At 64.0% G+C, this 55,987-nt stretch carries 54 protein-coding genes (1 of these 54 cut by a window edge); 38 read left to right on the top strand and 16 right to left on the bottom strand.

Annotated features, from left to right (window positions below; translation table 11 throughout):
* On the top strand, window positions 1-1,023 hold the 3' portion of the coding sequence (locus tag ACTJKT_RS00270) for an MFS transporter (RefSeq protein WP_440785700.1). The gene continues 165 nt to the left of window position 1, outside the view; 1,023 of the gene's 1,188 nt are visible here — the last part of the coding sequence; its start codon lies beyond the left edge, outside the window; the stop codon is at window positions 1,021-1,023.
* 1 nt (window position 1,024) lies between these two features.
* Here the strand turns inward: ACTJKT_RS00270 and ACTJKT_RS00265 are convergent, their stop codons facing one another.
* Together ACTJKT_RS00265 and ACTJKT_RS00260 are read right to left on the bottom strand one after the other, a co-directional pair.
* Entirely contained in the window at window positions 1,025-2,062 is a 1,038-nt protein-coding gene (locus tag ACTJKT_RS00265) for an alpha/beta hydrolase family protein (RefSeq protein WP_440785699.1), read from the bottom strand.
* Between the two features lie 236 nt (window positions 2,063-2,298).
* Window positions 2,299-2,913, bottom strand: coding sequence for an FMN-dependent NADH-azoreductase (locus ACTJKT_RS00260; protein ID WP_440785698.1), 615 nt, complete (start codon window positions 2,911-2,913; stop codon window positions 2,299-2,301).
* A gap of 129 nt (window positions 2,914-3,042) precedes the next feature.
* Between ACTJKT_RS00260 and ACTJKT_RS00255 the strand changes: the two genes are divergently transcribed.
* Window positions 3,043-3,951 (top strand): LysR substrate-binding domain-containing protein, encoded by a 909-nt coding sequence (locus tag ACTJKT_RS00255; RefSeq protein ID WP_440785697.1) that lies wholly within the window; start codon window positions 3,043-3,045, stop codon window positions 3,949-3,951.
* A gap of 23 nt (window positions 3,952-3,974) precedes the next feature.
* Window positions 3,975-4,319, top strand: a complete 345-nt coding sequence (locus ACTJKT_RS00250) for an MmcQ/YjbR family DNA-binding protein (RefSeq protein WP_025809028.1) — start codon at window positions 3,975-3,977, stop codon at window positions 4,317-4,319.
* A 138-nt stretch (window positions 4,320-4,457) separates the two neighbouring features.
* Here ACTJKT_RS00250 and ACTJKT_RS00245 read toward each other — a convergent pair whose 3' ends face one another.
* Window positions 4,458-4,883, bottom strand: coding sequence for a DUF1294 domain-containing protein (locus ACTJKT_RS00245; protein WP_036998242.1), 426 nt, complete (start codon window positions 4,881-4,883; stop codon window positions 4,458-4,460).
* Window positions 4,883-5,713 (bottom strand): undecaprenyl-diphosphate phosphatase, encoded by an 831-nt coding sequence (locus ACTJKT_RS00240; RefSeq protein WP_063430927.1) that lies wholly within the window; start codon window positions 5,711-5,713, stop codon window positions 4,883-4,885. Before ACTJKT_RS00240 ends, ACTJKT_RS00245 begins: the two co-directional genes overlap by 1 nt.
* Before the next feature lie 284 nt (window positions 5,714-5,997).
* Here ACTJKT_RS00240 and ACTJKT_RS00235 point away from each other — a divergent pair, with 284 nt between their 5' ends.
* The 9 genes from ACTJKT_RS00235 to ACTJKT_RS00195 all read left to right on the top strand — a co-directional run bounded on the left by ACTJKT_RS00235 (window position 5,998) and on the right by ACTJKT_RS00195 (window position 14,211).
* Entirely contained in the window at window positions 5,998-7,632 is a 1,635-nt protein-coding gene (locus ACTJKT_RS00235; protein WP_440785696.1) for a methyl-accepting chemotaxis protein, read from the top strand.
* 106 nt (window positions 7,633-7,738) lie between these two features.
* The gene (pnuC, locus tag ACTJKT_RS00230; protein ID WP_009043772.1) at window positions 7,739-8,305 is read left to right on the top strand and encodes a nicotinamide riboside transporter PnuC; all 567 of its coding nucleotides are present in this window, start codon (window positions 7,739-7,741) and stop codon (window positions 8,303-8,305) included.
* Entirely contained in the window at window positions 8,302-8,826 is a 525-nt protein-coding gene (locus ACTJKT_RS00225; RefSeq protein ID WP_440785695.1) for an AAA family ATPase, read from the top strand. The genes pnuC and ACTJKT_RS00225 overlap by 4 nt, the downstream gene beginning before the upstream one ends.
* A gap of 355 nt (window positions 8,827-9,181) precedes the next feature.
* Window positions 9,182-9,643, top strand: a complete 462-nt coding sequence (locus ACTJKT_RS00220) for a hypothetical protein (protein ID WP_440785694.1) — start codon at window positions 9,182-9,184, stop codon at window positions 9,641-9,643.
* Between the two features lies 1 nt (window position 9,644).
* Window positions 9,645-10,223, top strand: a complete 579-nt coding sequence (locus ACTJKT_RS00215; RefSeq protein ID WP_440785693.1) for an adhesin — start codon at window positions 9,645-9,647, stop codon at window positions 10,221-10,223.
* A 62-nt stretch (window positions 10,224-10,285) separates the two neighbouring features.
* Window positions 10,286-11,338 carry a heme utilization protein gene (locus ACTJKT_RS00210; RefSeq protein ID WP_440785692.1) on the top strand — a complete coding sequence of 351 codons (1,053 nt, stop codon included), beginning with the start codon at window positions 10,286-10,288 and terminating at the stop codon, window positions 11,336-11,338.
* A gap of 63 nt (window positions 11,339-11,401) precedes the next feature.
* Complete coding sequence (locus ACTJKT_RS00205; protein ID WP_210691091.1) at window positions 11,402-12,082, top strand: C39 family peptidase; 681 nt, start codon at window positions 11,402-11,404, stop codon at window positions 12,080-12,082.
* 44 nt (window positions 12,083-12,126) lie between these two features.
* Window positions 12,127-12,873 carry a hypothetical protein gene (locus ACTJKT_RS00200; RefSeq protein WP_440785691.1) on the top strand — a complete coding sequence of 249 codons (747 nt, stop codon included), beginning with the start codon at window positions 12,127-12,129 and terminating at the stop codon, window positions 12,871-12,873.
* A 45-nt stretch (window positions 12,874-12,918) separates the two neighbouring features.
* A complete protein-coding gene (locus ACTJKT_RS00195; RefSeq protein WP_440785690.1) occupies window positions 12,919-14,211 on the top strand; it encodes a hypothetical protein in 1,293 nt (430 codons plus the stop codon).
* 62 nt (window positions 14,212-14,273) lie between these two features.
* Here ACTJKT_RS00195 and ACTJKT_RS00190 read toward each other — a convergent pair whose 3' ends face one another.
* The gene (locus tag ACTJKT_RS00190; protein WP_440785689.1) at window positions 14,274-15,599 is read right to left on the bottom strand and encodes a sigma 54-interacting transcriptional regulator; all 1,326 of its coding nucleotides are present in this window, start codon (window positions 15,597-15,599) and stop codon (window positions 14,274-14,276) included.
* A gap of 351 nt (window positions 15,600-15,950) precedes the next feature.
* On the opposite strand from ACTJKT_RS00190, the gene ACTJKT_RS00185 reads away from it, so the two are divergent.
* On the top strand, window positions 15,951-16,217 hold the full coding sequence (locus tag ACTJKT_RS00185) for a hypothetical protein (protein ID WP_009048883.1): 267 nt from the start codon (window positions 15,951-15,953) through the stop codon (window positions 16,215-16,217).
* A 261-nt stretch (window positions 16,218-16,478) separates the two neighbouring features.
* Here ACTJKT_RS00185 and paaX read toward each other — a convergent pair whose 3' ends face one another.
* Both paaX and paaY read right to left on the bottom strand, forming a co-directional pair.
* Window positions 16,479-17,402 carry a phenylacetic acid degradation operon negative regulatory protein PaaX gene (gene paaX, locus ACTJKT_RS00180; RefSeq protein ID WP_009043762.1) on the bottom strand — a complete coding sequence of 308 codons (924 nt, stop codon included), beginning with the start codon at window positions 17,400-17,402 and terminating at the stop codon, window positions 16,479-16,481.
* A gap of 85 nt (window positions 17,403-17,487) precedes the next feature.
* Window positions 17,488-18,084, bottom strand: coding sequence for a phenylacetic acid degradation protein PaaY (paaY, locus tag ACTJKT_RS00175; RefSeq protein WP_025809041.1), 597 nt, complete (start codon window positions 18,082-18,084; stop codon window positions 17,488-17,490).
* Between the two features lie 358 nt (window positions 18,085-18,442).
* Between paaY and paaF the strand changes: the two genes are divergently transcribed.
* From paaF to nhaB, 16 genes are all read left to right on the top strand, one after another.
* Window positions 18,443-19,216, top strand: coding sequence for a 2,3-dehydroadipyl-CoA hydratase PaaF (paaF, locus tag ACTJKT_RS00170; protein ID WP_053279014.1), 774 nt, complete (start codon window positions 18,443-18,445; stop codon window positions 19,214-19,216).
* Between the two features lie 51 nt (window positions 19,217-19,267).
* Window positions 19,268-20,059 (top strand): 2-(1,2-epoxy-1,2-dihydrophenyl)acetyl-CoA isomerase PaaG, encoded by a 792-nt coding sequence (gene paaG, locus ACTJKT_RS00165; protein WP_440785688.1) that lies wholly within the window; start codon window positions 19,268-19,270, stop codon window positions 20,057-20,059.
* Window positions 20,060-20,061: 2 nt separating this feature from the next.
* A complete protein-coding gene (paaH, locus tag ACTJKT_RS00160) occupies window positions 20,062-21,579 on the top strand; it encodes a 3-hydroxyacyl-CoA dehydrogenase PaaH (protein ID WP_440785687.1) in 1,518 nt (505 codons plus the stop codon).
* A complete protein-coding gene (paaI, locus tag ACTJKT_RS00155) occupies window positions 21,572-22,021 on the top strand; it encodes a hydroxyphenylacetyl-CoA thioesterase PaaI (RefSeq protein WP_440785686.1) in 450 nt (149 codons plus the stop codon). The genes paaH and paaI overlap by 8 nt, the downstream gene beginning before the upstream one ends.
* Window positions 22,014-23,219 carry a 3-oxoadipyl-CoA thiolase gene (gene pcaF / locus ACTJKT_RS00150; RefSeq protein WP_440785685.1) on the top strand — a complete coding sequence of 402 codons (1,206 nt, stop codon included), beginning with the start codon at window positions 22,014-22,016 and terminating at the stop codon, window positions 23,217-23,219. The genes paaI and pcaF overlap by 8 nt, the downstream gene beginning before the upstream one ends.
* Before the next feature lie 104 nt (window positions 23,220-23,323).
* Window positions 23,324-24,646: a phenylacetate--CoA ligase PaaK gene (gene paaK / locus ACTJKT_RS00145; protein WP_440785684.1), complete on the top strand. Its 1,323-nt coding sequence runs from the start codon at window positions 23,324-23,326 to the stop codon at window positions 24,644-24,646.
* 177 nt (window positions 24,647-24,823) lie between these two features.
* Window positions 24,824-25,813: a 1,2-phenylacetyl-CoA epoxidase subunit PaaA gene (gene paaA, locus ACTJKT_RS00140; protein WP_440785683.1), complete on the top strand. Its 990-nt coding sequence runs from the start codon at window positions 24,824-24,826 to the stop codon at window positions 25,811-25,813.
* A 65-nt stretch (window positions 25,814-25,878) separates the two neighbouring features.
* On the top strand, window positions 25,879-26,160 hold the full coding sequence (gene paaB / locus ACTJKT_RS00135) for a 1,2-phenylacetyl-CoA epoxidase subunit PaaB (RefSeq protein ID WP_007926505.1): 282 nt from the start codon (window positions 25,879-25,881) through the stop codon (window positions 26,158-26,160).
* An 8-nt stretch (window positions 26,161-26,168) separates the two neighbouring features.
* Window positions 26,169-26,930, top strand: a complete 762-nt coding sequence (gene paaC, locus ACTJKT_RS00130) for a 1,2-phenylacetyl-CoA epoxidase subunit PaaC (RefSeq protein ID WP_440785682.1) — start codon at window positions 26,169-26,171, stop codon at window positions 26,928-26,930.
* Window positions 26,917-27,450, top strand: a complete 534-nt coding sequence (gene paaD / locus ACTJKT_RS00125; protein WP_440785681.1) for a 1,2-phenylacetyl-CoA epoxidase subunit PaaD — start codon at window positions 26,917-26,919, stop codon at window positions 27,448-27,450. Before paaC ends, paaD begins: the two co-directional genes overlap by 14 nt.
* 24 nt (window positions 27,451-27,474) lie before the next feature.
* A complete protein-coding gene (gene paaE, locus ACTJKT_RS00120; RefSeq protein ID WP_440785680.1) occupies window positions 27,475-28,551 on the top strand; it encodes a 1,2-phenylacetyl-CoA epoxidase subunit PaaE in 1,077 nt (358 codons plus the stop codon).
* A gap of 189 nt (window positions 28,552-28,740) precedes the next feature.
* On the top strand, window positions 28,741-29,049 hold the full coding sequence (locus tag ACTJKT_RS00115; protein ID WP_063430546.1) for a DUF485 domain-containing protein: 309 nt from the start codon (window positions 28,741-28,743) through the stop codon (window positions 29,047-29,049).
* Window positions 29,046-30,692, top strand: a complete 1,647-nt coding sequence (locus ACTJKT_RS00110) for a cation acetate symporter (protein WP_440785679.1) — start codon at window positions 29,046-29,048, stop codon at window positions 30,690-30,692. Before ACTJKT_RS00115 ends, ACTJKT_RS00110 begins: the two co-directional genes overlap by 4 nt.
* Before the next feature lie 33 nt (window positions 30,693-30,725).
* Complete coding sequence (locus ACTJKT_RS00105; protein ID WP_440785678.1) at window positions 30,726-31,979, top strand: OprD family porin; 1,254 nt, start codon at window positions 30,726-30,728, stop codon at window positions 31,977-31,979.
* A gap of 58 nt (window positions 31,980-32,037) precedes the next feature.
* Complete coding sequence (paaZ, locus tag ACTJKT_RS00100; RefSeq protein ID WP_440785677.1) at window positions 32,038-34,092, top strand: phenylacetic acid degradation bifunctional protein PaaZ; 2,055 nt, start codon at window positions 32,038-32,040, stop codon at window positions 34,090-34,092.
* 197 nt (window positions 34,093-34,289) lie between these two features.
* On the top strand, window positions 34,290-35,792 hold the full coding sequence (nhaB, locus tag ACTJKT_RS00095) for a sodium/proton antiporter NhaB (RefSeq protein ID WP_440785676.1): 1,503 nt from the start codon (window positions 34,290-34,292) through the stop codon (window positions 35,790-35,792).
* A 140-nt stretch (window positions 35,793-35,932) separates the two neighbouring features.
* Here nhaB and ACTJKT_RS00090 read toward each other — a convergent pair whose 3' ends face one another.
* Genes ACTJKT_RS00090 through gnd form a run of 3 tightly spaced genes read right to left on the bottom strand, consistent with a single transcriptional unit; the run spans window position 35,933 to window position 39,281 of the window.
* Window positions 35,933-36,754: an HAD family hydrolase gene (locus ACTJKT_RS00090; RefSeq protein WP_440786051.1), complete on the bottom strand. Its 822-nt coding sequence runs from the start codon at window positions 36,752-36,754 to the stop codon at window positions 35,933-35,935.
* Entirely contained in the window at window positions 36,751-38,271 is a 1,521-nt protein-coding gene (gene zwf, locus ACTJKT_RS00085) for a glucose-6-phosphate dehydrogenase (protein ID WP_440785675.1), read from the bottom strand. Before zwf ends, ACTJKT_RS00090 begins: the two co-directional genes overlap by 4 nt.
* Window positions 38,268-39,281 carry a phosphogluconate dehydrogenase (NAD(+)-dependent, decarboxylating) gene (gene gnd, locus ACTJKT_RS00080; RefSeq protein ID WP_223815583.1) on the bottom strand — a complete coding sequence of 338 codons (1,014 nt, stop codon included), beginning with the start codon at window positions 39,279-39,281 and terminating at the stop codon, window positions 38,268-38,270. The genes zwf and gnd overlap by 4 nt, the downstream gene beginning before the upstream one ends.
* A 230-nt stretch (window positions 39,282-39,511) precedes the next feature.
* Between gnd and ACTJKT_RS00075 the strand changes: the two genes are divergently transcribed.
* From ACTJKT_RS00075 to ACTJKT_RS00050, 6 genes are all read left to right on the top strand, one after another.
* The gene (locus tag ACTJKT_RS00075; protein WP_440785674.1) at window positions 39,512-39,685 is read left to right on the top strand and encodes a DUF6026 family protein; all 174 of its coding nucleotides are present in this window, start codon (window positions 39,512-39,514) and stop codon (window positions 39,683-39,685) included.
* Between the two features lie 285 nt (window positions 39,686-39,970).
* Window positions 39,971-41,713, top strand: coding sequence for a phosphoethanolamine transferase CptA (locus tag ACTJKT_RS00070; protein ID WP_440785673.1), 1,743 nt, complete (start codon window positions 39,971-39,973; stop codon window positions 41,711-41,713).
* Window positions 41,714-41,914: 201 nt separating this feature from the next.
* Window positions 41,915-44,161 carry a TonB-dependent siderophore receptor gene (locus ACTJKT_RS00065; RefSeq protein WP_440785672.1) on the top strand — a complete coding sequence of 749 codons (2,247 nt, stop codon included), beginning with the start codon at window positions 41,915-41,917 and terminating at the stop codon, window positions 44,159-44,161.
* Window positions 44,162-44,347: 186 nt separating this feature from the next.
* Complete coding sequence (locus ACTJKT_RS00060; protein ID WP_440785671.1) at window positions 44,348-44,557, top strand: hypothetical protein; 210 nt, start codon at window positions 44,348-44,350, stop codon at window positions 44,555-44,557.
* A 592-nt stretch (window positions 44,558-45,149) separates the two neighbouring features.
* The gene (locus ACTJKT_RS00055; RefSeq protein WP_124320773.1) at window positions 45,150-45,824 is read left to right on the top strand and encodes a heavy metal response regulator transcription factor; all 675 of its coding nucleotides are present in this window, start codon (window positions 45,150-45,152) and stop codon (window positions 45,822-45,824) included.
* Entirely contained in the window at window positions 45,821-47,242 is a 1,422-nt protein-coding gene (locus ACTJKT_RS00050; protein WP_440785670.1) for a heavy metal sensor histidine kinase, read from the top strand. Before ACTJKT_RS00055 ends, ACTJKT_RS00050 begins: the two co-directional genes overlap by 4 nt.
* 69 nt (window positions 47,243-47,311) lie before the next feature.
* Here the strand turns inward: ACTJKT_RS00050 and ACTJKT_RS00045 are convergent, their stop codons facing one another.
* The 6 genes from ACTJKT_RS00045 to speB all read right to left on the bottom strand — a co-directional run bounded on the left by ACTJKT_RS00045 (window position 47,312) and on the right by speB (window position 52,286).
* The gene (locus ACTJKT_RS00045) at window positions 47,312-47,803 is read right to left on the bottom strand and encodes a GNAT family N-acetyltransferase (protein ID WP_025809063.1); all 492 of its coding nucleotides are present in this window, start codon (window positions 47,801-47,803) and stop codon (window positions 47,312-47,314) included.
* An 89-nt stretch (window positions 47,804-47,892) separates the two neighbouring features.
* Entirely contained in the window at window positions 47,893-48,504 is a 612-nt protein-coding gene (locus ACTJKT_RS00040) for a DinB family protein (RefSeq protein WP_440785669.1), read from the bottom strand.
* Between the two features lie 32 nt (window positions 48,505-48,536).
* A complete protein-coding gene (gene zapE, locus ACTJKT_RS00035; RefSeq protein ID WP_440785668.1) occupies window positions 48,537-49,649 on the bottom strand; it encodes a cell division protein ZapE in 1,113 nt (370 codons plus the stop codon).
* Between the two features lie 302 nt (window positions 49,650-49,951).
* Window positions 49,952-50,293 (bottom strand): nuclear transport factor 2 family protein, encoded by a 342-nt coding sequence (locus ACTJKT_RS00030; protein ID WP_025809066.1) that lies wholly within the window; start codon window positions 50,291-50,293, stop codon window positions 49,952-49,954.
* Between the two features lie 54 nt (window positions 50,294-50,347).
* Window positions 50,348-51,064 (bottom strand): helix-turn-helix transcriptional regulator, encoded by a 717-nt coding sequence (locus ACTJKT_RS00025; protein ID WP_440785667.1) that lies wholly within the window; start codon window positions 51,062-51,064, stop codon window positions 50,348-50,350.
* 262 nt (window positions 51,065-51,326) lie between these two features.
* Window positions 51,327-52,286 carry an agmatinase gene (gene speB / locus ACTJKT_RS00020; protein ID WP_440785666.1) on the bottom strand — a complete coding sequence of 320 codons (960 nt, stop codon included), beginning with the start codon at window positions 52,284-52,286 and terminating at the stop codon, window positions 51,327-51,329.
* 151 nt (window positions 52,287-52,437) lie between these two features.
* Here speB and ACTJKT_RS00015 point away from each other — a divergent pair, with 151 nt between their 5' ends.
* The 3 genes from ACTJKT_RS00015 (at window position 52,438) to ACTJKT_RS00005 (ending at window position 55,871) form a co-directional block, all read left to right on the top strand.
* Complete coding sequence (locus tag ACTJKT_RS00015) at window positions 52,438-53,331, top strand: LysR family transcriptional regulator (protein ID WP_440785665.1); 894 nt, start codon at window positions 52,438-52,440, stop codon at window positions 53,329-53,331.
* 210 nt (window positions 53,332-53,541) lie between these two features.
* The gene (locus ACTJKT_RS00010) at window positions 53,542-54,981 is read left to right on the top strand and encodes a nucleobase:cation symporter-2 family protein (RefSeq protein ID WP_440785664.1); all 1,440 of its coding nucleotides are present in this window, start codon (window positions 53,542-53,544) and stop codon (window positions 54,979-54,981) included.
* A 416-nt stretch (window positions 54,982-55,397) separates the two neighbouring features.
* The gene (locus tag ACTJKT_RS00005) at window positions 55,398-55,871 is read left to right on the top strand and encodes an LEA type 2 family protein (RefSeq protein ID WP_440785663.1); all 474 of its coding nucleotides are present in this window, start codon (window positions 55,398-55,400) and stop codon (window positions 55,869-55,871) included.
* The last annotated feature ends 116 nt before the right edge of the window (window positions 55,872-55,987 follow it).

Below are 55,987 nucleotides of genomic sequence, written 5' to 3'. Positions count from 1 at the left end.
CTGACCATCGGCGCGCAGTACCTGGCCACCCTCCTCAGCCGGCCCATGGCCGGGCGCCTGTCGGACAACCTCGGCACCAAGCGGGCGATCGTCTACGGCCTGGCGGGGATTTTCCTCAGTGGGTTGCTGACCCTGGCCTCCACCCTGCTGCAGGCATTGCCGCTGCTCAGCCTGGGCATCCTGCTGCTGGGACGCCTGCTGTTGGGGGTGGCCCAGGGCCTGATCGGCGTGGGCACCATCAGCTGGTGCATGGGCCAGGTCGGCGCCGAACACACCGCGCGCTCGATTTCCTGGAACGGCATCGCCTCCTATGGTGCGATTGCCATCGGCGCGCCGCTGGGGGTGGTGATGGTCGCCGACTACGGTTTCGAAAGCCTGGGGCTGGCCCTGTCGCTGCTGGCGGCCCTGGCCCTGCTGCTGATCCGCAACAAGCCGTCGGTGCCGGTGATCCGTGGCGAACGCCTGTCATTTCGCGCGGTGTTCGGCCGTATCGCGCCCTACGGCGCCGGCCTGAGCCTGGCCTCCATCGGCTACGGCACCCTGACCACCTTTATTACCCTGTTCTACCTCAGCCGCGGCTGGACCGGCGCGGCCTATTGCCTGACGGTATTCGGCATCTGCTTCATCCTCTCGCGCCTGCTGTTCATCTCCAGCATCAGCCGCTTTGGCGGCTACCGCGCGGCCATCGCCTGCATGAGCATCGAGACCCTGGGCCTGATCCTGCTGTGGCTGGCGCCCTCGACGGCGTTCGCCATGATTGGCGCCGGGCTCGCCGGGTTCGGCCTGTCATTGGTGTACCCGGCGCTGGGGGTGGAAGCGATCAAGCAGGTGCCCAGCACCAGCCGCGGTGCCGGCCTGAGCGCCTACGCGGTGTTTTTCGACCTGGCGCTGGCGATTGCCGGCCCTCTGATGGGCGCGGTGGCGTTGAACCTGGGTTATTCGTGGATTTTCTTCTGCGCGGCGCTGCTGTCCCTCAGCGCCCTGGGCCTGACCCTGCTGCTCATGCGCCGGGCCGACGCCTGAATCACTGATCCGCGGTCTGCATCCCGGCCCGGCTCGGCTTGCCCAAGGCATGGGCAAAGAAGCGGCCGGCCTCGGCAATCAGGTTGCGGTGGATGTCCTCGCGGTCGACGCCATCGGCGTCGGTGCATAAGGCCGGCATGCTCAGCAACTGCTCCTCGCTGCACGGCGCCATGAACACGAAGTGCCCGGCCCCGGCCAACAGCCTGAAGTCCGGCGCCACCGGCAACTTGCGGGCCAGGGCCGCGGCGTTCTTGTCCAGGGCCACCAGCTTGTCGACGTCGCCGCTGTACAGCAGCACCGGTACATGCACGCCGGACAGAGTCTGCCGCCCGAACTTGAGGCTCAGCGGCGCCATCAGCAGCAAGGCCCGGACCCGCGGATCGGCGACCGGTTGCAGGTCGTCGCGATCGACGATCAGCTCGCCCAGGGTATTGCAGGCATCGTGATCGTCGGGGCGCTCCTGGCAGTAGCGGCGCAAGCGGTCCAGGTCGGGGGTCGCCCCGGACAGGATCAGCGCGGTTTCGCCGCCGGCCGAGTAACCTATGACCCCAACCTGCCCGGCATTGACGAAAGGCGACAGCATCGGGTCGGCCAGGGTCGCGGTGATGGCTTCGGAAATCTGGATCGGCCGGCCATAGAGATTGCTCAGGGTGCCCAGCCGGCTGTGATCCTTGTAGTTGTCGCCCGGGTGAATCACCGCCACCACCACGAAGCCCTTGCGCGCCAGCGAGGTGGCCAGGTCGTGCAGGGCCAGCGGCGTGCCGGTATTGCCGTGGGACAGCATCAACAGCGGAAAACGGCCGATGGCGACCTTCGAATCCCGGGAGGCGGCAATCTGATAACCCTCGACCTTGCTGCTGTGCTCGATGCCGGTGGAGGGATAGAAGGCAATGGCGCGCATCGGCTGCTGATCCAGCGGGTCGAGAAAACTCATCTCGTGGAAACCCACGCTCCAGTGCGGATGGGGCGCGGGTGCGGCGTGCACGATAATCGGGCCGCCGAGCAGGCAGATCAGTGACATTGCCCAAAGACGCATCATGGATGCACCACCTTCCCTACCTGATGAAAACGCCGATTCATTGCTTCACTGGCCAGGGTTTCGCTGGCCTGATACCTGAAGTTATCGGGGCTGGGTCAAACCAGCGCATGACCTGCATAACCCGCGCCAGAATAAAAACGCGAACACGAAAAACTCCGTATTCCGCTGCCTGGAGGGCATCAGAATACAGAGTTTAAAGGGCGTTGCCTGGGGCGTAAGCGACTTTTACACAAGCCTTACGCCGCAGCGAAAAGTTGCTCGCTGATTTGCGTCCGGGCGTCGCTCAAAGCCTTGTTGCGGGCTTCGTCGCCATAAGACAGGCCTTGGGCGCGGACGAATTCGATGTCGGTGATACCTAGGAAGCCAAACAGCACCTTCAGGTAGTCCTCGTGACCCACGCCAGTAGCCTGGCCGGCATGCAGGCCGCCTGCAGTAGACACCACCACGATTTTCTTGCCGCCGCACAGGCCTTTAGGGCCTGTTTCTTCGGTATAGCTGAAGGTCTGGCCAGCGACAACGATGCGGTCGATCCAGGCCTTGAGTTGGGTCGGGATGGTGAAGTTGTACATAGGTGCGGCGATCACCACGGCGTCAGTCGCGAGGAATTCGGCCAGGGTCGAAGCGCTCAGCTCGGCTTCGTGCTGCTGGGCGGCGTTGCGCACTTCGGCCGGGGTGCCGGCGGCCACCAGGGTGGCGGAGCTGAAGTGGCTGATGGCGTCGGCGTCCAGGTCGCGGTAGGTCACCTCAACGCTGGCGTCGGCGTTTCTCCAGGCCTTGACCACGCTATCGCTCAGCTGACGGGAAGCCGAGTTGTCACCAAGGATGCTCGAATCGATATGCAACAGTTTCATCTGGGATTCTCCAAGTGAGGATCGCCACCAGGCGATCAATTGAGCACAATCCTACAGATGAAACCAATAGCTGATTATTCGGCTAAAATGCGATAGCTTGTCCCATCAGCAGGACAGTCGAGTCACTCTATGCAAGACCTCAACGATCTTTATTACTTCGCCAAGGTGGTGGAAGCCGGCGGTTTCGCCGCCGCCGGGCGTTTACTGGGGGTTCCCAAATCCCGTTTGTCGCGGCGTATCGCCGAGCTGGAGGAGCGGCTGCATACCCGGCTGCTGCAACGCACCACCCGCCAATTGAAGCTGACCGCGGTCGGCGAACGTTACCTGCGCCACTGCCAGGCCATGCTGCTGGAAGCGGAAATGGCCGACGAAGCTGTGGCCAGCATGTCCAGCGAACCTCGCGGGCGCCTGCGGGTGTCCTGCCCGGTGGGCCTGGCCCATCATATGCTGCCGACCGTCATCAGTTCCTTTCTCGAGCAATATCCCCAGGTCCAGCTGGACATGCAGCTGCTCAACCGCCGGGTCGATGTGGTCGCCGAAGGCATCGACGTGGCACTGCGGGTTCGCGAGCATGGCGACGAAGACCCGTTGCTGGTGACCCGGCGCCTGCGCCAGGCACAGACCGTGATGGTCGCCAACCCGGCATTCGCTCGCGAGTGGCCGATCCACAGCCCCGAAGACCTGCACAAGGTGCCGGTGCTGGGTGCCCTGGAGGCCGATCGCATGGTGCATCTGCGCATGCTCGACGCCCAGGGCGAGAAATGCGACCTGGTCCTGGAGGCGCGCCTGGGCATCGACGACTTTCTCGTGCGCCGTTCCTGCGCCCTCGCCGGCCTTGGCTGTACCATCCTGCCGATGATGTATTGCGAGGAAGAACTGCAGACCGGGCAACTGGTGCAACTGCTGCCCGAGTGGTCGCTGCCTGGCGGTTGGCTGCAGGCGGTCTACCCTCACCGGCGCGGTGTATTGCCAGCGGTAAGGGCCTGGATCGAGCATGTCAGCGACGCCTTCAAAGGCTGCGGGGACCGCACACTGTGACAGCGCGACAAAAGGAAAAAACCATGACTGAAGCGGATGTGGCGCAATTCTGCCTGGACTTGCCGGGCGCGCGCGAAGACTACAAATGGGGCGGTGTGCGGGTGTTTTCCGTGGCCGGCAACAAGATGTTCGCCCTGCAGAACCTGCGGGGCGAATCACTGGCGTTCAAGGTGGACAAGGAGCTGTTCCTCGGCCATGTCGACCGCCCCGGCATCGCGCCGGCGCCGTACCTGGCCCGGGCGCACTGGATCATCATGCAGACGCCCTACCCGCTGGGCGCCGGCGAACTGCGGGACTTGTTGCAGCGTTCCCACCAGTTGGTGGTGAGCAAGCTGCCCAAGCGGGTACAGGTCGGCCTATTGCTTTAGGCTCTGTACGACAAGTGGCTGCGCTCGCTCATGCTGCGTTAAAAACAGGCTCGGAATGCTCATTTAGGCCCCTAAACTCCGCTTCCTCGCCTGTTTTTGCCTTGCCTGACCTTCGCTCGCCGACTTTTCGTAAAGAGCCTAGAACAGCGAGAACAGGCTGCCTTCAAGAAACAGCCGGTCGATCCAGAACACCTGGTGCAGCAGCACGATCAGCCAGAACACCAGTTGATAGGACAGCTTGCGGGTCTTGTGGCGAAACGCCTGCTGCGCCAGCAAGGCGCCTGGCCAGCCGCCGGCCAGCTCCACCGCGTGCAGGACGTTTTCCGGGGTCCGCCAGCTGTCGCTGCGGGCCTTGCGCTTGTCGCTCCAGTAGAGGAAGAACGTCAGCACGCTGACCGCGCCATAGGCCGCCAGCGGCACCCAGGAAATCCCCTTCACGCCCAACAGCAGCGAACCGCACAAGGGCAAGGCACAGAGCAGTAGGAAAACCACCGCCTTGAGCCGTGGCTGCTGGATCCGTGCCCCGGCGACGTTGCCGGGGCGGTTCGGGTTGCGTGCGTCCATCAGGAATGGACCGCGGTCCAGTCGACCCAGCCGAACTGCCAGGTGGCGAGGATCACCAGGCCGAAGGCAATGCGGTACCAGGCAAAGGCCGCGTAGCTGTGGTTGGCGATGAACTTGAGCAGGCCCCTGACCGCGATCATCGCGAAGATGAACGAGGTGATGAAACCGACGGCGAACACCGGCAGGTCGTCCGGCTGGAACAGGTTGCGGTACTTGTAGCCCGAGTAGACCGCGGCACCGACCATGGTCGGCATGGCCAGGAAGAACGAGAACTCGGTGGCGGTCTTGCGCGACAGGCCGAACAGCAGGCCGCCGATGATGGTGGAGCCCGAGCGCGAAGTGCCTGGAATCATCGCCAGGCACTGGGCGAAACCGACCTTCAAGGCATCTTTCCAGCTGATCTCGTCCACTGTGTTGGCGTGGATTTCATGCTTCCGGCGCTCGGCCCAGAGCATGACCACGCCACCCACCACCAGCGCCGTGGCGACGGTGATCGGGTTGAACAGGTATTCATGGATCAGGTCGGCGAAAATCACCCCCAGCACCACGGCGGGCATGAAGGCGATCAGCAGGTTGATGGTGAAACGCTGGGCGTTGCGCTGGGTCGGCAGGCCAGTGACCACATCGAGGATCTTGCGGCGAAACTCCCAGACCACCGCGAGAATGGCCCCCAGCTGAATGATGATGTTGAACGCCATGGCGCGCTCGCCACCGAAGTTGAGCAAGTCCGCAACGATAATCTGGTGGCCTGTACTGCTGATGGGCAGAAACTCTGTCAGCCCTTCCACAATCCCTAAAATCAATGCCTGTACGGCGGTCCAAAGCTCCATCAATCCCCCGAAGGTCATGCCGTGGCATGCCTTTTAGTTTTTCTTCAATGTTCACTGACGCGTGCGTTGCGACTTCGCAGCCGCAATAGGATCATCATCGCCCTTGAAAATTCCGTGAAAAATCAGCCGGATTCAGGTTTTTCGCGATGAGGCCGAAATCCTAGCAGACATACTCGATAAACGCTGTCGCGTTGAGAGAATCGGCTGGACCTGACTGCAAGGAGCGCATGACGGATGTACGGGGTGTTTCCATTACAAGAACAACAATCGGGAGTGACAGATTCATGAACAGCTTACGCAGAATGTCGATCAGCCGCCGGCTGTGGCTGATCCTGATTGTAGCGGTACTGATGCTGATGACCCTGGGCATGCTGATGCTCAAGCAGATCCACGACGACCTGTACCAGGCCAAGGCCCAGAAGACCCAGCATGTGGTGCAGACCGCCAACGGCGTGCTGGCCTATTTCCAGGGCCTGGAAAGCGCCGGCAGCCTCGATCGCGCGACGGCGCAGAAGCAGGCACTGAGCGCCATACGCGGGCTGCGCTACGACCAGAGCGACTACTTCTGGATCAACGACCTGACCCCGGTCATGGTCATGCACCCGGCCAACCCCAAGCTCGACGGCCAGAACCTCTCGGCGATTCGCGATCCCGACGGCTTTGCCGTGTTCAACGAAATGGTGGCCATCGCCAAGGCCAAGGGCGCCGGCATGGTCAACTATCGCTGGCCGAAACCGGGCGCCAGCGAAGCGGTGCAGAAGACCTCCTATGTCCAGCTGTTCCAGCCCTGGGGCTGGATCATAGGTTCGGGGGTGTACATCGATGACGTGCAGGCCGAGTTCCGCAGCCAGGTGGTGAAAGCCTCGGTGGTCGGCATCGCCATTGCCCTGATCATGGCCCTGCTGGTGCTGCTGATCGCCCGCAGCATTGTCCGTCCGCTGCAGGAAACCGTGCACGCCATGGCCAATATAGCCAGCGGTGAAAGCGACCTGACCCGCGCCCTCGACACCCACGGCCAGGACGAAGTCACCGAACTGGCCCGGCACTTCAACGGCTTCACCGCCAAGCTGCGTCTTGTCGTCAGCCAGTTGCAGGTGTCGGCCGCAGCCTTGGCGCAATCCTCCGCCGACCTGGGCAGCAACGCCAGCCAGGCCCAGGAACGCAGCCAGCAGCAGTCGCAGCAGATGGAGCTGGTGGCCACCGCCATCAACGAAGTGACCTACGGCGTACAGGACGTGGCGAAGAACGCCGAACACGCCGCCAGCGAGATGCGCGACGCCGAAGCCCAGGCCCAGCAGGGCCAGGTCAATATCGACGGCAGCCTGCAACAGATCGACCGGCTGTCGGCCACCATCGACCAGGCGGTGGAAGTGATTCGCACCCTGGCCCAGGAAAGCACCCAGATCGGCAGCGTGCTGGAGGTGATCCACTCGATCGCCGAGCAGACCAACCTGCTGGCGCTCAACGCGGCGATCGAAGCCGCCCGTGCCGGCGAACAGGGGCGTGGCTTTGCCGTGGTGGCCGATGAGGTACGCCTGCTGGCCCAGCGCACGCAGAAGTCCACCGCCGAGATCCAGTCGATGATCGAGCGCCTGCAAGGGCACTCGGAAGCCGCGGTGAAAGTCATCGGCGACAGCAGCCGGGCTTCGCAGCAGACCATCGAGCAGGCCGGGCTGGCCGGGGAAAGCCTGAACGCCATCGGCCAGGCCCTGCGCAACCTCAACGGGCTGAACGCCTCCATCGCCAGCGCCACCCTGCAACAGGCCCATGTGGTCGAAGACATCAACCAGAACGTGACCCAGGCCGCCGGCCTGTCCCACAGCACCGCCCTGGCGGCCGAGCAGTCCAGTGCCGCCAGCCTGCACCTCAAGGAGCTGAGCGAGCAGCTCAACGGCCTGTTGCGCCAGTTCCGGGTCTGAGGCTGTGCGTGGCGGGGTTCGCCCCGCCACGGTTTGCGGCCTTCACTAACATGCAAGGCCGCTTCTGGTTACAATCCGCACCCTCCTCCGCTTCCAGGTAGTTTTCATGTCCGGGCTTGAACTGTTCGCCGCTGCACTCGGCGTGATCGCCGTCTGGCTGACAGTCAGACAGAACCCCTGGTGCTGGCCGATCGGCCTGGTCATGGTGCTGCTGTACAGCTGGATCTTCTTCGAGGTGAAGCTGTATTCGGACATGCTGCTGCAAGTGGTCTACGCCGCCCTGCAACTCTATGGCTGGTGGCAATGGACCCGCGGCGGCGCCAGTCATCAGGGGCGTCCGGTCAGCCTGCTGGCGCCCCGCTCGATGCTGTTCGGCCTGAGCCTCGGGGCCATCGGCAGCCTGCTGCTGGGAGCGGCCATGGCCCATTGGACCGATGCCGCGCAACCCTGGCTGGACGCCGCGCTGACCGGCTTCAGCCTGGTGGCGCAGTGGTGGATGGCGCAGAAACGCGTGCAATGCTGGCCGTTGTGGATTGCCGTCGACGTGATTTTTGTCGGCCTGTTCATCTACAAGGACCTGTACCTGACCGCGGCGCTGTACGGGCTGTTCACCCTGCTGGCCGTGCAGGGCTGGCGCGCCTGGCGGGCCGACCCGGCGTTGCGCCCGGCATGAAGGTCCTGGTCCTGACCGGCCCCGAGTCCAGCGGCAAAAGCTGGCTCAGCGGCCACTTGCAGGCACGCTTCGGTGGCATCCAGGTGGGCGAGTACGTCCGCCATTTCATCGAGCAGAACCGGCGCGACACCTGCCTGGCGGATATCCCGGAGATCGCCCGCGGCCAGTTGGCCTGGGAAGACCAGGCCCGGGCGCAACACCCGTCGCTGCTGATTCTCGACACTCACCTGCTGAGCAATATGCTCTGGAGCCAGACCCTGTTCGGTACCTGCCCGGACTGGCTGGAACCCGAACTGCTGGCTCGCTGCTATGACTTGCACCTGCTACTCTCCCCCGAAGATGTCGGCTGGAGCAACGACGGCCAGCGCTGCCAACCCGAGCTGAGCGAGCGCCTGGCCTTCTTCAAGGCCACCGGTGATTGGCTGGTGCAACACCAGCAGCCCTTCGAAGTGATTCGCGGCGACTGGGAAGCCCGTCGGCAACGGGCATTCGAGCTGGTCGAGCGCCTGCTTCAGGGTTAGCCGAATCCTTCTCCTGTCCGCATTTTTTCTCCTCTGCTGGCGAGAAAAATGTCCATCCCTGAAACACCCGCCGCTGCGTAAAACGGCCAGATCAAAGGGCTTCTCACTGCCCTTCGGCCATCTGTTAAAACGCTGATACAACCCGCCGCGAGCCCCCCGATCCAGAGCCTCGCCATGGCAATACCGGGCTGCCGAAGGCGACAGTGGTCTCATCCTTGAAACACCCCTGCCCCAGCAACACTCCTGGTTATGCGTAACCTGTTGAATTTTTGAAACAATCAAAAAGCGGCACGGCTTCTGCTCTCTACCCTCGCAACGCTGACTAGGGCCAGCGATAGAAGAAGGGAATGCTGCCGTGGAGAATCGCAATTCAGCTCTGACCCACCTCCTGCTGATCAGCTGTGCCATCGGCTCGCTGCTCAGCCTTCCGCTCCAGGCTGCCGACGACATCAGGGACGGCAGGATTATTCTCGACCGTGACGTGCAACCTCGTAGCGTCGGCCGCCCTCCGCTGCATCCAGATCCCTACCCGACCACCGTCAATGCCAACCCTTCGGCCCGGGTCAAACAGATGACCAGCAACACCGAATTGAGCGACGGCGACTTTGCCGGGGTCAGCAGCGGTTCCACGATCAGCGGCAGTGTCATGCCCAACGGCGTCAACCTGCAGGGGCTGAACAGCGTCACCAACCCCAACGGCCTGACCGGCATGAGTGCCGGCCACGGCGGCGGCAGCGGTGGCGCCATCTCCGGCACCATCAACCGCTCGCTGAATTCTGGCCTGGCTCCTTTGGGCAGACTGGCCGGAGGCCAATGAGATGATTCGCACCCTCGTATTGCTTGCCCTGTTCGGCTGCCCTTCGGCAATGGCCGACCCAGGCATCCAGGCGGTGGACACCGCCACCCTGCACAACTCCGGCGCCCGCTACAACGGCAACTTCAACGTCAACCAGGCCGCCGGCGACCAGCAGCAACAGACCAACACGCGCGCCATCGCCATCGGCACCGACGCCCAGGCCACCACAGTGGTGCGGCAGAAGCTCGGCACACCGGCCAGCAGCGCGATCGACGCCAGCAGCAGCATCGGCGGCAACGCTTTCAGTAACGGCAACGGGGTCCTGGGCGTGAACCAGGGAGCCGGCGCCAACAACCAGATGGTCAACGCAATGCGGGTGGGCATCAGTGCCCAGCCGCAAAGCATCGACGACAGCGTCCTGTCCCAGCAGAACGTGGCGCTGTTACCAGGCTCGGGAGCAACTGAGGCTTCCAAAGGCAGCCGCCAGGTCGTTACCAGCGACCAGGCCTTCACCGGCAGCCGGGGAGTGATTCAGGTGAACCAGAGTGCCGGGGTGGGGAACCGAATGGCTAACACCCTGAGCATACGGGTCGCTGACTGACCCGCAGCAGTGCGATTGGAAAGTACCAACACTTAACCAACTAATAAGCACGGAGAAACACCATGAAACCTACAATGGCTCTCAAGCCACTGGTTTTTGCACTTGCCGCAGTGATGGCAATCGCTGCACATGCAGGTGGTAATGACGACAACCACGGAGGTCACGGCGGCCACGGTGGTCATGGCGGTCACAATGGTCACCACGGCGGTCACGGTGGCCATGGCGGTCATGGAGGCAACGACGGTCTGGACCTCAAAACCAAGCTGCAACTCACCGCCGGCGCCGTGGCCAACGTGACCGACGAGCAGTTCAGCTCGGGCAACAGCGTCAAAAACCGCGGCACCCAAAACGACGCCGACGCCAGCGACTCGATGAACAACTCCAACGGCAACATGGGCGCCAACGTGGCCGCCGGCTCCGGCAACCAACAAGACAACGCCGTCGCCCTGGCCACCGCCGATGAAAGCTTCATCTTCGGCAGCGCGGTAGCCACTTCCAGCGCAACCCAGACCAACACCAACAACACGGTGAAAAACTGGTCCACGCAAAACAACGCAACACTCGACAATGCTGGCAACGGCGGCTCCGGCAACATCGGCATCAACGTCACCGCCGGCGACTTCAACCAACAGAAAAACAACCTGGCAATCGCCGTATCCGGCGGGCGCGTAGCGACCGCATCGGCTTCGGCCGACCAGACCGTCACTGGCCTGGACGTGGATAACAAGGGTGTACGTACCTACAAAAAAGACACCCTCACCAGCGAGTTCAATGCCTCCGGCACCTACAAAGGCACCGGCTACGGCAAGATCCAGGGCGACGACGATCACCATGGTGGTGGTCATCATGGCTACAACGACGATCGTCGTGGCGGCCACGATAACGACGATCAGAAATTCACCTTCAAGGAACAAGGCACGATCGAACTTTCCGGCGTCTGGACGAAGCAAGTGCTGACCAAAGACGGCTGGAAAAACCCTGTGATCAACAACGCGTCGATGTCTGGCTCGATGAACGGCTTCTCCGGCAACGGCGGCGCCAACGTCTCGGCAGGTGCCGGCAACCAACAAAGCAACTCGCTGTCCATCGCTGCCGGCTGCAGAGCCTGCCTGTAATCACGATAGTGACGAAAGCCCCGGAAACGGGGCTTTCCCACAGCCTCACAAGGAGTGTCGATCATGCGAGTTGCCGCCCTCTCCTTTCTGCTGTGCCTGGCGGGCCTGACTCAGGCTGCGCAGATGCCGGTGGCCGTGCTGCCTGGCGGAAACCTGGTGTACAAGCAGGTGCAAAGCGTGCGGGAGCGCAAATTCGCCGACCTGGTCGAGCAGAAAACCGACTTCAGCTGCGGCGCTGCCGCACTGGCGACGGTGCTGCGCCAGGCCTACTGGCTCGACGTCGATGAGGAGCACGTCATCAAAGGCATGCTGGCCACCGCTGACCAGGACCTTGTGCGCACCCAGGGCTTCTCCATGCTGGACATGAAGCGCTACCTGGAAAGCATCGGCATGCGCGCCCGGGGCTACCGGATACCTCCCGACAAACTGCAGGCGGTCTCCATTCCAGTGGTGGTACTGATGGACATTCGTGGTTACAAGCACTTCGTGGTCATGCAGCGGGCACAGAAAGACTGGGTCTATATCGGCGATCCCGTCCTGGGCCATAAACGCTACTCCCACGAAGACTTTGTCAAAGGCTGGAACGGTATCGTCTTCGCCATCGTCGGCCCCGGCTACGACAAGGCCAACGCCTTGCTCGACCCGCCCAACCCGCTGACGGCCAAGAACAAGCTGGATACCTTCAACCCGGTCAAAGACGCAGAACTGATGGAATTCGGTTTCATTCAGAGCGACTTCTTCTAGGGTCGCCCTAAGGATAAAGGGGCAGGATGCTCCGGGAGCAGCAGATGAAAAGCGCGTACTGGCTGGCCGCCGCCTGCCTGGTAACAAGTCTTCCTGCGTACGCTTATGCAGGGTTCAAGCCTATAGAAATCAAGGACCAGGAACTCTCCGAGCTCCGTGGGCGCTACGTCATGCCGGGGCGGATCATCAGCTTCGGCATTGTCATGAGCAGCACCTGGCGCAACGCCTCGGGGGATCTGATCGGGGCCACGACCTCGATGCAGATCCAGCAATCGACGATCAAACCGGAATTCTACGTTTCCACGATCAAGGAAGCCGGCAACGGCTCGACGCCGACCCAAGGCTCGGGCAACGTGATCGGCGGCGCGGGCCTGGCCACCACCCAGGGTGTGACCCAGAGCGTACGCGCGGCGGGCGATGGCAATAGCGCCTATAACAACGTCTCCATCGACGTCAAGGAAGCCAGCCATGCTCCGGCGCTGGTGCCGGCGCAAGGCCAGCTGTTGATGAGCGGGCAAACCATCAGCGGCAGCAATGCCGCGGGCAGCGTGGCCGTGTCCGCCACCGGCGGTGGCATCCAGATGGCCATCCAGGCCAATAACAACCAGGGCTCGGCCCTGCAACAAGTGGCCCAGGGCGGCTTGCTGCAGAACACTCGCCTGCTGGGCGACAGCAACCTGGTCAGCAACATGACCCAACTGAACGTGGTGCTCAACAATAACGGGGCGAGTACTGGCGCTTTGGACTGCAACCTGACCCAGCTCAAGGGTCTTCGCAACCTGGGATATTGAACTACGCTGATTCTCGATCATTAGGCTCAAAGGGACGGCTTACTCATGTATCGATCAGTCTCGCTGCGCGCGGTTGTATGTTTGAGCACGCTCTTCCCGGCCACACTGCTGCAGGCAGCGCCTGATGCCGACGTAGAGGCCCTGAAACAAGAATTACTGGAGCTTAAGCAACGTTACGAAGTGCAGCAGAAAGCCCTGGCGGTATTGGAACAGCGGGTTCGCCAGGTCGAGGAGCAACCGGCGGCGCCACCGCCGAAACGCCTGGCCAAGTCGCCAGCGGACATGCGTGGCAACCAGCAAGTGGCCGGGACCACGAGCAAAGGCCCGACCCCGACCGGCGGCAGCTCTTATGGGGAATCACTCAAGGATGACTCGCAACCGGCGCAGAGCGTGTCCAACCTGTACGACGAAGCCAGCGGCTTCTTCGGCGGCGGCAAGTTCAGTGTCGAGACCGGCCTGACCTACTCCCGTTATGACACCCGGCAGCTGATTCTCAACGGCTTCCTGGCGCTGGACTCGATCTTCCTCGGCAACATCAACCTGGACCGGATCAAGGCCGACAACTGGACCCTTGATCTCACGGCCCGCTACAACCTGGACAACCGCTGGCAGTTCGACGTCAACGTGCCGGTGATCTACCGCGAATCGACCTACCAGTCCGGCGGCGCCCAGAACGGCGCGGCGGGCGTCACCAGCGAAAAAACCGTGTCCAAGGACCCGACCCTCGGCGACGTGAACTTCGGCATCGCCTACAAATTCCTCGACGAATCGGTCAATACCCCGGATGCGGTGCTGACCTTGCGCGTCAAGGCGCCGACCGGCGAAGAGCCGTTCGGCATCAAGCTGCGCCAGGTCCAGGACAACACCAACCTGTTCGTCCCGGATGACCTGCCGACCGGTAACGGCGTCTGGTCGATCACCCCTGGTATCTCCCTGGTCAAGACCTTCGACCCGGCGGTGCTGTTCGGTACCCTCTCCTACACCCACAACCTGGAAGAATCCTTCGACGACATCAGCTCCACGGTCAACCTGAAGACCCCGGGCAAGGTCAAGCTCGGCGACAGCTTCCAGATCGGCATGGGCATCGCCTTCGCCCTGAACGAGAAGATGAGTATGTCGTTCTCCTTCTCCGACCTGGTCCAGCGCAAGAGCAAGCTCAAGGAAGACGGCGGCGACTGGCAGTCCGTGGTGTCCAGCGATGCCAACGCCGGTTACTTCAACGTCGGCATGACCGTGGCGGCCACCGACAACCTGACCATAGTGCCCAACCTGTCCATCGGACTGACCGACGATGCGCCGGACTTCACCTTCAGCCTGAAATTCCCTTACTACTTCTAAAGCACAGCCGAAAAAAAGGCCCGCGGCGAGGTGATCGCCGCGGGCCTTTTCGTTGCACCGCCCTAGCGGATCTGATGCTTGTGCAGCAAACGGTAGAAGGTCGGGCGCGATACGCCCAGCACCCTGGCCGCGACACTCAGGTTGTCGCTGTGCCGATTCAACACATCGCACAGGGCCTGGCGCTCGGCACGATGCTTGTAGTCCTCCAGCGTGCCCATGGGCGCGATGCTCGCCTGCGGGCTGAGCAGCCCCAGGTCCCGGGCCTCTATCTGCCGGCCCTCGGCCAGCACCAGGCCGCGCCGCACCCGGTTGGCCAGCTCGCGGACATTGCCCGGCCAGTCGTGCTTGCCCATGGCCACCAGTGCGTCCTCGCTGAAACTGCGCGGCCGGCGCCCGGTTTCCAAGCTATAGAAGTGGGAAAAATGGCTGGCCAGCATGCCGATATCGCCATGCCGTTCGCGTAATGGCGCGGTAACCACCTGCAACACGTTCAGGCGGTAATACAGGTCTTCGCGAAAGCGTCCCTTGTCGATCGCCGCCTCGAGGTCGACGTGAGTCGCCGCCAACACCCGCACATCCACCGGAATCGGCTGGCTGCCGCCCACCCGTTCAATGTGTTTTTCCTGCAGGAAGCGCAACAGATTGGCCTGTAGCTCCAGCGGCAGGTCGCCGATTTCGTCGAGAAACAGCGTGCCGCCATGGGCCGCCTCGATACGCCCGACCTTGCGTTGATGGGCGCCGGTGAACGCGCCCTTCTCATGGCCGAACAGTTCGGACTGGATCAGGTGCTCGGGGATCGCCCCGCAGTTGATCGCCACGAAGGGCTTGCTGTGGCGCTGCGACTGCCGGTGCAGGGTCCTGGCCACCAGTTCCTTGCCGGTACCGCTTTCGCCGCGAATCAGCACCGGCGACTCGGTGGGCGCCAGTTTGCTCAAGAGTTTGCGCAGGTCGCGGATCGGTCGGCTATCGCCCAGCAACTCATGCTCGGGCTGAGCGACATGGATGTGCCCCTGGCCACGCAGGCGGGCCATGCCGAAAGCCCGTCCGAGGGTCACCTGGACCCGCGAGACATCGAACGGCAGGGTGTGGAAATCGAAAAACCATTCGCAGACGAAATCGCCGACTTTCTGCAGGCGCAGCACATCCGGGCTGAGCACCGCGATCCACTCGGTACCGCTGCGGCTGATCAGATCCTTGACCGCTTCCGGTCGCTCCAGGTGAAACGGCTGCAAACGCAGCAAACCGACGTCACAACCGCGATCGCCGGCCGCTTCCAGGTCACAACTGTCGACATCCCAGCCCACCGTGCGTAATCCAGGCAGCAGACGATGACAATCGTCGCACGGGTCTACCACTAACAGACGCCGTTGGGCGGTCGCTTCAAGCATGACTGTTCCTTGGCGCCAAAAATAGGAAAAGTTATGAGAAACAGTAGTTTGGCGAACCTGGTTGTAACGTTAGCAATAACTTGACGGGGTCTTGTATCGATTGTTTATAGCGGCAATCACCATTTGGACTAACTGTTACATGGATCCAGGAATCCCTATATTTCCTCGCCGCGAATCTTTCATTCAGCTTTCAAAAGAAGGCTCTGCATCGCGGCTGTGAACAAAAGTTGTAAATTCTGGTCTTTCTATGTGACCTGATCCCTGGTTCGAGACATCAGTACAAGTAACCAGCCGAACGGTAAGCCCAACCGACGGCACATCATTTGATTGGGCACATAGAGAGAAGACCCCATGAACGCCCCGCTCCGTATCAACGAAGCACTTTTGATCGCCGACCGCGCATTCCAGCCATTCCAATGCGTCGCCTGGGCCCCACAAGACGGTAACGGCGAACTGAGCCTGACCGTCATCGACCGCACCAATACCCGTATTGGCCGCAAACAGATTCCAAGCAGCGCCTACTCCGACCCGGCGCAACTGGAAGACCTGCTGAAACAGGCCCGCGCCGAACTGAGCCAGGAAGGTTACAAACTGCAATCTTGGGCCATGCCAGAGTAAGAACACGGACGCAGATCACCTTCGGGTGATCTGCGTTATTTTGTCGCAGTTGATATAGCCACACTTTAGCCAGTTTGCAGAAAGTTCAACTTTCCCTGCCTGACTTGCTCCTCCCCCGCCTGTTTCAAGGCGAGTCTTCAGACATTCGTTAAAACTTCTTTATTACAGCCTTAGTCCGCGCCTGACGTGGCACTTTAGTAGCTGCCCATCCCTCGCCAGGCTCCTCTTGTTCCTGAACGAGGGCTGCATCTTGAAAACGCCTTACTTCAAACCGCCAAAACGCCGATAGAAACTTTCGCCCACGTCGGGCAGCGGACCGTCGGCGTTTTCCAGCGCGTCGTTGAGCCACTCTTCGGCCTTGGCGTAGATCAGCCGATAGATGTTGCGGCAGAGCTGGCGCGCCGCCCGCCCTTCCCAGTCGCCAGGGAGCAGTTCGTCCGGCAGCTGCGGGTCGCGCAGCAGCAGTTTGCGGTACTCGTGGATCAGCAGCAGGCGCGCCAGGAAACAATCGGCCGGCTGCAGTTGCTCCTGCTCGCGCAGCGCTTGCCACAGCGGCCGGAACAGCTGGATGAACTCGCTGTAATGAGCCGCCAGTTCGTCGATGTTCCAGCTTTCGCGCACCTGCAGGCGCAGCGCCTTGGAGGCCAGCACGTCCTGGGCGGTGGTCTCGAACACAATGGTGTCTTCCTGGGCACCGAGGTCCACCAGGGTCGCATTGATATCCGCCCGATCGCTGCGCGGACAGGCCAGCAGCACCGGCGAAATCGCGCCAAAACCTTGCCACTCCAGCTCTTCGCGTACCTGCTTGCGCTTGTCCTGGCCGAGCTGCGACAGCATCACCAGGCACCAGGAACCGTCCCAGGCCGGCACGCTGGCGTTGTAGACGCGCTTGAAGGCCTTGTCGAAACGCCGGCGACCGGTACCGGTCAGGCTGTAATAGCTGCGGCGCCCGACTTTCTCGGCGGTCAGCCAGCCTTCCTTGGTCAGGCGGAAGATCGAGGTGCGGATCAGCCGCTCGTTGATGCCGATGGGTTCGAGCAACTGGATCAGGCTGCCCAGCCACACCGTCCCGCCGTGGGGTTCGATGGCATCGCCGTACAGGGTAATGATCAGGGAACTGGCGCGAATCGGCGTCTGCTCCTGGAAACGGGTCACGAGGTGATTCAAGGGGGCTAGGGACGACATGGGCGTACCGGACAAAAAGGAAGAAATATACCGGGTTTCGCCGGTTTCGAGTGGCCTGGGCCGCGCTATCCATGCGCCTTGGTGTTCACTGCCCGGTATTTTTCGGGCGCAGGCCGCTGTCACTGATCCGCGGGCGATTGGCTTCCGGTTCCGCGAGCGGCTCGCAGACCTGCATCTGCTCCAGGCAGCGCCTGGCCAACTGCTGATATTCGCGGGTGCCGGCCTGCTTCCAGTGCAGCTCTTCGTCACTGAGACGACGTTTGACGCTGGCGGGGGCGCCCATGACCAGCGACTGCTCTGCACACTCGAAGCCGGCCTTGACGAAGGCCGCCGCGGACACGAAGCAGCGTGGCGCGATGCGGGCGTTGTCCATCACCACCGCGTTCATCCCCACCAGCGCATCAGCGCCGATCCGGCAGCCGTGCAGCACCGCGCCGTGGCCGATATGGCCGTTGCGCTCGACCACCGTGTCGCTGTCGGGAAAACCATGCATCACACAGGTGTCCTGCAGGTTGGCCCCCTCCTCCAGCACGATCCGCCCGAAATCGCCGCGCAGGCTGGCCAGCGGGCCGATGTAGCAGTGGGCACCGACTATCACGTCGCCGATCAGCACGGCGGACGGATGCACATAAGCACTGGGATGGACCACCGGGGTCAGGCCGTCGAGGCTGTAGCAGGTCATGAGGTACTCCTTGGCTAGGGCGGCAAGTCGACACATTGCGCAAAGCGATGCTGATCATGATTTATTTTGTATCACATCAAGCTTAAACGAAAAAGCGGAAAATCAGTATCACACTCCTGCACAGTGAGAGCCTACAGACAGCGGGCACAAACCCCAACAAACCGAGAAAACCACCGACTTTTCTACCTATCTCTACCCTGGCACGACCGACCAAACACTCAACATAAAGACACACTAATAATATTTTTACGTTGCATTTGTGTATCGCATTGGCGATATACTCGGCGAAAACCGGCTCCCCAGCCGATCCAATAATGACCCGGCCCTGCGCCGAGCGTGCACCCCGAGGGCATCCGCCATGCCTCAAACCCTTGCTGTCGAAAGCCTCGACGGCGGCGTTCGTCTGATTACCCTGCAACGCCCCGCCGCCCTGAATGCCCTGACCACCGAACTGCTCGGCGAACTGGCAGCCGCCCTGGACGCCGCCCAGGCCGATAACGAGACCCGGGTCGTGGTGCTGACCGGCAGCCGCAAGGCATTCGCCGCCGGCGCCGACATCAATGAAATGGCCGAGCGCGACCTCACCGGCATCCTCAACGACCCGCGCCAGGCTTCCTGGCAGCAGATCACCGGCTTCAGCAAACCGCTGATCGCCGCGGTCAACGGTTTCGCCCTCGGCGGCGGCTGCGAGCTGGCCATGCACGCCGACATCCTGATCGCCGGCGAGGACGCACGTTTCGGCCAGCCGGAAATCAACCTCGGGATCATGCCCGGCGCCGGCGGAACCCAGCGCCTGCTGCGGGCGGTCGGCAAATCCCTGGCCATGCAGATGGTCCTCGGCGGCGAGTCGATCGATGCCCGCCATGCCTTGCGCGCCGGCCTGGTCAGCGAGGTCACCCAACCGGAACTCACGGTCGAGCGCGCCCTGCAGCTGGCGCGGCTGATCGCCGGCAAGGCGCCGCTGGCCCTGCGCCTGGCCAAGGAGGCACTGCTCAAGGCGCTGGACACCGACCTCGCCAGCGGCCTGCGCTTCGAGCGCCACGCCTTCACGGTGCTGGCCGGCACCCGCGACCGCGAAGAAGGCATCCGCGCCTTCCAGGAAAAACGCCGACCCAGCTTCACCGGCCACTAGGCCGACATACGGCCCAACGACTCACACGACCCGTCAGAGAGCGCCAGAACCATGAACTTCGAACACATCCTGTTTTCCGTCGAGGCAGGCGTCGCCCTCCTCAGCCTGAACCGCCCCGAGCAGCTCAACAGCTTCAATGCGCAAATGCATGGCGAGGTCCGCGAAGCGCTCAAGCAACTGCGCGCCAATCCCGAGGCCCGGGTGCTGTTGTTGACCGGCGAAGGCCGTGGCTTCTGCGCCGGCCAGGACCTGAGCGACCGCAACGTGGCCCCCGGTGCGCAGGTGCCGGACCTGGGCGAGTCCATCGAACGTTTCTACAACCCGCTGATCCGCCGGTTGCGCGACCTGCCGCTGCCGGTGATCTGCGCGGTGAACGGCGTAGCCGCCGGGGCCGGAGCCAACATTCCCCTGGCCTGCGACCTGGTGCTGGCCGGTCGTTCGGCAAGCTTTATCCAGGCGTTCTGCAAGATCGGCCTGATCCCCGACTCCGGTGGCACCTGGAGCTTGCCGCGCCTGGTCGGCATGGCGCGGGCCAAGGCCCTGGCCCTGCTGGGCAATCGCCTGACGGCCGAACAGGCCGAGCAATGGGGCCTGATCTATCGCTGCGTCGAAGATGCCGAGTTGCGTGACGAGGCCCTCAAGCTCGCGCGCCACCTGGCCACCCAGCCGACCTACGGCCTGGCGCTGATCAAGCGCAGCCTCAACGCCAGCCTGAACAACAGCTTCGACGAACAGCTGGAACTGGAAAAAGACCTGCAACGCCTGGCCGGGCGCAGCGAGGACTACCGCGAAGGCGTCAGTGCCTTCATGGACAAACGCACACCGACCTTCAAGGGACGCTGAACATGAGCGCACTGACACCCCAGGCCCGTGTCGCGGTGATCGGCGCCGGCGCGATGGGCGCCGGCATTGCCCAGGTCGCGGCCCAGGCCGGCCACCCGGTATGGCTGCTGGACAACCGCCCGGGCGCCGCGGCGCAGGCCATAGCCGGCATCGACCGGCAACTCGCCAAACGCGTGGCCAACGGCAAGCTCGATGCCCAGGCGCACAGCGCAACCATGGCCCGGTTGCAGGCGGCCGAATCCATCGAGCAACTGGCCGACAGCGAGCTGATCATCGAGGCCATCGCCGAGAACCTCGAGGCCAAGCGTGAGCTGTTTCGCCAGCTGGAAAGCCTGTGCCGCGACAGCTGCATCCTCGCCAGCAACACCTCATCGCTGTCGATCACCCGCATCGCCGCCGGCCTGAAACACCCCGAACGCCTGCTGGGCCTGCACTTTTTCAACCCGGCACCGGTGATGCCACTGGTCGAGGTCGTCTCGGGGCTGGCCAGCGACCGGCAACTGGCGCAGTGCCTGTACGACACCGTGAAAAACTGGGGCAAGAAGCCGGTGCACACCCGCTCCACCCCGGGTTTTATCGTCAATCGCGTGGCCCGGCCGTTCTACGCCGAAAGCCTGCGCCTGTTGCAGGAAGGCACAGGCGACTGCGCCACCCTCGACGCCCTGCTGCGCGAGGCCGGTGGTTTTGCCATGGGCGCCTTCGAGCTGACGGACCTGATCGGGCACGACGTCAACTACGCAGTGACCTGCTCGGTATTCGAGGCCTATTACGGCGACATGCGCTTTCAGCCGTCGCTGATTCAGCAGGAACTGGTGGATGCCGGGCATTTCGGCCGCAAGAGTGGCCAGGGTTTCTATACCTACGCCGAGGGTGCGGAGCGCCCGGCCCCTGTCGAACTGCACAGCGATCAGAGCATCGAGTACTGCGTGGTCGAGGGCGACCTGGGGGTTGCCCAGGGTTTGCTGCAACGCCTGCGCGAGTCCGGCGTGCGCCTGGTCGAGCGTGACGGCCATGGCCTGTTGCGGGTCGGCGACGCGGTGCTGGCCGTCAGCGACGGGCGCCTGGCCAGCCAGCGCGCCCGCGACCAAGGCTTGAGCAACCTGATCCTGCTGGACCTGGCCCATGACTATGCCAGCGCCGGTCGCCTGGCCATCAGTTGCTGCGCCGGCACCAGCCCATTGGCCCGCGACCAGGCGGTGGCGTTGTTGCAACGCGCCGGGTTCAAGGTCAGCCAGCTCAGCGACAGCCCGGGGCTGCTGGTCCTGCGTACGGTGGCGATGCTCGCCAACGAAGCCGCCGATGCCTTGCTGCAAGGCGTGGCTTCGGCGGCGGACATCGACCTGGCGCTGCGCGCCGGGGTCAGTTACCCCGAAGGCCCCCTGGCCTGGGCCGACCGCCTGGGCCTGCCATGGGTGCTCGAGGTCCTGCAAAACCTGCAGGCCGCCTACGGCGAGGAGCGTTATCGACCGTCCCTGCTGTTGCGCCGCCGGGTTGCCGAAGGGAGGACGCTGCATGCTTGATCACCCTGCCATGAGCCTGGCCAGCGCCTGCGCCCAGAGCCTGTTCAACCGCGACAACGCCAGCCAGGCGCTGGGCATGCGCCTGCTGTCGGTGGCGCCCGGCGCCGCCCGACTGGGCATGAGCGTGCGCGAAGACATGCTGCAGGGCCACGGCACCTGCCACGGCGGATTCCTGTTCACCCTGGCGGACTCGGCCTTCGCCCTGGCCTGCAATACCTACGACGAAGCCACGGTGGCCATCGGCTGCAGCATCGACTACATCGCCCCGGCCCGCCTGGGCGACACCCTGACCGCCGACTGCATCGAGCAAAGCCGTAGCGGCCGCACCGGCAACTACGACGTGCGGATCGAAAACCAGCATGGCGTGCTGATCGCCCTGTTCCACGGCAAATCCTACAAAGTGCGCGGCCCGGTGCTGGCGCAGGAGAACCCCAATGAATGACGCCCTGATCATCGATGCGGTCCGCACCCCCATCGGCCGTTACGGCGGCGCCCTGAGTAGCGTGCGCGCCGACGACCTGGGGGCAATACCCTTGCGCGCCCTGATACAGCGTAACCCCGGGGTCGACTGGAGCCGGGTCGACGAAGTGATCTACGGCTGCGCCAACCAGGCCGGCGAAGACAACCGCAACGTGGCGCGCATGTCGGCGCTGCTGGCCGGGTTGCCGGTGGAGGTCCCCGGCACCACCCTCAACCGCTTGTGCGGCTCCGGCCTGGACGCCATCGGCACCGCCGCCCGCGCCCTGCGTTGTGGCGAGGCCGGGCTGGTGCTGGCCGGCGGCGTCGAATCGATGTCCCGCGCACCGCTGGTGATGGGCAAGGCGCAGACCGCGTTTTCCCGCCAGGCCGAGCTGTTCGACACCACCATTGGCTGGCGCTTCGTCAACCCGTTGATGGAGCAAGGTTTCGGCATCGACTCGATGCCGGAAACCGCGGAAAACGTCGCCGCGCAGTTCGGCATTTCCCGCGCCGACCAGGACGCCTTCGCCCTGCGCAGCCAGCAGCGGGCCGCAGCGGCACAAGCCAGCGGACGCCTGGCCAGGGAAATAGTCGCGGTGCCCATCCCCCAGCGCAAAGGCCCGCCGACCCTGGTCGAACACGACGAACACCCAAGGGGCGACACCAGCCTGGAACAGTTGCAGAAGCTCGGTACGCCGTTCCGCCAGGGCGGTAGCGTCACCGCGGGCAACGCCTCGGGGGTCAACGACGGTGCCTGCGCCCTGTTGCTGGCCGATGCCGCGACCGCGCAACGCTACGGCCTCAAGGCTCGTGGTCGGGTGGTCGCCATGGCCACCGCCGGGGTCGAGCCACGGATCATGGGCATCGGCCCGGTGCCGGCCACGCGCAAGGTACTGGAGCTGGCCCGGCTGAGCCTGGCGGACATGGACGTGATCGAACTCAACGAGGCGTTCGCCGCCCAGGGCCTGGCGGTGCTGCGCGAGCTGGGCCTGGCGGACGACGACGGGCGGGTCAACCCCAACGGCGGCGCGATCGCCCTGGGCCATCCCCTGGGCATGAGCGGCGCGCGCCTGGTGACCACCGCGCTGCACGAACTGGAGCAGCGCCAGGGCCGCTACGCCTTGTGCACCATGTGCATCGGCGTGGGCCAGGGCATCGCCCTGATCGTCGAACGACTTTAAGACCAGATACACCCGCGCCCGGAGCCCCTACGGGTATCCTGGGCGCAGGCACTCAAGGCCCGCCCGCCGGCGGGTCGCAACACAACAATAATTCGAGTGAAGCCATGAACATGCCAATTGCCAAAGCCGTGCTTGATCCCCTGCTGGACCCACTGGAAACCGCCAGCGTCGACCAGTTGCGCCAGCATCAGCTGGAACGCCTGCGCTGGAGCCTGAACCACGCCTACCGGAATGTGCCGCTGTACCGTCAGCGCTTCGACGCGCTCGGCGTGCACCCCGACGATGTGCGCAGCCTGGAGGACCTGGCGAAGTTCCCGTTCACCAGCAAGTCCGACCTGCGCGACAACTACCCCTACGGCATGTTCGCCGTGCCGATCCAGGACGTGGTGCGCCTGCACGCCTCCAGCGGCACCACCGGCAAGCCGACGGTGGTCGGCTACACCCAGAACGACATCGACACCTGGGCCAGGGTGGTCGCGCGCTCGATTCGCGCCGCCGGCGGCCGACGGGGCGACAAGGTCCATGTGTCCTACGGCTACGGCCTGTTCACCGGCGGCCTGGGGGCGCACTACGGCGCCGAACGCCTGGGCTGCACGGTGATTCCGATGTCCGGTGGCCAGACCGAAAAACAGGTACAGCTGATCAAGGACTTCCAGCCGGACATCATCATGGTCACGCCCTCCTACATGCTCAACATCGCCGACGAGATCGAGCGCCAGGGCATCGATCCGCAAAAGCTCGCCCTGCGCCTGGGGATCTTCGGCGCCGAACCCTGGACCGCCGAACTGCGCAGCGCCATCGAGCAGCGCCTGGGCATCACCGCCCTGGATATCTACGGGCTCTCGGAAATCATGGGCCCGGGGGTGGCCATGGAGTGCGCCGAGACCAAGGACGGGCCGACCCTCTGGGAGGACCACTTCTACCCCGAGATCATCGACCCGGTGACCGGCCAGGTGTTGCCGGATGGCCAGATGGGCGAGCTGGTGTTCACCTCGCTGAGCAAGGAAGCCCTGCCGATGATCCGCTACCGCACCCGCGACCTGACCCGCCTGCTGCCCGGTACCGCGCGGCCCATGCGGCGTATCGACAAGATCACCGGGCGCAGCGACGACATGCTGATCATTCGCGGGGTCAACGTGTTCCCCACGCAGATCGAGGAGCAGGTGCTCAAGGTCCGGCAACTCTGCGAATGCTATGAGATCCACCTGTACCGCAACGGCAACCTCGACAGCGTCGAGGTGCATGTGGAGCTCAAGAACGAGCATCAGCAGCTGGGCGACGAGCAGCAGAAAGCCATCTGCGACGAACTGAGCCGGCACATCAAGACCTATATCGGTATCAGCTCGCGTATCGTTTTGCGCCCACCCTTCACCCTCAAGCGCTCCGAGGGCAAGGCCAGCCACGTGGTGGATAACCGTCAGAAATAAGCCTTTTTTGCTTAAAGCCCCGCTTCGGCGGGGCTTTTTTTTGCCCGCGGGAATGCCCTCGACGGGCAAAGCGATACAAAAACACATACGACACGTTATTTTGTGTTTGATATTTATTTTTGTATCACATATAAAGTTCTCCATGCCCAGGCAATCCTTCACGGCAGGAGACGCACCATGTACGCACAGCTGGTAGAGACCGGAGTCAAAAGCATCAAGCCCCGTTCGGAGATGTCCGAACAGGAACGCGCCTTCCAGGAAAAAATCGATTCGGAAATCAAGATCGAAGCCAAGAACTGGATGCCGGATGCCTATCGGCAAACCCTGATCCGGCAGATTTCCCAGCACGCCCATTCGGAAATCGTCGGCATGCTGCCCGAAGGCAACTGGGTGACCCGCGCCCCGACCCTCAAGCGCAAGCTGCAACTGATGGCCAAGATCCAGGACGAAGCCGGCCACGGCCTGTACCTGTACAGCGCGATGGAAACCCTGGGCGCCGACCGCGACGAGGAAATCGCCAAGCTGCACAGCGGCCGCGCCAAGTACTCGAGCATCTTCAACTACCCGACGCTGAACTGGGCCGACATGGGCGCGGTGGGCTGGCTGGTGGACGGCGCGGCGATCGTCAACCAGGTGGTGCTGCAACGCACCTCCTACGGCCCCTACTCCCGGGCCATGGTGCGCATCTGCAAGGAAGAGAGCTTCCACCAGCGCCAGGGCTACGAAATCCTCCTGACCCTGATGCGCGAGGGCAACCAGGCGCAGAAAGACATGGTCCAGGACGCCATTAACCGCCTGTGGTGGCCGGCACTGATGATGTTCGGCCCCAGCGACGAACATTCGCCCAACAGCGCGCAATCCATGGCCTGGAAGATCAAGCGCCAGAGCAACGACGAACTGCGCCAGCGCTTCATCGACCAGACCATCCCGCAGTTGGAACTGCTCGGCTGCACCTGCCCGGACCCGGACTTGAAGTGGAACGCCGAACGCGGCCACTACGACTTCGGCGAGATCCAGTGGGACGAATTCTACGAAGTGCTCAAGGGCAACGGCCCGTGCAACCAGGAACGCCTCGCCACCCGGCGCCAGGCCATTGAGGACGGCGCCTGGGTGCGCGAAGCCGCGGTCGCCCACGCCCGCAAGAAAACCAATAAAAACGCCGCGTGAACCCTGGCCGCGGCAACCCGCGGCCAGGGCTACACCGCTTCAGCCCCTGATGTGGAGTCACCCTTATGTCTGAATGGACCCTCTTCGAAGTCTTCGTGCGCAGCAAGCACGGGCTCAACCACAAGCACGTCGGCAGCGTGCACGCCGCCGACAGCGCCATGGCCATCGAGAACGCCCGCGAGCTCTACACCCGCCGCAGCGAAGGCGTGAGCCTGTGGGTGGTGCCCTCGGCGCTGATCGTCGCCTCGTCCCCGGATGAAAAGGACCCGCTGTTCGACCCGGCGGACGACAAGGTCTATCGCCACGCCAGCTTCTACGAGCTGCCGGCCGAAGTCGGGCACATGTGAGGTCGACCATGAACACGCCAAGCGAATTGATCCAATACCTGCTGCGCCTGGGCGACAGCGCCCTGATCCAGGGCCAGCGCCTGTGCCAGTGGTGCGGCCGCGCGCCAGCCCTGGAAGAAGAACTGGCGCTGATGAACGTCGGCCTCGACCTGGTGGGCCAGGCCCGCAACTGGCTGGACTACGCCGCCGATCTGCTGGACGACGGCCGCGATGCCGACCACCTGGCGTTCCGCCGCGACGAGCGGGCCTACCGCAACCTGCTGCTGGTGGAGCAACCCAACGGCGATTTCGCCGTGACCCTGCTCAAGCAGTTTCTCTACGACGCCTGGCACCTGGAAGTGCTCAAGGGCCTGGCCCAGTCCAGCGACGAGCGCATCGCCGGAATCGCCGCCAAGGCGGTGAAGGAAGTCACCTATCACCTGCGCCGCTCCAGCGAATGGGTCGAGCGCCTGGGCGACGGCACCGAGCACAGCCACCAACGCATGCTGGAGGCGATTCCCCTGCTCTGGCGCTTCACCCTCGAGCTGATCAGCGGCGACGACAGCGAAAACCATCTGCACGAGACCGGCATCATCGCCGACCCGGCGCAGGTCGCCAGCGCCTGGCAGGCCAGGGTGACGCAGACTTTCGCCAGCGCCACCCTGCCCCTGCCACCGGCCCCCAGCCATTTCTACCTGGACGCCCGCCGCGGCCTGCACAGCGAACACCTGGGCATTCTGCTGGCGGAAATGCAGGCGCTGCCACGAGCCTACCCCGATGCGACCTGGTGAACTGATTTCCAGCGACCGCGGCGCCCGTGCCCAGCAACCGGGCGACCTGGAAGCCGCCTGGACCATCCTCGGCGCGGTCATGGACCCGGAGGTGCCGGTGGTCAGCGTGGTGGACCTGGGCATCGTCCGCGACCTCGGCTGGCACGACGGCCACCTGCAGGTGGTGGTCACTCCGACCTATTCCGGCTGCCCGGCCACCGAGGTGATCGAGGGCGATATCCGCGCCGCCCTGGAACTCGCCGGGTTTTGCGCGCCCCGCCTGCAACGCCGGCTGACCCCGGCCTGGAGCACCGACTGGATCACCACCGGCGGCCGCGAACGGCTGCAGGCCTACGGCATCGCCCCGCCAGTGGGCAGTAGCAGCAAGCGCAGCCTGCTGGGCGAAAGCGCTGCCATCTGCTGCCCGCAATGTGGCAGCGCCCACACCGAACAGCTCAGCGAGTTCGGCTCGACCGCCTGCAAGGCGCTGTATCGCTGCCGGGACTGCCTGGAGCCGTTCGACTATTTCAAGTGCATCTGACGCCGTGTCAGTGGGAGAACAACAATGAGCAAATTCCACAGCCTGACCATCAAGGATGTGCGCAGCGAAACCCGCGACGCGGTGTCCATCGCCTTCGAGATTCCGCAGCACCTGCAGGACAGCTTTCATTTCACCCAGGGCCAGCACCTGGTGATGCGCACCCAGCTGGATGGCGAGGAGGTGCGCCGTTCCTATTCGATCTGCGCCGGGGTCAACGACGGCGAACTGCGCATTGCCGTGAAGCGCGTGGCCGGCGGGCGTTTTTCGGCCTTTGCCAATGAACGGCTCCAGCCCGGGCACTGCCTGGACGTGATGCCGCCCGCCGGGCACTTCCATGTCGAACTCGACCCCACGCGCCATGGCCAGTACCTGGCGGTGGCGGCCGGCAGCGGCATCACGCCGATCCTGTCGATCATCAAGAGCACCCTGGAAACCGAGCCCCACAGCCGCGTCACCCTGCTGTACGGCAACCGTTCCAGCTCCGCCGCGCTGTTTCGCGAACAGCTGGAAGACCTGAAGAACCGCTACCTGCAACGCCTGAACCTGATCTTCGTGTTCAGCCGCGAACAGCAGGACGTCGACCTCTACAACGGCCGGATCGACGCCGACAAATGCGCCCGGCTGTTCTCCCGCTGGCTCGACGTCAAGGCCCTGGACGCGGCCTTCATCTGTGGCCCGCAGGAGATGACCGAAACCGTGCGCGACAGCCTGAAGGCCCGCGGCATGGCCGCCGAGCGCATTCACTTCGAGCTGTTCGCCGCCGCTGGCAGCCAGCACAAGCGCGAGGCCCGCGAGGCGGCCCGGCAGCGCGACGCGGCGGTCAGCCAGATCACCGTGATCAGCGACGGTCGCGCCCTGGCCTTCGACCTGCCGCGCAACAGCCAGAGCATCCTCGACGCCGGCAATGCCCAGGGCGCCGAGCTGCCCTATTCGTGCCGCGCCGGGGTGTGTTCCACCTGCAAGTGCAAGGTGATCGAAGGCGAAGTGGAGATGGACAGCAACCACGCCCTCGAGGACTACGAAGTGGCCGCCGGGTACGTGCTGTCGTGCCAGTCGTTCCCGGTCAGTGACAAGGTGGTGCTGGACTTCGACCAGCTCTGATGTAGCCGCTGCTGCGGGCTGTGATCGACTTGGACGGCACTCCGGCGAAGCGGGCGCACGGCCTTGAGATCGCTGAAGGCCTTCGGCCTTATCGTCCGAACGCGGCCCGAGCCTGCGGCAGCGGCTACGGAAGCAAAAAAGTTCACCGCGTTTCAACCAAAACAAAAACAACATCAAGAGAGCGCTCCCATGACCCCGCAAGACATCGAACAGATCCGCCAGCATCCCGACTTCATCCAGCTGGTGCGGCGCAAACAGAACCTCTACTGGTCCCTGACCCTGGCCATGCTGGTGATCTACTACGGCTTCGTGCTGCTGGTGGCGTTTTCCCCCAGCACCCTGGGGCGCTCGCTGAGTGGCGGCGCGACCACGGTCGGCATGCTGGTGGGCGTGGCAATCGTGCTGCTGGCCTTCGCCCTCACCGGTTTTTACGTCTATCGCGCCAATAACCTGATCGACCCGCTGAACGAAAAGCTCAAGCAGGAGTGCGCCCAATGAAGCCCTTGTTGGCGTTGTTCGCCCTGCCGTGCGTGTTCGCCACCGACCTGGCGCTGGCCGCCGAAGGCAGCGCCCGCCCCTTGAACTGGAACGCCATCGGCATGTTCCTGGTGTTTGTCCTGTTCACCCTCGGCGTCACCCGCTGGGCCGCCCTGCGCACCCGCTCGGCCAGTGATTTCTATACCGCCGGCGGCGGCATGAGCGGCTTGCAGAACGGCCTGGCGATCGCCGGAGACATGATCTCCGCGGCGTCCTTCCTGGGTATCTCGGCGATGATGTTCCTCAACGGCTACGACGGCCTGCTGTACGCCCTTGGCGTGCTCGCCGGCTGGCCGATCATCCTGTTCCTGATCGCCGAACGCCTGCGCAACCTGGGCAAGTACACCTTCGCCGACGTGGTGTCCTACCGCCTGGAGCAGACTCCGGTGCGCCTGACTTCGGCCTTCGGCACCCTGACCGTGGCCCTGATGTACCTGGTGGCGCAGATGGTCGGCGCCGGCAAGCTGATCGAGTTGCTGTTCGGCATCAGCTACCTCTACGCGGTGATGCTGGTCGGCGTGCTGATGGTGTTCTACGTGACCTTCGGCGGCATGCTCGCCACCACCTGGGTGCAGATCATCAAGGCGGTGATGCTGCTGTTCGGCACCAGCTTCATGGCGTTCATGGTGCTCAGGCATTTCGGCTTCAGCACCGAAGCGATGTTCGCCGGGGCCAGCGCCGTGCATGCCAAGGGCAGCGCGATCATGGCCCCCGGCGGGCTGCTGTCGAACCCCATCGATGCCATTTCCCTGGGCCTGGGCATGATGTTCGGCACTGCCGGCCTGCCCCATATCCTGATGCGTTTCTTTACCGTCAGCGACGCCAAGGAAGCGCGCAAGAGCGTGTTCTACGCCACCGGCTTCATCGGCTACTTCTACCTGCTGCTGATCGTGGTCGGCTTCGGCGCGATCGTCATGGTCGGCACCGACCCGGCGTTCCGCGATGCCAACAGCGCGATCATCGGCGGCGGCAACATGATCGCCGTGCACCTGGCCCAGGCGGTGGGCGGCAACCTGTTCCTCGGCTTCATCTCGGCGGTGGCCTTCGCCACCATCCTCGCGGTGGTCGCCGGCCTGGCGCTGTCCGGCGCCTCGGCGGTGTCCCACGACCTGTATGCCTGCGTGCTGCGCAAGGGGCAGGCCAGCGAGCAACAGGAAATGCGCGTGTCGCGCATCGCCACCCTGTGCATCGGCGTGCTGGCGATCGTCCTCGGCCTGCTGTTCGAGTCGCAGAACATCGCCTTCCTGTCCGGGCTGGTGCTGGCCATCGCCGCCTCGGTGAATTTCCCGGTGCTGTTCCTTTCGATGTTCTGGAAGGGCCTGACCACCCGCGGCGCCGTGACCGGCAGCCTGGCCGGGCTGGTGTCGGCGATCGTGCTGCTGGTGCTGAGCCCGGCGGTCTGGGTCAACGTGCTGCATCACGAACGGGCGCTGTTCCCCTACTCCAACCCGGCGCTGTTCTCCATGAGCCTGGCGTTCCTCAGTGCCTGGCTGTTCTCGGTGACCGACACCTCGGCGCGTGCCGAACTGGAGCGTGGCCGCTACCTCGCGCAGTTCATCCGCTCGATGACCGGCATCGGCGCTTCCGGCGCCAGCAAACACTGAACCCGCTCCGATCGATGACAGGGAATAACAACAATGAACCCCGTTTCCATCGCCTCACCGAAACACCTGCTGCCGGCCATGGCCTCGCTGGGCCTGGGCCTGTTCACCTGCAGCGTACAAGCCGACTTCATCGGCGACAGCAAGGCACGGATCGAAATGCGCAACCACTACATCAACCGTGACTTTCGCCAGGCCAACGCCGCGCAGTCCAAGGCCGAGGAATGGGCCCAGGGCTTCACCGCGCGGATCGAGTCCGGCTACACCGAGGGCACCCTGGGTTTCGGCCTGGATGCCCTCGGCGAGCTCGGGCTCAAGCTCGATTCCAGCCCGGATCGCCGTGGCACCGGCCTGCTGCCGTTCGGCCCCAACAGCCATGAACCGGCGGACGAGTTCAGCGAGCTGGGCCTGACCGGCAAACTGCGCCTGTCGAAAAGCGTGTTGAAGATCGGCACCTTGCAACCGCTGCTGCCCGTCGCGACTTACAACGACACCCGCCTGCTGGGCTCGACGTTCCAGGGCGGCCTGCTGACCAGCCAGGAAATCAGCGGCCTGACACTGAATGCCGGGCGCCTGACCGAAGCCAACCTGCGGGATTCCTCGAGCAACGACGACATAGGTTACGGCGCCGCCCGCAGCGATCATCTCGACTTCGCCGGCGCCAGCTACGCCTTCAGCCCGCAGCTGAGCCTCAGCTACTACTACGGCAAGCTCGAACAGATCTATCGCCAGCAGTACCTGGGCCTGCTGCATACCCAGCCCCTGGGCGGCGGCTTCAGCCTGCGCAGCGACCTGCGCTATTTCGATAGCCGTGGCGACGGCGCCGAGCGCGCCGGGCGGATCGACAACCGCAACTTCAACAGCATGTTCAGCCTGATCAAGGGCCCGCACAAAATCAGCGCCACCTGGCAGCAGCTGTCCGGCGACAGCGCCTTCCCCTTCCTCAACGGCGGCGATCCCTACGTGGTCAACCTGGTGACCTACAACACCTACACCCGCGCCGAGGAAGACTCCTGGCAACTGCGCTACGACTACGACTTCGCGGCCATGGGCCTGCCCGGCCTGACCTTCATGACCCGCTACACCGATGGCCGCCACGTCAAGGCGGGCACTGTCGACAACGGCCGCGAGAGCGAACGCGACACCGACATCACCTACGTGATCCAGAGCGGACCGCTGAAGGACCTGAGCATCCGCTGGCGCAACGTAACTTTTCGGTCGGGCAACGGCCTGACCACCGACCTCGACGAGAACCGCCTGATCCTCGGCTACACCCTGGCTCTTTGGTAAACCCCGCCGGCGCGGTCGCTGGCCGCGCCGGCCTCATTCATCATCCGGAGGAATCGTGATGCCTCACGCCCCTACCCTGCAAAGCTTCATCGCCGGCCGCTGGATCGGCCAACACGGCGCCCAGGTGCTGCGCAGCGCCATCGACGGCCACGAACTGGCCCGTACCCACGAAGAGCGCCTGGACTTCGCCGAGGCCCTCGACCATGGCCGGCGCCAGGGCATCGCCTCACTGATGGCCCTGGATTTCCAGCAGCGCGCCCAGCGGCTCAAGGCGCTGGCGCTGTACCTGAGCGAACGCAAGGAACAGCTGTACGCCCTTTCCCACCACAGCGGCGCCACCCGCGCCGACAGCTGGATCGACATCGAGGGCGGCAACAGCACCCTGTTCACCTATGCCAGCCTGGGTTCGCGGGAACTGCCCTCGGGCAATATCGTCCACGAAGGCCCGGCGCTGCAGTTGAGCAAGCTCGGCAGCTTCGCCGGCACCCATATCCTGGTGCCCCGCGGCGGCCTGGCGGTGCATATCAACGCCTTCAACTTCCCGATCTGGGGCATGCTGGAAAAGTTCGCCCCGAGCTTCCTCGCCGGCATGCCGTGCATCGTCAAGCCGGCCACCGCCACCAGCTACCTGACCGAAGCCGTGGTACGCCTGATGGACGAGTCGGGGCTGCTGCCCGCCGGCAGCCTGCAACTGGTGATCGGCAGCACCGGCGACCTGCTCGATCGCCTGCAGGGCCAGGACGTGCTGACCTTCACCGGCTCGGCCGATACCGCAGCCAAGCTGCGGGCCAATCCGCAGTTGATTCGCAACTCGGTGCCCTTCAATGCCGAGGCCGACTCGCTGAACTGCGCGATCCTCGCCCCGGACGTGAGCCCGGACGACGAAGAGTTCGAGCTGTTCATCAAGGAAGTGGTCCGGGAAATGACCACCAAGGCCGGGCAGAAATGCACCGCCATCCGCCGCGCCATAGTGCCGGCCAGGCACATTGATGCGGTCGCCAGCCGCCTGCGCGACAGGCTGGCCAAGGTGGTGGTCGGCGACCCATCGGTGGAAGGCGTGCGCATGGGCGCGCTGGCCTCCCACGACCAGCAGCGGGACGTGGCCGAACGCCTGGAGACTTTGCTGCAGAGCAGCGACCTGTTGTTCGGCGCCCGGGACGGCTTCGAGCCGCGCGGGGCAAACACCGGCCAGGGCGCGTTCTTCGCCCCGACCCTGTTGCAGGCTCGCGACCCGCATGCCGAAGGCGGCGCCCACGATATCGAGGCCTTCGGCCCGGTCAGCACGCTGATGGCCTATGACGACCTCGACGAGGCCCTGGCCCTGGCTGCGCGAGGCAAAGGCAGCCTGGTGGCCAGCCTGGTGACCCGCGATCCACGGATCGCCGCCAAGGCCATCCCGGCCGCCGCGGCCTGGCACGGCCGCTTGCTGGTGCTGGACCGCGAATCCGCCGCCGAATCCACCGGCCACGGCTCGCCGCTGCCGCAGCTCAAGCACGGCGGACCGGGTCGTGCCGGCGGTGGTGAGGAGCTCGGTGGCCTGCGCGCGGTGAAGCACTACCTGCAACGGGCGGCGGTGCAAGGCTCGCCGACCATGCTGGCGGCGGTCACCGGCGAATACGTGCGTGGCGCCAAGGTCATCGAGACCGAGGTGCATCCGTTCCGCCGATTCTTCCAGGACCTGCAGATCGGCGAGTCGCTGCTGACCCACAGGCGCACGGTGACCGAGGCCGACCTGGTGAACTTCGGCTGCCTGTCCGGCGACCACTTCTATATGCACTTCGACGAGATCGCGGCCAAGGAGTCGCAGTTCGGCAAGCGCATCGCCCATGGTTACTTCGTACTGTCGGCGGCGGCCGGGCTGTTCGTGTCCCCGGCGCCGGGCCCGGTGCTGGCCAACTACGGCCTGGATACCCTGCGCTTCATCAACCCGGTGGGCATCGGCGACACCATCCAGGCGCGCCTGACCTGCAAGCGCAAGATCGACCAGGGCAAGCAGAGCCCGCAGGACATCCCCCAGGGCGTGGTGGCCTGGGACGTGGAGGTCAGCAACCAGCTGGGTGAACTGGTGGCCAGCTACGACATCCTGACCCTGGTGGTCAAACGCGAAGACTGACCGGCACCGCTGACTGTAGGAGCTGGCTTGCCAGCGATTGGGCCCTCGAGATCGATACCGCTCTTGAGGCCTTATCGCCAGCAAGCTGGCTCCTACAAAAAGGTCGGGCGGTGTTTGTGGCAAAAGATTTCAGAGTTTCTTGATCTTCACCGGTGCATGCGGCAAGTTGCGCGCTTCTTCACTATAAGGAGCAGCCAATGTCCGGTTCACTGGCCCAGGCTTTCGCCCACAACTTTCTCGGCCATTCACCGCGCTGGTACAAAGCCAGCATCCTCGCCTTCCTGCTGCTCAACCCCTTGCTGCTGTTCACGGTCGGCCCGGTGGCGGCCGGCTGGATGCTGGTGGCCGAGTTCATCTTCGCCCTGGCCATGGCCCTCAAATGCTACCCGCTGATGCCCGGCGGCCTGCTAGTGCTGGAAGCCGTGGCGCTGGGCATGACCACGCCACAGGCGCTGTACGACGAACTGGTGCACAACTTCCCGGTGATCCTGCTGCTGATGTTCATGGTGGCCGGCATCTATTTCATGAAGGAACTGCTGCTGTTCCTGTTCTCCCGGCTGTTGCTGGGGGTGCGCTCCAAGGCGCTGCTGGGCTTGCTGTTCTGCTTTCTCTCGGCCTTCCTCTCGGCGTTTCTCGATGCCCTGACGGTCACCGCGGTGATCATCAGCGCCGCGGTGGGCTTCTATTCGGTGTATCACCGGGTGGCCTCCGGCAACGACCCGCGCCAGGACAGCGAATTCAACGACGATAAGCACCTGCCTCAGTTGCATCACCAGGACCTGGAACAGTTCCGCGCCTTCCTGCGCAGCCTGCTGATGCACGGCGCGGTGGGCACCGCCCTGGGTGGCGTCTGCACCCTGGTGGGCGAACCGCAGAACCTGCTGATCGGCCATGAAATGGGTTGGCACTTCGCCGACTTCTTCCTCAAGGTCGCCCCGGTGTCCCTGCCGGTGCTGGTGGCCGGACTGGTGACCTGCGTACTGCTGGAGAAACTGCGCTGGTTCGGCTACGGCACCCTGCTGCCGGACAACGTGCGCGCGGTGCTGGCCAACTACGCCGCCGAAGACAACGCCGAACGCACCGACCGGCAACGCGCGGCGCTGCTGGTACAGGGCGTGGCGGCGCTGATCCTGATTGCCGCGCTAGCCCTGCATATCGCCGAGGTCGGCCTGATCGGCCTGATGGTGATAGTGCTGATTACCACTTTCACCGGCATCACCGACGAGCACCGCCTGGGCAACGCCTTCAAGGATGCGATGCCGTTCACCGCCCTCTTGGTGGTGTTTTTCGCGGTGGTCGCGGTGATTCACGACCAGCAGCTGTTCACTCCGCTGATCCAGTGGGTGCTGGCGCTGCCGGCGGGCCAGCAACCGGGCATGCTGTTTATCGCCAACGGACTGTTGTCGGCCATCAGCGATAACGTGTTCGTCGCCACCATCTACATCACCGAAGTGAAGCAAGCCTTCGTTTCCGGACAGATGAGCCGCGAACACTTCGAGACCCTGGCGGTGGCGATCAACACCGGCACCAACCTGCCCAGCGTGGCCACACCCAACGGCCAGGCGGCCTTCCTGTTCCTGCTGACCTCGGCGATCGCGCCGCTGGTGCGCCTGTCCTATGGACGCATGGTGTGGATGGCGTTGCCTTACACCCTGGTGATGGGTGTGCTGGGCTGGTATGCGGTGAGCTACTGGCTGTAAGCCTGTAGCCGCAGGCTCGGGCTGCGAACGATAAACCTGTAGCCGCTGCCGTAGGCTGCGATCGGCCCNCGCGGCGATCTCCAGATCGCTGAAGGCCTTCGGCCTTATCGCAGCCTGCGGCAGCGGCTACAGTTTTTGCCTTAGCGCGGCAGGATAAATCGTTCGATCGCTTCGGCGGCACCATCGGCGACATTGCTGCCCGTCACCAGGTCGGCCTGGCGTTTCACCGCCGCTTCGGCCTGACCCATGGCAATCGACAACCCGGCTTGCTGGAACATCGCCGGGTCGTTGCCGCCGTCCCCCAGCGCCGCGGTGCGCTCCAGCGGCACCCCGAGAAACTCCGCCAGGGTGATCAGCGCCTGCCCTTTGTTGGCCTGCAGCGCAGTCACATCCAGGTACACCGGCTGCGAACGGGAAACTTGCGCCTGTCCGCCGACCTGCGCCAACAAACGCGCCTCCAGTTCCACCAACAGCTCGGTGTCGGCACTGGCGGCGACTATCTTGTCGATGCGCGGCAGGTAGTCCTCGAAGCTTTCCACCACCACTGGCGGATAGCCCAGGCCATGCTGCTCCCGCGGCACCATTGGCCCATGGGGGTCGCGCAGCAGCCATTCACCGTCGGCGAAGACCCAGACCTCCACTTCCGGCTGCGGCGACAGCAGCGCCAAGGTACTGACGACGACGTCCACCGGCACATGGTGGCGCACCAGGAAACTGCCATCGGGGTTGACGATGGTGCCGCCATTGAAGGCCGCGGTCGGCAGGTCGACGCCCAGGGCTTCGATCTGCTGCAACATGGCCCGCGGCGGCCGCCCGGTTGCGAGGCTGAAGAACACCCCGGCTTCGCGCAACGCACACACCGCGGCGATGGTGCGCTGGCTCAGGCTGTGGTCGGGCAGCAGCAAGGTGCCGTCCATGTCGCTGAGCAGGAACTGGATGGCCGGCTGCCCCTCGCCGCTCATCCGAGGCTGTGCCATTCACGGCCGTCGCGGGTCAGCAACTCGTCGCCGGCCGCTGGTCCGTCTTCGCCGGCCCGGTAGATATGGACCTTGTCCTTTTCCTTCCAGGCATCGAGGAACGGCTGCACCGCGCGCCAGCCGTTTTCGATGTTGTCGGCGCGCTGGAACAGGGTCTGGTCGCCGGTCAGGCAATCGTAGATCAGCGTCTCGTAGCCGGTGGAAGGCTGCATCTCGAAGAAGTTCTTGTAGGCGAACCCCAGCTCGATATTGGCCATGTCCAGGGTCGGCCCGGGCTTTTTCGCCAGCAGGTCGAACCACATGCCTTCATTGGGCTGGATCTGGATGCGCAGGTAGGTCGGCTGCAAGTGGTCGACCTCGGTATCGCGGAACTGCGCGTAGGGCGCAGGCTTGAAGCAGATGGCGATCTCGGTGTCGCGCACGCTCATGCGCTTGCCGGTGCGCAGGTAGAACGGCACGCCGACCCAGCGCCAGTTGTCGATCATCACCTTGAGGGCGACGTAGGTTTCGGTGTTGCTGTCCGGGGCCACGTTGGCCTCTTCGCGGTAACCGGCCACCGGCTTGTCGCCCGCCTTGCCCGCCACGTACTGGCCACGCACCGAGTTGGCCAGGGCATCTTCGGTGCTCCAGGGACGAATCGCCCCCACCACCTTGGCCTTTTCGCCGCGCACCGCATCGGCGCCGAAGGCGGCCGGCGGCTCCATGGCGACCATCGCCAGCAGCTGGAACAGGTGGTTGGGCACCATGTCGCGCAGGGCGCCGGTGTTTTCATAAAAGCTGCCACGGGTTTCCACCCCGACGGTTTCCGCCGCGGTGATCTGCACGTGGTCGATGTAATGGTTGTTCCAGAAAGCCTCGAACAGGCTGTTGGAGAAACGGCTGACCAGAATGTTCTGCACCGTCTCCTTGCCCAGGTAATGGTCGATCCGATAGATCTGCTTCTCGCTCATCACCTTGAGCAGGCATTCGTTCAGCGCTTGCGCGGTGTGCAGGTCGGAGCCGAACGGCTTCTCCACCACCACCCGGCGAAACGCGTTGTCCCCTTCGACCAGCAACCCCGACGCGCCCAGGCGCTGCACCACTTCACTGAAGAAGCGCGGTGCAGTGGCCAGGTAGAACACCGCATTGCCGGTGCCGCTGGCGGCGATTTTCGCCGCCAGCGCGTCGTAGGTGCTGTCGTCCAGGAAGTCGCCCTGGACATAGCTGATGCCATTGGCCAGCTTGGCCCAGAGCGCCGGATCCAGCGCTTGCGCGCCGTTGCCGACCTTGCCGGCGGCCTCGGTGCGAATGAAGTCCTCGAGCTTCTTGGCGAAATCCACATCGCTGATCGCGTTGTGATCGACGCCGACAATCTTCAGCCCCTCATCCAGCAAGCCGTCACGGTTGAGGTTGTACAGCGCCGGCATCAGCAGGCGCTTGACCAGGTCGCCATGGGCGCCGAACAGAAACAGTGTGGTGGGTGGAGCGGGCTGAGCCTTGGACTTCTTTCGCGAGGCGGTCATTTTTTCGGAGTCTCCACGTGGCCGCCGAAGCCGAAGCGCATGGCCGACAGCATCTTGTCGCCATAGGTGCTCTGCTGGCGGGAACGGAAGCGGGCGAACAGCGAGCTGGACAACACCGGGACCGGCACCGCCTGCTCGATGGCGGCTTCGATGGTCCAGCGACCTTCACCGCTGTCGGCCACTTCGCCGGAGAAACCGTCGAGTTGCGGATCGCTGGCCAGGGCGTCGGCGGTCAGGTCCAGCAACCAGGACGAAACCACGCTGCCGCGGCGCCAGACTTCGGCGATATCGGCGACGTTGAGGTCGAAGCGCTGGTCTTCCGGCAGGCTTGGCGAGGCTTTGGTCTTGAGGATGTCGAAGCCTTCGGCGAAGGCCTGCATCATGCCGTACTCGATGCCGTTGTGGATCATCTTGACGAAGTGCCCGGCACCGGCTGGGCCGGCGTGGATGTAACCGCGCTCGGCGCGATCGTCTTCAGCCACCCGGTCCTTGGTCCGCGGGATGTCGCCCATGCCCGGTGCCAGCGCATCGAACAGCGGGTCCAGGCGGCGCACCACCTCGGCGTCGCCGCCGATCATCATGCAGTAGCCGCGCTCCAGGCCCCAAACGCCGCCGGAGGTACCGACGTCGATGTAGTTCAGGCCCTTTTCCGCCAGCGCCTGGGCGCGACGAATGTCGTCCTTGTAGTAGGTGTTGCCGCCATCGATGATCACGTCGCCCGGTTCGAGCAACTGGCTGAGGGTTTCAATGGTGTCTTCGGTGGGCGCGCCGGCCGGCAGCATGACCCAGACCGCGCGCGGTTTTTCCAGGCCGGCGACCAGGGCCGGCAGGTCGGCGACGCCCTTGGCGCCTTCGCCGCTCAGGGTGCTGACAAAAGCGCTGTTGCGGTCATAGACCACGGTTTCATGCCCATTGAGCATCAGGCGCCGTGCAATGTTTCCGCCCATGCGGCCCAGTCCGATAATCCCCAGTTGCATGTGCTGATGCTCCTTACTACTAAATTGTGTCAAAAGGTTATAGCCCAACGAGGCCAGTGAGGGTTAGTCCAGAGCGTCCGGACTAAGTTTCCCAAGCAGTGAGTGGATAACGACGCAAATCGCCCAGAAGGCACAACGACCGCTGAAAATAAAAAAGTTCCCTTTGCCGGCAAAAGAAATCAAAATTGCCGCCGATAGTGTTTCAGGCCTCGGAATTCGAGCGGCCGGACCACAGTTGATGCACGCCATTTGCGAGGTGAGCAATGGGCACAGTACTACCGGCACGACCTGCACAAACCCTCTACGTCACTATCCGTCGTGACGAGTTGCGCGCACTGAAGAACGAGCGCGACCAGTTGAAGCAAGAGCTGGCGCAACTGCGCCTGGCATTGCAGAACCAGGGTCAGGCGGCTGCCGTCACCCAGCTACAGGCCTGATTGATCCGAGGAACCTGCCCGCCGTGGCCGGTCCTTGCAACAGGTGATTAATGAAGCCGGCTGAGTCCTCGATGGATCGCCGGCTTCTTTTTGCCCGTCGCTTTTTACCCTTCCCGCCTCCTGGCGACGGCATTATCTGACACGCAGGTACCAACTCACAAAGTTTTCACACCTGCTTATGGATACTCCGGCGCAATATTGCCGCCCCCACGGGCGCGGCGCGCGTTCGCCGAGGTGGTCGAAGCTTTCCGGCGAATGTCCTGTTCAATGAAGCTGGAGCGCTCGATGGCTGTGTTTAAACGCGACAAGACGTCCGCGAAAGGGTTTGACTGGGCGGGCCTGGGTTGGCTCTTCCTGTTCTTCTGGTACTTCTCCGGCATCACCCAGTTGCTGATCCAGCTAACCGACACCTCCGGCTTCGCCGGTTTCCGCCAGGCCTTCATCATGAGCGCGATCTGGCTGGCGCCGATGCTGCTGTTCCCGACCCGCACCCGAGCAATGGCCGCCGTCATAGGCGTGGTGCTCTGGGCCTGTTCCATGGCCAGCCTGGGTTACTTCTTTATCTACCAGCAGGAGTTCTCCCAGAGCGTCATCTTCATCATGTTCGAGTCGAACCCCTCCGAAGCCGGCGAGTACCTGACCCAGTACTTCGCCTGGTGGATGGTGCTGGCGTTCCTCGCCCATACCGCCTTCGCCATTTTCCTCTGGACCCGCCTGCGCCCGGTCTACCTGCCGCGCGGCCGTGCGCTGGTAGCGGCCATGGCGATCCTGATCGCCGTCATCGGCTACCCGCTGATCAAGCAGACCGCGCGCACCGGCAGCTTCGCCGGCGGCCTGGAAAAATTCGAGACGCGCATCGAGCCCGCGGTGCCATGGCAGATGGTGGTGGCCTATCGGCGCTATCGCGAGCAGCTGGAAAACATGCAGGGCATGCTCGACAACGTGAGCAAGATCCCGCCGCTGCAGAACCTCAAGGACAGCATGGCCAACCAGCCTTCGACCCTGGTCCTGGTGATCGGCGAGTCGACCAACCGCCAGCGCATGAGCCTCTATGGCTACCCGCGCCAGACCACGCCGGAGCTGGACAAGCTCAAGGACCAGCTGGCGATCTTCGACAACGTGATCACCCCGCGCCCCTACACCATCGAAGCCCTGCAGCAGGTGCTGACCTTCGCCGACGAAGAAAACCCGGACCTGTACCTCAAGACCCCGTCCATGGTCAGCGTGATGAAGCAGGCCGGCTACAAGACCTACTGGATCACCAACCAGCAGACCATGACCAAGCGCAACACCATGCTCACTACCTTCTCCGAGCAGGCGGACGAGCAGGTCTACCTGAACAACAACCGCAACCAGAACGCCCGCCAGTACGACGGCGATGTGCTGGAGCCGTTCTCCAAGGCCCTGGCCGACGGCGCGCCGCGCAAGTTCATCGTGGTCCACCTGCTGGGCACCCACATGAGCTACCAGTACCGCTACCCACCGAGCTACGACAAGTTCACCGACCGCAGCGGCGTACCGACTGGCGTGCGCGACGACCAGGTACCGACCTACAACAGCTACGACAACGCCGTGCTGTACAACGATTTCGTGGTTTCGAGCCTGATCAAGGACTACGCCAAGACCGACCCCAATGGCTTCCTGCTGTACCTGTCGGACCACGGCGAAGACGTGTTCGACTCTGCCGGCCACAACACCCTGGGCCGCAACGAAGGCAAGCCGACCGCGCCGATGTACACCATTCCCTTCATCGCCTGGGCCTCGCCGAAGTGGAAGCAGAACCACGACTGGAACTTCGCCGGCGACCTCGGCCGCCCCTACAGCAGCTCGAACCTGATCCACACCTGGGCCGACATGGCCGGGCTGAGTGCCGATGAGCTGGACCGCAGCAAGAGCCTGGTCAGCGACAGCTTCAAGCCGCGTCCGCTGCTGATCGGCAACCCCTATGAACGCAGCGAGAAAGCCCTGATCGACTTCAGCCTGATGAAGCCCAAGGCGCCGCCACCCGGCGCGGTGGTACAGAAATAAGTCGCACAGAAATAAGCGATGCAAGAATAAGCCTTTTCCTACGGGGCCCCGCAGCCCCGTAATACCGGCCTTCAATGCCCCTTCGTGGGGCATTTTTGTATCCGAAAGATAATAATTATTCTCGTTTATCCTAAATACCCCTCCTCCTTTTCGTCTCAGTGCAAACGGATTTTTTCCCTCGACGACAAGGAGACGGCAGCGATGCTCGCGCCATTCACCCGTTCCATGACATTGACCTTCGGCCTGTGCGGCGCGGTCCTGAGCCCCGAGCTGCTGGCTGAAACCGAGCCCGCGCAGAGCGCCGACCGCGGTGCCCAGGCCCTGGAACTCGATGCCACCAGCGTCACCGCCCAGGGCCTGGGCGCCACCACCGAAAACACCGGTTCCTACACCACCGGCAGCATGAGCACCGCCACCCGCCTGAACCTGTCGATCAAGGAAACCCCACAATCGGTGTCGGTGGTGACCCGCCAGCAGATGGACGATTTCAAACTCGATACCTTGTCCGAGGTGCTGGGGCAAACCACTGGGGTAGTGGTCCAGCACCTGGACTCCGACCGGGTGATCTACTCCGCCCGCGGCTACTCCATCGACAACTTCCAGATCGATGGCATGCTCAACACCTTCAACCGCATGAAGTCCGATTCGGACACCATCATCTACGACCGCATCGAAGTGGTCCGCGGCGCCACCGGCCTGACCACCGGCGCCGGCGATCCTTCGGCCACGGTCAACATGGTGCGCAAGCGGCCGACCCACGAATGGGCGGCCAAGGCTGGCGTCAGTGGCGGCAGCTACGACAACTACTACAGCTACGTCGATGTCGGCGGCCCCCTGGGGTTCGACGGCCGCCTGCGCGGGCGCACGGTGCTGGCCTATCGCGACAGCCAGTCGTTCCGCGACCACTACCAGCTGCAGCGGGAAGTCGGCTACGGCATTCTCGAGGCCGACCTGACCGACAGCACCACCCTGGCCGTGGGCTACGACTATCAGGACAAGCAGGTCCAGGGCACCTCCTGGGGCACCGTGCCCTACTGGAACGCCTCGGGCGGCAAGGCCAACCTGCCGCGCTCCACCAACATGGCGGCGCACTGGAGTTCCTGGCCGCTCAGGGACAAGACCGCCTTCGCCACCCTCGACCAGCGCCTGGGCCACGACTGGCACCTGAAAGCCGCCTATACCCACCGCGACAGCGACAGCGACGGCAAGGTCTATTACGGCGGCGCCGGTTTCCCGGAAGCCGACCGCTCGGGCATGACCGCCTGGACCAGCCATATGATCGGCACGCAGAAAATGCGTGTATACGACTTCAACCTGGCCGGTCCCTACAGCCTGCTGGGCCGCGAACACGAACTGATGTTCGGCTACGGCGAGGCTGAGCGCAGCGAGTCGTCGCCGCACACCGTCGCCGGCCCGACGCCGCCGGGCTACACCAACATCGCCGACTGGAAATACATGGGCGGCATCGCCAAGTTTCCCGACACCGTGACCAACCTGTCCGGCGAAAGCGACAGAACCCGGCAAAAGGCTGGCTACCTGGCCACCCGCCTGAGCCTGAGCGACGACCTGCACGCCGTGCTCGGCGGCCGTTACGGCAGCTGGAACATCCACAGTCGGGCTCGCAGCTATGACACCGACAACCAGTTGGTCCGCCAGAGTGACACCCGCCAGCAGCACAACGACATGTGGACGCCTTACGCCGGCCTGCTGTACGACCTCACCCCCGAATACACCGTGTATGTCAGCTACACCGATATCTTCAAGCCCCAGGACAAGCGCGACGCCAGCCGCAAATACCTGGAGCCGGTGGTCGGCAGCAACTACGAGCTGGGGCTCAAGGGCAGCCTGCTGGAGGAGCGCCTGAACCTGGCCACCGCGGTGTTCTGGAGCAAGCAGGACAACGTCGCCGAACTGGACAGCTCGGTGCCGCCGGACCCGGTCACCGGCGAGGAGTTCTACAAGTCGGGCGGCAAAGGCGGCAAAGTCCAGGGATTCGAGGCCGAGGTCGCGGGCGAAATCCTCCCGGGCTGGAACCTCACCGCCGGCTACACCTACACCCACGCCCTGAATGGCGAAAAGCAGCGCGCCGACGGCGGCGAGCCGATGAACATGCTGCGCCTGTCGACGGCCTATCGCCTGCCGGGCCAGTGGCGGGCGCTGACCCTCGGCGGCAGCCTGAACTGGCAAAGCGCAATCTACGGCAACAGCCGGCGGCCGGTGGGACGCGACGGCGACGGGGGCCTCGTTACCGAAAACACCCGCATCCACCAGCAGGCCTACAGCGTCGCCGGGCTGATGTCTCGCTACGAGTTCGACTCGCACCTGTCGGCTTCGCTCAACGTCACCAACCTGTTCGACAAGAAGTACTACGAACGGGTCGGCTTCTATAACGGCGTCTACTGGGGCGAGCCGCGCACTATGACCCTGAGCCTGGACTGGAAGCTTTAACCCGCCCTTCTTCCTACACGGCCCATATCAGTGGGCCGTCAGTGCCTCTCATCCGGGATGACAGAATTGTCATCCCGCCTTCAGCGCCCTGTTAACCCCCAGTTAATAAGATCGCGCCATACTTCTATTACTGCTTCGTTACAGGGACGCGACGGAATTCCGATCACTGTTAATGGGACACCGCACATGAAAGCCTCCACACTCCTGCTCGCCGGTCTGATGATTGCCAGCTCGGGTGCAGCGTTCGCCGAAGGCGGCGCTGAACGCATGAAGCACTACTGGGACAATTTCCCCATCAGCCAGCAGATACCCCGCACCGATAGCGAACAGACGTCCTCCGAAACCCAGGCACCCGCCGAGAACCCAACCCGCGCCACTGCGCAACCGGATGCCTGATATGCCCCGAGCTCTACTCCTCTCTGGCGATAATGCTCCTTTGGCAGAGAGGATCTTCCGGCGCCCTTTCATGGGCGCCTTTTTTATCCCGTCGATATCAGCGACATGACAATGGGCTATCAACTTTCTGGCGTCAAAATGACAATTACGCCATATAAGAAACAATCATCGCCTGCTGTATTAGCATTAAGTTCCGCGCAACTTCGACACATATTGAAACAGTAATAAACGTCATGATCCCCAATGATCCATTTGTAGGAGCGAGCGGGCGGCGATCCGACTTGCCCGCGATGCACTTGAGAGCACCGCACTTATTCAGTCAATACGCAATATCGTTAACGATCATCGCGAGCAAGCTTCGCTCCTACACTGGGCTGCTAGTCAGCTACCGGCTGTCGAAAACATTCACAAGCCATTGATATCAGGCACTTTAAATCTTGACCCTAAAGCCACTTCAGGCTTGAGCATTCCCCCACCCAAACGGCTGAAACTATTTATCAGCAGCAACTTCGCGGGTTTTATGGCTGGTCCAACAACAACTTCATATCCAGCGCCATTGAAATCGTTTTAATGATCAAGAGGTCACTTTTCCATGCGCATTCTGGTTGTCGAGGACGAGCGTAAAACTGCCGATTATCTGCATCAGGGCCTGACCGAAAGCGGTTATGTGGTGGATCGCGCCGCCACCGGTGTCGACGGTCTTTACCTGATCGAACAGCAAAACTACGAACTGGTGATTCTGGACGTCAACCTGCCGGAAAAGGACGGCTGGCAAGTGCTGGAAGACATGCGCAAGGACAGCAGCACCCGGGTGATGATGCTCTCGGCCCGCGGGCGCCTGGCCGACAAGGTCAAGGGCCTGGACCTGGGGGCCGACGATTACCTGGTCAAGCCGTTCGAGTTTCCCGAGTTGCTGGCGCGGGTGCGCACCCTGCTGCGGCGCAGCGAGAACCTGCCGGCGACCGATACCCTGCGGGTCGCCGACCTGGAGCTCGACCCACGCCGGCACCGGGCCTATCGCGGCTCCCGGCGCATCGACCTGACCACCAAGGAATTCACCCTGTTGCAGGTGCTGATGCGCCAGTCGGGCGAGGTGCTGACCCGGACCCAGATCATCTCCCTGGTCTGGGACATGAACTTCGACTGCGACACCAACGTGGTGGAAGTCTCCATCAGCCGCCTGCGGGCGAAGATCGACGATGCCAGCGAGATCAAGCTGATCCACACCATCCGCGGGGTCGGTTATGTCCTGGAAGTGCGCCAATGAAAGCCTCGCCACAACGCACCGCCAGCAGCCTGTCCATGCGCCTGGGCCTGACCGTCAGCCTGATGGGCGCCGGCCTGGTGCTGCTGCTCGCCACCCTGGCCTACCTGGCCCTCAGCCATGAACTGGGCAGCCTGGCGCGGGAAAGCCTGGACAGCAAACTCGAACAGATCCGCCACACCCTGACCAGCGACCTGAAGACCGGCGACATCGCCGCCCGCCCGCATTCGCTGCTGGACCTGGTGATGGGCCACGACAACCTGCACCTGAGCATTTTCGGCGCCGATCCCCAGGCCGAACCGCTGTTGAACATCGGCAACCGCAACCTCGAACCGCTGCCTGTCGCCTTGACCCAGCCGGAAAGCCCGGCGTTCCTCGACTGGCTCGACAGCGCCGGCAACCGGCTGCTCAGCACCTCCAGCCTGATCAGCCTGCGCAACGGTGAACAGGTGCGGGTGGTGCTGTCCCTGGACCGGGCCAACGACCAGGCGCTGCTCAGCGCCTACCTGCGTTCCACGGTGATCGCCCTGCCCCTGCTGCTGATGCTGATCGGCATCGGCGCCTGGTGGGTGGTGCAGCGCGGCCTGGCGCCGTTGCAGCAATTCAGCCGGGTGGCCGCCAAGGTCACGACCCAGGACCTGACCCATCGCCTGTCGCCGGACAACCTGCCGCGGGAGCTGGCCGAGCTGGCCCACAGCATCAATTTCATGCTGCACCGGCTCGACGGCGGCGTGCAGCAGCTCTCGCAATTCTCCGACGACCTGGCCCACGAATTGCGCTCGCCCATCACCAACCTGATGGGCAAGGCCCAGGTCACCCTGTCCCGGGAACGCCCGCCCCACGAGTACAAGGCGGTGCTGGAGTCGAGCACCGAGGAACTGGAACGCCTGACCCGGATCGTCAGCGACATGCTGTTCCTCGCTCAGGTCAGCCATCCGGCTTCCCAGGTGGCGTTCGAAGAAGTTTCCCTGGGCGAGGAAGCGCGGCGAGTCACGGAACTGTTCGCCCTGAGCGCCGAGGAAAAGCACCTGGGCATCAGCCTGTCCGGCGATGGCCTGGTGTACGGCGACCGCCTGATGATCCAGCGGGCGATCTCCAACCTGCTGTCCAATGCGATCCGCCACAGCCCCCGGGCGTCGAGCATTTCGATCCTGGTGGAGGAGCACGATTCGAGCGTGTCGCTGTCGGTGGGCAACCCCGGCGCCGGCATTCCGCAGCAGCACCTGGAACACCTGTTCGAGCGCTTCTACCGGGTCGACAGCAGCCGCTCGCGCGCCGAAGGCGGCACTGGCTTGGGATTGGCGATCGTGCGTTCGATCATGAACCTGCACCAGGGGCGGACCGAAGTCAGCAGCGTGCCCGGCAGCTTCACCCTGTTCCGCCTGGTGTTTGCCCGGCTCAATCATCCGCCGCGGGCGTAAGGCCCCTGGATGCACTGGGTACCAGGGCATCCAGGGCCGTGGGTTCATCGGCCAGCGGGCTCCAGGGGCTTACAGGGCTTTGTTCCAGAACAGCATCCGGCCATGGCTTGGGTCGAGCATGGCGTCGTCGAAGCCGAACTTGCGGTAGGACGCCTGGGCCACCGCGTTGCCCTCCAGCACTTCCAGGGTGATCTTGCAGCAGCCGCGCTGGCGGGCGATCTCCTCGACCTTGTGCAGCATCTTCTGGCTCAGGCCCAGGCCGCGGAATTTATCGATCACCGACACGTCGTGCACATTGACCAGGGGCCGGCCGGCAAAGGTAGAAAAGCCCTCGAAGCAATTCACCAGCCCGGCCGGTTCGCCGCCGACAAAGGCCAGCACGCTGAAAGCGTGGGGGCGCTTGGCCAGTTCGCCGGGCAATTGCCGCAACATATCGGCGTCCAGCGGCTGGCCGCCGCCCATCGGGTCCTGGGCATAGTGGTTGAGCACCAGGGCGATCGCCTCGGCGTGTACCGGGTTGGTGTAGCTGGCCTGGAGTACCAATACGTCTGCAACGTCCATGTCTGTCCTCAACAGTTCGATTGATCCGGATGTGTTCCGGCAAGCGCGATTGTAAACACCGGCACATGACGAAACGAGCGGCTACCGCGTCAAGCGCTACCGTTCTTTTCCTCGACCGCCTCGGCGCCCCAGATCTGCGCTTCGCTCCAGCCCAGTTCGGCAAAGTCCTGGGCGCGCAGTGCCGCCTCGCCCGCGCAGAAGAATTCATCCAGCTGCGGCGGCGCCACCCGGGTGCCGCTGAGCATGGCGTGCACCTGGCCACGGTGATGCAGCTGGTGCTCGAACAGGTGCGAGAGCATGCGCAGCCGGGTATCGCGCTGCGGCTTCTCCCGGGCGATGGTGACGATGCGCGCAAGGTCCACATCCCGCTGCTGCTCGCAGTAGGCGATCAGCCGGCGGTCCACCAGGGCCTGCTCGCGCCGCAGGTCGGCGGCCTGGTCGAAGGGCTCCTCGTCGTCGAAAAACACATAGCAGTCAGGCCGTGGCGGCTCGCCGCGCAGCTCCCGCTCCAGCGCGTCGACGTAGAACCAGTCGCAGGTGAGGATGTGATTGAGGGTGGCTTTCAGGCTGGGGAAGAAGCTCACCCGCGGCGCCGCCAGCTCGCTCGGGGTGAGTATTTCCCAGGCCTTGCCCAGGCGGTGGTTGGCCCAGGCGTTCTGGTAAGCCATGGTCAGCAGATGATGGGACAGGGGCTGGTTCACGGTCAGGTCTCCCTTGTAATGGTCAGGCGTGTTCAGCCGAAACGCTGCAGCTGCATCTCCTTCAGACGACTGAGGGTACGGCGGAATGGAAACTCCAGGTAGCCCTCGGTGTACAACGCCTCCATCGGCACCTGCGCTTCGAGGTAGAGCGGCACCTTGCGGTCGTAGCACTCGTCCACCAAAGCAATGAAACGCCGCACGCTGTCATCGTGCACCGACAATTGCGGCAGCTCGCGATCGCCGGCCACCACTCGCTCGGCGCCGTCCTCGGTGCCCCGGGCAATCCGTCCCGGGCGCTGTTGCGCGCTGAGCTCGGGCACCTCGCTGAGCAGGATCGCGCTGAAGCGGTCACACAGGGCCATGAAGTCCATGGCGGCGAACGGCTGCTCGCAGAGGTCGGCGAAGCGGCACCAGAGCACCTGCTCGCTGGCCTTGATCACCTGGACCTCGCGGTAACCCACCGGCAGTACCGCGCTGGACACCGCCTGCCCCGCCGCCAGCTGTTCGAACAGCGGGCCCAGGGCGCTCGGTTGGCCAGCCGGGGTCAGCCAATAACGCTGGGTGACCGCCCCCGGGTGCAGGCGATGGTCCTGGGCACCGTCCACCGCCACCACCTGCATATGCGCCTCAATCGCCGCGATCGCCGGCAGGAAACGCTCGCGGTTGAAGCCGTCGGCATACAGCTGCCGGGGCGGCTGGTTGGAGGTGCAGACCATCACCACGCCCTGTTCGAACATCACCTGGAACAGGCGCCCGAGAATGATCGCATCGCCGATGTCGTTGACGAACAGCTCGTCGAAACACAGCACCCGCACTTCTTCGCTCAGCTCGCGGGCCAGGGCCTGCAGCGGGTCGGCGGTGCCGGTCAGCTGGAACGAACGCTGGTGGACCCAGCCCATGAAATGGTGGAAGTGCTGACGCCGCGCCGGTACCTCAAGGCTTTGGTAGAACTGGTCCATCAGCCAGGTCTTGCCCCTTCCCACGGGGCCCCACAGATAGACCCCGGTGATCGGCTTGCGCCCTTCATGCAGGGCGACATGGCACTGCTGCAGGGCCTGCATCGCCCGCTCCTGGGCCTCGTCGGCGACAAAACCGCGCTCCTGGATAGCGTACTGATAGGCGCTGAGGGGAGAGTCGAAAGGCATGGGGTCCACGCATCCGCAAAGGGGCCGCGCAGTATGCCATGCCTTGTCTTGCGCCCGCTGCGTCGGGATGCCGCCCAGGTCAATCGCAGCCTCGCTGGCGCTCGGCAGCGGCTACGGGGCGCAGCGTCTGTGTAGCCGCTGCCGAGCAGCGCGAGGCTGCGATCGGCAACGCAGTTGCCGCAAAACCTCAGCACGTGGTGCATCAGGCAGAACGCGCAACCCGGATTACGGCAACTGCGTTGCCGATCGCAGGCTTCGCCAGCGGCTACAAACAGCAAACGCCTGCATCACCCTGGCAACGGCTACAGCGAGATATCCAGCCTGGCGATCTTGCCCTGCTCGTCGAGCCGGAACACATAGCGCAATTCCAGCGGGCTGCCGGGGAAGCTGCCGGAAATCAGGTTGTCCACCAGCACCTTGCCGGTGCGCTGCTGGACCTTGAGCACCTCGAGCCGGGGCTGGTAACGGCGGGCGCTGTCTTCCATCCATTGGGCGATGGCCCGGGTGCCGGCCTGATGCTGGCCCTCATCGAACACCTGGGCGTCTTCGGCGAAGAAACTGGCGACCGCCGAACTGTCACGGCCATTGGTGGCCGCGAGGTAGGCGGCGATGGCCGGTGCGAGAGAAATGGCTGTGCTGGACATGGTGTTACGGCTCCTTGTTTATCGTTGCTGGAGCCATGCTAAAACGCCGTCGCGTCAGTTCTTGTCAGGAGTGAAACGCCCGGCATCGTCCAGTTGCATGCGCTGGCGCCAGGTGCGCAACAGGTCGCTGCGGCGCCCCGGATAACGCTGGCCCTGCTCGCTGGCGGCGGCGATCCGGTCGGTGCGAAAGGTGCGGAAATCGTCGCGCAGCTCACACCAGGCGACTATCACCCGCGCCTCGTTCAAAAAGCCCAGGGCCAGCGGCCAGATCAGGCGTTGGCTGGGGGTCTTGTTCACATCGGCGTAATCGATGTGCAGTTTGGCCTGCTCGCGGATCGCCTGGCGGAACACATTCAGCGGCACCACGTTTTCCGGGTAGCAGTAAGCCGGCGGGCCGGGCAGCACCGTCGGGTTGTGCAAGGCTTCCTGGGCCGCCGGCGCCAGCACCGCGGCGATCTTCGCCAGGGCATCGGCGGCGGCCTTGCCGAGCACCTCGTCGCCACGCTGGTCGACATAACGCAGGCCAAGGACGATGGCTTCGGTTTCGTCGGCGTTGAGCATCAGCGGCGGCAGAAACAGGCCGCTGCGCAGCACATAGCCGATCCCGGCCTCGCCATGGATAGGCGCGCCCAGGGCCGTCAGCTCGGCGATGTCGCGGTACAGGGTGCGCTCGGACACCTCCAGCTCGGCCGCCAGCGCCGCGGCGGTCACCGGGCAGCGCTTGCCGCGCAGCACTTGCAACAGGGTCAACAAACGAGTGGTGCGCGACACGTCTTCAAGCTCGACAGGGAAGGATCGACGCAGCTTAACAGAGCCCCCTGTCAGGATCTGTCAGTAGCGAACTCTGACCTTGCTGGAGAAACGCGGTGTCGGGCGCGGGATTGCCGCAGACCTCCGGTTTGCGGCAACTACGTTGCCGATCGCAGCCTCGCACGCTCGGCAGCGGCTACAAAGGCACCGCGTCCGTAGCCGCTGCCGAGCGTCAGCGAGGCTGCGATCGAGCGCAAAGCGCTCGCCAAGCCCGCTTCCCACCCTACCGATCGACCTTATGCCGCGCCGCGTACAGGCAGAGCATTTCCATGGCCAGGGTGGCCGCCGCCAGCGAGGTGATTTCCGCGCTGTCATAGGCCGGGGCCACTTCCACCACGTCCATGCCCACCAGGTTGATGCCGCGCAGGCCGCCGAGGATCTCCAGCGCCTGCAGCGTGCTCAGGCCGCCGCACACCGGTGTGCCGGTGCCGGGGGCGAAGGCCGGGTCGAGGCAGTCGATGTCGAAGGTCAGGTACACCGGCTGGTCGCCGACCCGCTGGCGGATCGCCTCGACAATGGCTTCGCAGCTCCGCCGATGCACCTGCCGCGCATCCAGCACCTGGAACCCCTGGTGATCGTCGTTGGTGGTGCGCAGGCCGATCTGCACCGAACGCGCCGGGTCCACCAGCCCTTCCCGGGCCGCGTGCCAGAACATGGTGCCGTGGTCGATGCGCTTGCCCTCTTCGTCCGGCCAGGTGTCGCTGTGGGCATCGAAGTGGATCAGCGCCAGCGGGCCGTGCTTGCGCGCGTGGGCCTTGAGCAGCGGATAGGTGATGAAGTGGTCGCCGCCAAAGGTCAGCATCGCGCTGCCGCTGGCGAGGATCTGCTCGGCGTGGGCCTCGATGCTCTCCGGCACCGACTGCGGCACCCCGGAATCGAAGGCACAGTCGCCGTAGTCGACCACCGCCAGATGGTCGAACGGGTCGAAAGCCCACGGCCAGTGGCGCTCCCAGGCGATGCCGGCGGAAGCCGCGCGAATCCCCCTCGGCCCGAAGCGCGCGCCGGGGCGGTTGCTGGTGGCGGTATCGAACGGCACACCGCTGACCGCCACATCCACCCCGCGCAGGTCGCGGCTGTAGCGGCGGCGCATAAAGCTGGTGATACCGGCGTAGGTGCTTTCGGCGGCGGTGCCGTACAGGCTGTCACGGGTCAGGGCCTGGTCGTTGCGGTTGGCGATATCCATGGATTCGTCCTTATTGTGGGCGGCTAACGAAGGGTTACAGAGATCCCCGCGCTGACGGCCATCGAGGAATCTGTGGCGGCAGCTTGCACCGGTCGATACATTGGAAAAATATCAAGCGTATTAACCTGACATTCACCCGGAGTAATGTTTGATGCTCGGCCAACTGCACGATCTCGACCTGCACCTGCTGCGCCTGTTCGTCTGCGTGGTCGAATGCGGCGGCTTCAGCGCCGCCCAGGGCGAACTGGGGCTGAGCCAGTCGAGCATCAGCCAGCAGATGGCCAAGCTGGAAACCCGCCTCGGCTATCGCCTGTGCAGCCGTGGCAAGGGCGGCTTCCGCCTGACGCCCAAGGGCGAGCAACTGCTGCTGGCGACCCGCGGCCTGTTCGAGTCCATCGAGCAGTTTCGCCATCAGTCCAACGGCGTCGCTGGGCGTTTGCTTGGCGAGGTGCGCCTGGGCCTGTCGGAGGCGCTCGACCCGGCGGTGTTGCAGACAGTCGCCGAGGCGATCCGGCGCTTTCGCCAGCGCGACGAGTCGGTGCGCATCGAGATGATCAGCGCCATGACCGGCGAAATGGAGCGCCTGCTGTTGCAGCAGCGCCTGGACCTGGCGATCGGTTATTTCTCCAAGGTGCAGCACGCCTTCGATTACCAGCAGCTGTTCACGGAAACCCAGCACCTGTACTGCGGGCGCGGCCATCCGTTGTTCGTCCAGGACAACCCGGACCTGCAAGCACTGCATCGCGCCGACAAGGTCGACCACAGCTACCGGCTGCTGAGAAACGACGAGCCGTTGCAGGGCGTGCCCGGCTCGGCCTGTTCACAGCAGGTCGAGGCCAGCCTCACCTTCATCCTCTCCGGCCAGCACATCGGCTACCTGCCCAGCCACTTCGCCCGCGCCTGGGAAGACAAAGGGCTGATCAAGGCCCTGCGCCCGGAGGAATTGAGTTACGACGTGGGCTTCTATCTGGCCCGCCACCGCGCCCAGGTTCCCGGCGAGGCGCAGCGGGCCTTCGAGGAAGACCTGCTGGCCGCTTTCGGCTAAGCGCCCCATCCTCTAGCCGCATTGCCGATTGAAGTTTCAGTCGGCAATGCGCTTTGCTCTTCTGACCCGGCCACCTTTCTGGCATCCTGCGCCTCCATTTTTCTGACCGGGTCCGCAGATTTTGCCTTACGTCCTCCGACATCCCGCGTCGCGCCCCTTTTCTCCACGTGTTTCATGCCCTATCGACACGTCATTGGCAGGCTTTTTCCCATGACCGCACCTGATCGTTCCACGCCGCGCTACAAGTCCGACCTGATCTATGGCCTGGAGGACCGCCCGCATTTCAGCGCGGCGATCTTCGCCGCGCTGCAACATGTGCTGGCGAGTTTTGTCGGCATCATCTCGCCGACCCTGATCTTCGGCGGCGTACTGGGCCTGCAGAACGAAACACCCTACCTGATCAGCATGGCGCTGTTCGTCTCGGGCCTGGGCACCTTCGTCCAGGCCCGGCGCCTGGGGCCGATCGGCTCCGGGCTGTTGTGCGTGCAGGGCACCAGCTTTTCCTTTATCAGCGTGCTGCTCAGCGCCGGGCTGATGGTCAAGGGCCGTGGCGGCAGCAACGAGGAAATCCTCTCGACCATCTTCGGCATCTGCTTCTGCGCGGCCTTTATCGAGATGTTCCTCAGCCAGTTCATCGGCAAGCTGCGCAAACTGATCACCCCGGTGGTCACCGGAACCATCATCACCCTGATGGGCCTGTCGCTGATCAAGGTGGCGGTCACCGACATGGCCGGCGGCTTCGGCGCACCGGACCTGGGCGCCGCCAGCAACCTGGGCCTGGCCGCCCTGGTGCTGCTGACCATAGTGGTACTCAACCGCTTCAGCCATCCGATGCTGCGCCTGGGCTCGATCGTCATCGGCCTGACCCTGGGCTTCGTCGTCGCCTGGCTGCTGGGCCGGGTCGACCTGGCGACGATGCCGGAAGTGCCGATGGTCAGCGTGCCGGTGCCGTTCAAGTACGGCTTCTCCTTCGACCTGATCGCCTTCATCCCGCTGGCGGTGATTTTCCTGATCTCGCCTCTGGAAGCGGCCGGCGACCTGACCGCCAACTCGATGATTTCCCAACAGCCGGTCAAGGGCCCGCTGTACATCAAGCGCATCAAGTCCGGCCTGCTGGCCGACGGTTTCAACTCGATGGTGGCGGCGGTGTTCAACAGCCTGCCGATGGTCACCTTCGCCCAGAACAACGGGGTGATCCAGCTGACCGGCGTGGCCAGCCGCTACGTGGCGTACTTCATCGCCGGGCTGCTGGTGCTGCTGGGGCTGTTCCCGGTGATTGGCGCGGTGCTGCAACTGATGCCCAAGCCGGTGCTGGGCGGCGCCACCCTGATCATGTTCGGCACCGTGGCCGTGGCCGGGATCAAGATCCTCGCCGAAGCCGGGCTGCATCGACGCAACGTGCTGATCGTGGCCATTTCCCTGGGCATGGGCCTGGGCGTGGCGGCGGTGCCGGAAGTCCTGCGCGAACTGCCCAAGGCGCTGCACAACATCTTCGAATCGCCGATCACCGTGGGCGCGATGTGCGCGATCCTGCTGAATATCTTCCTGCCGGAAGAATTCATCGAGCTGGAAGAAGACGAATTCGACCCGGAAGCGGCAACCCTCAAGGTCATGCAGGACCCGGATGTGAGCGCCAAACCCAACGCCTGACCTCGGCCTCTGTAGGAGCGAAGCTTGCTCGCGATAACGTCGGTGGCAACACCACCAAACGCCCGGCCTCAAACCTACCACCAGCCCTGCCGGCCCCATCGCCGGCAAGCCTGGCTCCTACAGAAGATGGCTCCCCTCAAACAACCTCCGGTTTGTGGTGCCGACCTGATCGCGCTCCCAACGCCTGACCACCGGCTTCTGTAGGAGCAGCCGGTCGATGCTCGATTGCTCGCGATGGCGTCAGTGGCAACACCACCGACGCCCGGCCTCAAACCCACCACCAGCCCTGCCGGCCTCATCGCCGGCAAGCCTGGCTCCTACAGAAGATGGCGTCCCTCAAACAACCTCCGGTTTGTGGTGCAGACCTGGTCGCGCTAGATTCATCAGTGCCTCCTTTCCCGCAGAGACGAACCCTGATGCGCAGATTCCTCGGCCTCACCCTTTGCTTGCTGTTGCTCAGCCTGAACGCCTGCGCCCTGTTTCCCCAGCGCGATCAGTTGCACATCAATGTGGTCGGCATCGAGCCGCTGCCCAGCCAGGACCTGGAAGTGCGCTTCGCCATCAAGCTACGCCTGCAGAACCCCAACGAAACCGCGATCAACTACAACGGCGTGGCCCTGGACCTGGAAGTCAACGGCCAACCGCTGGCCACCGGGGTCAGCAACCAGACTGGCAGCATCGGGCGTTTCTCCGAGGGCGTGCTGGTGGTGCCGGTCAGCGTTTCGGCCTTCGCCGTGCTGCGCCAGACCCTGGGCCTGAGCCAGACCCAAAGCCTCGACGACCTGCCCTACGTGCTGCGCGGCAAGCTCGCCGGCGGCCCGTTCGGCACTATGCGTTTCGTCGAAAAAGGCCAGCTGAGCCTGCCGAAGACCGCCAACTTCACCTGGTAACCACCGCGTTCCCCGTAGCCGCTGCCGAGCGCCAGCGAGGTTGCGATCGAGCTGGGCGGCATTCCGACGTAGCGCTCGCAGAACCAGCCAACGCGCTTATCCAGGCAGATCGCGGA

The sequence above is a fragment of the Pseudomonas sp. 22526 genome (assembly GCF_052044735.1).
GTDB classification, from domain to species: Bacteria; Pseudomonadota; Gammaproteobacteria; order Pseudomonadales; family Pseudomonadaceae; genus Aquipseudomonas; species Aquipseudomonas piscium.
Note: the sequence above shows the minus strand (reverse complement) of the source record. Positions and strands in the feature narration are given on the sequence as shown.

Excerpts from the sequence above, each read along its gene's own strand:
- ACTJKT_RS00070 (WP_440785673.1), top strand. The coding sequence starts at position 39,971 with ATGGCTGTGTTTAAACGCGACAAGACGTCCGCGAAAGGGTTTGACTGG.
- zapE (WP_440785668.1), bottom strand. The coding sequence starts at position 49,649 with ATGCCTTTCGACTCTCCCCTCAGCGCCTATCAGTACGCTATCCAGGAG.
- ACTJKT_RS00065 (WP_440785672.1), top strand. The coding sequence starts at position 41,915 with ATGCTCGCGCCATTCACCCGTTCCATGACATTGACCTTCGGCCTGTGC.
- paaI (WP_440785686.1), top strand. The coding sequence starts at position 21,572 with ATGCTTGATCACCCTGCCATGAGCCTGGCCAGCGCCTGCGCCCAGAGC.
- ACTJKT_RS00185 (WP_009048883.1), top strand. The coding sequence starts at position 15,951 with ATGAACGCCCCGCTCCGTATCAACGAAGCACTTTTGATCGCCGACCGC.
- ACTJKT_RS00110 (WP_440785679.1), top strand. The coding sequence starts at position 29,046 with ATGAAGCCCTTGTTGGCGTTGTTCGCCCTGCCGTGCGTGTTCGCCACC.
- paaX (WP_009043762.1), bottom strand. The coding sequence starts at position 17,402 with ATGTCGTCCCTAGCCCCCTTGAATCACCTCGTGACCCGTTTCCAGGAG.
- ACTJKT_RS00045 (WP_025809063.1), bottom strand. The coding sequence starts at position 47,803 with ATGGACGTTGCAGACGTATTGGTACTCCAGGCCAGCTACACCAACCCG.
- paaC (WP_440785682.1), top strand. The coding sequence starts at position 26,169 with ATGAACACGCCAAGCGAATTGATCCAATACCTGCTGCGCCTGGGCGAC.
- ACTJKT_RS00260 (WP_440785698.1), bottom strand. The coding sequence starts at position 2,913 with ATGAAACTGTTGCATATCGATTCGAGCATCCTTGGTGACAACTCGGCT.
- paaB (WP_007926505.1), top strand. The coding sequence starts at position 25,879 with ATGTCTGAATGGACCCTCTTCGAAGTCTTCGTGCGCAGCAAGCACGGG.
- ACTJKT_RS00250 (WP_025809028.1), top strand. The coding sequence starts at position 3,975 with ATGACTGAAGCGGATGTGGCGCAATTCTGCCTGGACTTGCCGGGCGCG.
- ACTJKT_RS00005 (WP_440785663.1), top strand. The coding sequence starts at position 55,398 with ATGCGCAGATTCCTCGGCCTCACCCTTTGCTTGCTGTTGCTCAGCCTG.
- ACTJKT_RS00195 (WP_440785690.1), top strand. The coding sequence starts at position 12,919 with ATGTATCGATCAGTCTCGCTGCGCGCGGTTGTATGTTTGAGCACGCTC.
- ACTJKT_RS00235 (WP_440785696.1), top strand. The coding sequence starts at position 5,998 with ATGAACAGCTTACGCAGAATGTCGATCAGCCGCCGGCTGTGGCTGATC.
- ACTJKT_RS00090 (WP_440786051.1), bottom strand. The coding sequence starts at position 36,754 with ATGAGCGGCGAGGGGCAGCCGGCCATCCAGTTCCTGCTCAGCGACATG.
- ACTJKT_RS00205 (WP_210691091.1), top strand. The coding sequence starts at position 11,402 with ATGCGAGTTGCCGCCCTCTCCTTTCTGCTGTGCCTGGCGGGCCTGACT.
- paaY (WP_025809041.1), bottom strand. The coding sequence starts at position 18,084 with ATGACCTGCTACAGCCTCGACGGCCTGACCCCGGTGGTCCATCCCAGT.
- ACTJKT_RS00060 (WP_440785671.1), top strand. The coding sequence starts at position 44,348 with ATGAAAGCCTCCACACTCCTGCTCGCCGGTCTGATGATTGCCAGCTCG.
- pcaF (WP_440785685.1), top strand. The coding sequence starts at position 22,014 with ATGAATGACGCCCTGATCATCGATGCGGTCCGCACCCCCATCGGCCGT.
- paaG (WP_440785688.1), top strand. The coding sequence starts at position 19,268 with ATGAACTTCGAACACATCCTGTTTTCCGTCGAGGCAGGCGTCGCCCTC.
- paaF (WP_053279014.1), top strand. The coding sequence starts at position 18,443 with ATGCCTCAAACCCTTGCTGTCGAAAGCCTCGACGGCGGCGTTCGTCTG.
- ACTJKT_RS00215 (WP_440785693.1), top strand. The coding sequence starts at position 9,645 with ATGATTCGCACCCTCGTATTGCTTGCCCTGTTCGGCTGCCCTTCGGCA.
- ACTJKT_RS00105 (WP_440785678.1), top strand. The coding sequence starts at position 30,726 with ATGAACCCCGTTTCCATCGCCTCACCGAAACACCTGCTGCCGGCCATG.
- ACTJKT_RS00115 (WP_063430546.1), top strand. The coding sequence starts at position 28,741 with ATGACCCCGCAAGACATCGAACAGATCCGCCAGCATCCCGACTTCATC.
- ACTJKT_RS00055 (WP_124320773.1), top strand. The coding sequence starts at position 45,150 with ATGCGCATTCTGGTTGTCGAGGACGAGCGTAAAACTGCCGATTATCTG.
- ACTJKT_RS00050 (WP_440785670.1), top strand. The coding sequence starts at position 45,821 with ATGAAAGCCTCGCCACAACGCACCGCCAGCAGCCTGTCCATGCGCCTG.
- paaZ (WP_440785677.1), top strand. The coding sequence starts at position 32,038 with ATGCCTCACGCCCCTACCCTGCAAAGCTTCATCGCCGGCCGCTGGATC.
- zwf (WP_440785675.1), bottom strand. The coding sequence starts at position 38,271 with ATGACCGCCTCGCGAAAGAAGTCCAAGGCTCAGCCCGCTCCACCCACC.
- nhaB (WP_440785676.1), top strand. The coding sequence starts at position 34,290 with ATGTCCGGTTCACTGGCCCAGGCTTTCGCCCACAACTTTCTCGGCCAT.
- ACTJKT_RS00245 (WP_036998242.1), bottom strand. The coding sequence starts at position 4,883 with ATGGACGCACGCAACCCGAACCGCCCCGGCAACGTCGCCGGGGCACGG.
- paaE (WP_440785680.1), top strand. The coding sequence starts at position 27,475 with ATGAGCAAATTCCACAGCCTGACCATCAAGGATGTGCGCAGCGAAACC.
- speB (WP_440785666.1), bottom strand. The coding sequence starts at position 52,286 with ATGGATATCGCCAACCGCAACGACCAGGCCCTGACCCGTGACAGCCTG.
- paaA (WP_440785683.1), top strand. The coding sequence starts at position 24,824 with ATGTACGCACAGCTGGTAGAGACCGGAGTCAAAAGCATCAAGCCCCGT.
- ACTJKT_RS00265 (WP_440785699.1), bottom strand. The coding sequence starts at position 2,062 with ATGATGCGTCTTTGGGCAATGTCACTGATCTGCCTGCTCGGCGGCCCG.
- ACTJKT_RS00210 (WP_440785692.1), top strand. The coding sequence starts at position 10,286 with ATGAAACCTACAATGGCTCTCAAGCCACTGGTTTTTGCACTTGCCGCA.
- ACTJKT_RS00240 (WP_063430927.1), bottom strand. The coding sequence starts at position 5,713 with ATGGAGCTTTGGACCGCCGTACAGGCATTGATTTTAGGGATTGTGGAA.
- pnuC (WP_009043772.1), top strand. The coding sequence starts at position 7,739 with ATGTCCGGGCTTGAACTGTTCGCCGCTGCACTCGGCGTGATCGCCGTC.
- paaD (WP_440785681.1), top strand. The coding sequence starts at position 26,917 with ATGCGACCTGGTGAACTGATTTCCAGCGACCGCGGCGCCCGTGCCCAG.
- ACTJKT_RS00030 (WP_025809066.1), bottom strand. The coding sequence starts at position 50,293 with ATGTCCAGCACAGCCATTTCTCTCGCACCGGCCATCGCCGCCTACCTC.
- ACTJKT_RS00255 (WP_440785697.1), top strand. The coding sequence starts at position 3,043 with ATGCAAGACCTCAACGATCTTTATTACTTCGCCAAGGTGGTGGAAGCC.
- ACTJKT_RS00075 (WP_440785674.1), top strand. The coding sequence starts at position 39,512 with ATGGGCACAGTACTACCGGCACGACCTGCACAAACCCTCTACGTCACT.
- ACTJKT_RS00190 (WP_440785689.1), bottom strand. The coding sequence starts at position 15,599 with ATGCTTGAAGCGACCGCCCAACGGCGTCTGTTAGTGGTAGACCCGTGC.
- ACTJKT_RS00200 (WP_440785691.1), top strand. The coding sequence starts at position 12,127 with ATGAAAAGCGCGTACTGGCTGGCCGCCGCCTGCCTGGTAACAAGTCTT.
- ACTJKT_RS00015 (WP_440785665.1), top strand. The coding sequence starts at position 52,438 with ATGCTCGGCCAACTGCACGATCTCGACCTGCACCTGCTGCGCCTGTTC.
- paaK (WP_440785684.1), top strand. The coding sequence starts at position 23,324 with ATGAACATGCCAATTGCCAAAGCCGTGCTTGATCCCCTGCTGGACCCA.
- ACTJKT_RS00225 (WP_440785695.1), top strand. The coding sequence starts at position 8,302 with ATGAAGGTCCTGGTCCTGACCGGCCCCGAGTCCAGCGGCAAAAGCTGG.
- ACTJKT_RS00010 (WP_440785664.1), top strand. The coding sequence starts at position 53,542 with ATGACCGCACCTGATCGTTCCACGCCGCGCTACAAGTCCGACCTGATC.
- paaH (WP_440785687.1), top strand. The coding sequence starts at position 20,062 with ATGAGCGCACTGACACCCCAGGCCCGTGTCGCGGTGATCGGCGCCGGC.